This window comes from Vreelandella olivaria (genome assembly GCF_023507745.1).
GTDB classification, from domain to species: Bacteria; Pseudomonadota; Gammaproteobacteria; order Pseudomonadales; family Halomonadaceae; genus Vreelandella; species Vreelandella olivaria_A.
The window spans coordinates 1-57,671 of record NZ_JALPZO010000020.1; the positions used below are offsets into that span (position 1 = coordinate 1).

The window sequence follows — 57,671 nt, forward strand, 5'->3', positions numbered from 1 at the left end:
CGACGACTGGGCCGCCACCCGGAACGAACGCGGCAACACATCACAGCCGATCCGCTTCCAGGGCCAATGGCACGATGAAGAGAGTGGCCTCTACTACAACCGCCACCGCTACTACGACCCACAGCAGTGGCGGTATATCATCCAGGATCATAATGCAGTTAACCGAGAGTGATGAGCTAACACAATCGCTTATAACGCCACCAGCAGAAGCCCACCCAACATGATAAGTGTACCCAACGTTTTAGCCCTGGAGGCAGGCTCTTTTAGCCATAGTACGCCCATCAGCACACCTACCGGAATCGAGAGTTGGCGCAGCGCCACGATATAGCTCACCTCATCGGTGAGCGCCATGGCGATTAGTACCAGTCCATAGGTACTGGTCATCATTAGCCCGGTGCCCACCAGCATGACCAACCCGTGCTGGCGCAGCGCCGGCAGGCGGCGGCGCTCTGCAGGCAGTAGCACCAGCAACGGCATCGCCCAAGTGAGTGTTACCACCGCTTGCAGCACCATAAATACCGCCCCTGCGGTCAGCCCGCTATGCCCCGCTCCCTGCATTAACCCCAAGGCCTGTTTGTCGATCAGCGAATAGCCGACAGTGCCCACCGCTGCGAGTAGTGCATAACCCATGGCGGGCGTTATGTAGGTGGCAAACCTGCGCGCCTCAGGATGGCTAAGTGGCAGGCACAGGGCACCGGCCACGACGAGTGCCATCCCAATGCCATCCCAGATATCCAGCACACGGCTGCCCAGTAGCGCAATAGACACCAACGGCACCAGCACCACCGGCAGCGCCCGTGCAATGGGATAAAGCACGCTGACTTCTCCTCGCGCATAGGCCCAGGCCAGTCCTCCCATATAGAGCATTTGGCACAGCCCAGAGAGCGCCAACCAGCCCCAGAATGCACTGGGTAGCGCCGCTAATGGTGGCCCAAGCCACACCAATGGCAGCATCACCGCCCCACCTGCGCCATAAGCCAGAGCAAAAGCCCCCAGTGAAGGCGCGTTACGTTTGCCCAGAACATTCCAACCAGCGTGCATACATACCGATACCAGCACCAGGGCAAGCGCGGCTGGGCTCAAGGCTTCTCTCCCTGTTGCAAACGGGTATGAATGGCCTCCACCACGCCGGGCAGCTCAGCGATAGTGGGTATACAATAGTGCGGCTTCGACGGCGCAAACTGGGCGGCCACTCGCTCGTGGGCCGCGTGGCGCTCTGTATCACTCAGAGCCTGGTACTGCTCATAGTCAAGCCCCAGCGCATTCCCCGAACAGGTGAGCGCTACCGTCCACATTCCAGCGCTGCATCCTTCAAGGATACCCGGAGCAGTGTCATCCACCTTAATGCAAGCCGCCACATCGCTAATGCCTAGAGCAATCACATTAGCCAGCGCCTGAGCCGGGTGCGGGCGTCCATTCGGCACCTCGTCGGTCGCCACGATATGATCGACCCGCAGGCCATTATCCTTGGCAAGGGCCGCGATACGCTCCATCACTACTACCGGGTAGCCGGAACATGAGCCGACTTTCAGCCCTTGATCGCGTAGCCAGGTGAACGTATGCAGGGCACCGGGTATCACCGCTGAGTGGTCAGTAATTTTGGCGATCTGCAATGGCATAAACCGCTCATAGAGCGCCGTCACATCATCATTGGTGGGCGCGTGACCGACAGCCTGGGTGAACCTTTCGGCAATCGCGGGCTGATCGCACAGCGTACGAATATGATCCCATTTGCCCATGCCCATAGGGCCACGGGCTTCTTCCAGGCTAATCGCGACACCCAGTTCGGCAAAGGCTTCGACAAAAATCTGGGTGGGTGCAAAGGAGCCAAAATCGACCAGGGTGCCTGCCCAGTCACAAATAACCGCCTGGAGGCGTTGGGGGGAGTGGTAGTGCATCAGGCGCTCCATGAGTCTGGACAAGGGGAAACACCCATCTCGATAAGCGCGTCATGAACAGCGGCAAGCAGCGTTTCAATCACAGGGGCGTCCAACTGGCCGATACAGCCGATGCGGAAACTCTCCACTGCGATCAGCTTGCCTGGGTAGATCAAAAAGCCGCGCGCCTTTAGCGCTGCATAGAAGGCATTAAACTCAAACGCCGGGTCGGTGGGGCTTAGAAAGGTGGTGATAATGGGCGACAGCCATGGGTCTTCCAACAGTGTGCTAAAACCTAACGCCCGCATACCGGCTACCAGAGCATCGCGGTTGCGAGTGTAACGGGCGCAACGTCCCTGCACACCGCCCTCATCATGGTGCTGGGCAAGCGCCGCCTGAAAGGCCACCACGGTATGGGTTGGTGGGGTAAAGCGCCACTGGCCGGTACACTCCATGTATTCCCACTGGGCATGCAGGTCAAGACTTAGCGAGTGTGCACGTCCCTTGCCTTCAGCAAGCAGCGCCTTGCGGATAATCACAAAACCAAAGCCCGGTACACCTTCAATGCACTTGTTGGCCGAGGAGATCAGTACATCAATGGGCGTTTTCGCGAGACTGATCGGCACGCCACCAAATGAGCTCATCGCATCGACGATGAGCGTTTTACCATGCGCGTGTACCACGTCAGCGATAGCATCCAGTGGGTTCAAAATGCCGGAGCTGGTTTCACAGTGGACAAGAAACACGGCGGTAATCTCCGGGTTCTGCTGCAGCACGGCGTCAACCTCCTCCGGCTGAGGCGGCAGATAGTCGCCTTTATCCAGGATTACATAACGGCGGCCCATCGTATGGAGCAACTGCGCCGCCCGCTGGCCGTAAGCACCGTTCATCAGCACCAGTACCTTGCCGCCAGGAGCGACAGCACAGGCCAGCGCGCTCTCCACGGCGAAAGTACCGCTACCCTGCATCGGCACACAGGCAAAGGTGTTACTACCTGCCTCTGCCATCGCCAAGAGCTGTGTACGCACATTGGCGGTGACACGGTTGAAGTCGTCATCCCAGGAGCCCCAGTCACATAGCATGGCCGCTTTGGTCTCTGGGGAGGTGGTAAGCGGCCCTGGTGTTAGTAAGTAAGGCGCTGTCATGTTATTCATCATATTGGTCTATACCAGATAATAAACACAGCGTAGCCGCTGCCGCAGTGAGCTGTCTAGCCCGCTTGGCGCCAGCGCTGTGCGTTGTTTAACAAAGCGTGGGTAAGTGCCGCGTGCAGCAGCTTAACCCCTAGCGAGGTCAGGAAAATCAGTACGGCCATGGCCGCAGCACTGGCAAAGTAGCCCGCTTCGTCCAGGTGCAGAACCGCCACGGAGGCAAGCCGGGTATCGCTGTTATAGAGGAACACTACCGCTGATACGGTCGTCATCGCATTGACGAACAGGTAAACCGAGATATCCAACACGGCAGGCAGCGACACTGGCAGTGTTACCCGGCGAAAGGTGGTCCAGAAGGGAACCTTTAGTGAGGCACCGACAGCTTCAAACTCCGGGTCGAGCTGTTTGAGTGCCGTCACGGAAGTCAGGTGGCATACGGTGTAAAAATGCACCAGCGTGTTTAGCACCAAAATGGCCATCGTGCCGTACATCCAGTTAAAGGGATTCCCGGCCTGATTGAAAAAGAAGATATAGGCCAAGCCCAACACCATGCCCGGCACTGCCATGGGCAACATCGCCATCAGGTGTAAACCCTGGCGCAGCGGCTGATAGCCGTCGCTTTTTTCGATCAGCCAAGCGTTAAAGAAAATCACCAACGTGCCTACCAGGGCAACGCTAAAGGCCAGTTTGAGCGAGTTAAGCCATGCCTCCCAGCCACCGCCCGCTAACCCCTGAAAGGTGTAGTGCTGTAGGGTAAACGTCCGGTTGTAAGGCCAGAACTGCAACAGCGAGGCATATATCGCCGTGCCGATAACCAGCAAAATAACGCCCGCCACTGCGTAACACATGAGTGCAAATAGCCAGTCTCGTAGCGGGCTGGGCGTGGGCTGCCATGGCACGGCCCGCGCCGAAAGCTGGGCTACCTGCCGCCGCTGAATCCAGCGGTCAACCATAAACGAAAGCACCGCAGGCAGTAATAGAATCACGCTGACCACCGCCCCCATCTGGAAATTCTGCTGCCCTACCACCTGACGATACACATCGGTTGCCAGCACACTAAATTGGCCGCCAATAATTTTGGGCACGCCAAAATCGGTAATCGCTAAGGTAAACACCACGAACAGGCAAGATATAAGACCATAACGCACGCCTGGCAGGGTAATGGTCAAAAAGATGCGCCATTTAGGGGTGCCTAACACGTCTGCGGCTTCATAGAGCCGCGCATCACTATGGGTCAGTGCCGTCGTCAGCAGCATTAGCGCATGGGGAAAGATCCAAAAGCTCATCCCTATCACGATACCAATCGGCCCATACACCGAGTGGCCCATGAGCAGCTCGCGCAGAAACCCTTGATTTCCGAATAGGTAAACCAGGCTAATCGCAGGCAGCAGCGATGGCGCCAGGATGGGCAGAATTGCCAACATCCGAAATAGCCGCTTGCCCGGCATACAGGTGCGGGTAACGCCATAGGCACATAAAAATGCTAACCCCACCACTACAACAGTGGTGGTGAGCGCCATACGAAATGAGTTAGTTATCGAGTTGACCAGCGCCGGTGTTTGAAAGTACTGCACAAAGTTGGCAAGCCCGATAAAGTCACCACTGCGACCCTGCAGGCTCTTCACCAGCATTGCAAACAGGGGGAATAACAGGCCAATCACTAGCAGCGCCACCCCGGCCAACAACATCAGCAAGCGAACCAGTGCCTCCAACGATAGCTTGGCAGTTGGCCTGGAAAACAGTATCGCCCTCATGGCTGACTGCTCCCGGCTGGGTACAGACGTGCAGCGTCCGCAGGAAAATGAATGCTTAACACTTGCCCTAGCTGTAACACGAGGGCGGTGCTGTCCCGGCTTGGCACATCGGCAAGCAGCGTTTGCCCGGTACCCTGTACACGTAGGGCCACCCGCTGAAACGCACCTAAAAACTCGATACCGGTGACCTCCCCCATCAGTTCACTTTGGGTTCGGCTTAGCGCGACCGCCTCTGGCCGAATAGCCAGCTGGATAGGCAGCCCCTGGGCATAATGATGTGGCTGGCAGTCACAGTGCGTGCTACCCAGCTGTACCCGATGGTTGGTCCCTGCGGTCACTTCTAAAAAGTTCATGGTGCCAATAAACGAGGCTACAAAAGCACTGGCGGGCTGGTGATAAATCTCTGCGGGGGTGCCTACCTGCTCAATCACGCCATGGTTCATCACCACGATGCGGTCGGCCATGGTCAACGCCTCTTCCTGGTCATGGGTCACCATAATGGTGGTCACGCCAAGACGCGCCTGCAGAGCTTTAATTTGGCTACGCAGATGGGTGCGCACCCGGGCATCCAGTGCCGATAGCGGCTCGTCCAGCAGCAGTAAGCCAGGTTCCATGGCGAGCGCTCGCGCCAGCGCGACCCGCTGCTGCTGACCGCCGGAAAGCGCCGCCGGGTACTTATCTTCGCTGCCGCCCAGGTCCACCAGAGCGAGCAACTCAGTTACCCGGGAGCGGATGCCCACCCGATTTATCCGACGATTGCGCAACCCATACGCTACGTTATCGAAGACGGTCAAATTGGGGAACAGTGCGTACGACTGGAAGACAATGCCAAAATCCCGCGCCTGTGGAGGCAGCCTGGAAATGTCCTTGCCACGCTGAATCAGCGTGCCCGTGCTCTGTCGGGTCAGCCCTGCAATGGTGCGCAGCAAGGTGGTTTTACCGCAGCCGGAGGGGCCTAAAAAACAGATAAACTCGCCTTCCTGAATCTCTAACGTAATCTTATCCAGCGCAGTGAAACTACCGAAGCACTTAGTGACGTTGTCAATGCTTAGATGGGTGGAGGTTGAGTGGGATGTCGCCGCCGGGTGAGCCGTCAGCGGCGATGTCATTGTCGTTTGCATAACATCTCCAAGCCCCGGCCTGAGCCGGGGCAACTGATCGGTGCTTACTGTTCTGTTTTACTGTCGTAGCGGCGCTGCCACTCGGCCAGCACGCGCTCGCGGTTAATCGCCGCCCACTGGAAGTCGGCATCAATCATGCGCTCAGTGATATCAGTTGGGTAATTCTCAATCGGCTGTGCTACACCGGGATAAGCCACCACTGCGTACCCTTCGTTATAGAGCTCATTAGCGTCACGGGACACAGCCCAGTCCATCAGCGTTTGGGCAGCTTCCATCTTATCGGTACCAGCCACTATAGCGGCGGCTTCCATGTCCCAGCCTAGACCCTCTTCAGGGAAGACCACCTCAATGGGTGCGCCCTGGGATTTCAAACGCGCACCACGGAAGGCGAAGGAGACGCCAACAACGGCTTCACCAGTAGCTGCCAGGCTGCAGGGGGCAGAGCCTGAGTGGGTATAGCGCGCGATATTGTTATGCAGGCGATCCATATAGTCCCAGCCCTGCTCTTCGCCCCATAGCTGCATCCAACTGGCCACATCCAGGTAACCGGTACCGGATGAGTTGGGGTTGGGCATGATGACATGGCCTTCAAAAGCGGGCTGAGTCAGGTCCTCCCAGGAAGTGGGCATCGGTACGCCCTGGCGCTCGCCTTCAATGGTGTTGTAGCAAATGGCCGCCACCCAGGCATCCATCCCCACCCACGCTGGGTCTTCGCCGTTACGGTAGGCGGCATCGACAAATTTCGGATCCAGGTTCTCAACACCTTCCGGGGCATAGCGTGCCAACATGCCTTCCTCTTCCAGTACCAGCAGGCTGGTGGCTGCCAAGCCCCAGATGACATCAGCCTGAGGATTCCCTTTTTCAGCCAGCAGGCGGGCAGTAATCACACCGGTGGAGTCACGCACCCAGTTAATGGTGATGTCAGGATAGGTAGCTTTAAAGCGTTCGGCATATTTTTGCAGGTCATCCGACTCAACAGCGGTGTACACCGTTAACTCTGTGGCATTGGCAGCCATAGAGAGCGCGGCGGCACCCACTAATAGCATGGGTTGGAACAGGCGGCGAAGCATCGACATGGTAGGTCTCCCGGCTTTGGTATAGACCAGAAGTCTGCCGACGTTAAATGACAGTGCCGTGACGCTTGCTTGACCGATTTTTTAAGTTCTTATGTCGAGCCTGACAGGAGAAGAGGTGGCTGCATGAAAGGAGGGATGAATAGCTTACTGCTGGCCCGATAGTTCAACGCAGATGCACAGTGAGTCATGCAGCCAGTGCTCTTCGTCATACTCAATGGGGCACCGTTGCTCGTCTAGAATCGCACGGCAAATATTGAGCCCGGCGGTGCCGGGGGCGACGAATAGCTCTTCTGCATCCATAGGCGATAAGGCTTCCGATACCATGTGGATAGAACGATTGGCTAAATGATGCCCCCAGCGCTCACGCAGAAGCCCCCATAGCGACTGGCCGGTATAAATCGTCAACAGTTCTGGAGCACATTCAGGCACTACCCACAGCGACTCTGCCAACACCGCACGATCATCCACATAGCGACGGCGGCGGATATGATGAAACGGCTGGTTATCGGCAAGCCCCAGTGCGCGGGCGGCAGGCAAATGGGGGCGCGTCTCCAGCTTGAGCACGGCGGTGCGTGGCTGGCGGCCCTGGGCGCGGACATAATCGTTAAAGCCCGCATCACGCGTAGGGTCGTACATTAACCTTGCCGGAGAAATAAACCAGCCGCGTCGGTTGCTGCGATGGATCAGGCCTTCACCCTCAAGCTGCGCCAGCGCCTGTCGCAGGGTAACGCGCGTGGTGGAAAAACGCTCGGCAAGCGCTCGCTCGGAGGGCAGTTTACCCTCCCACTCAGCGGCGTGTTGGGTGATCAAATAACGGAGCTGTTCAGTGAGCTGTAAATAGTAGGCATCAGGCATGTACCGATTTTCCTGACAAAGCGTTGGCCGATGATGCGCATGAGGGCGCAGCTACCCGCCAGTCTAAGCGTCGCCACCCTTCAACGCTAGCCACCTCGGCCAGTACCGGGTCGGGGTTCACGGCTACCGCGCAATCGACATACTGCAGTAAAGGCAGGTCGTTGCGGGAATCGGAATAAAAGGTCGTGTGGCTGGGGGTAATGCCCTGCTCGGCCAGCCACTGCTTAAAACGTATCACCTTGCCACCCCGGTAGGAGAGCACGCCTTCACTGTGGCCAGTATAACGGGCTTCTTCATTAATTCCGTTTTCGACACTTAATTCAACCGCCAGTACGTGCTCAATCCCCAGTGTAGCGGCAATCGGTGCAACTATATGGTGCGACGAGGCGGAAATCAGTACCAAGGTATCGCCCGCTTCGCGGTGGGCATGCAAACAGCGCCAGGCATGATCAAAAATACGTGGCTGGAGGTGAGTGGCAACAAAGCGCTCAACCTCTTTTTGCACGTCTGCCACACGACGGCCACGCAGCGGTGCCAGCGTCATCGTAAGGTACTCTTCCAGTCTCAGCTTTCCCGCATGGTAGGCCTGCTGCATTTGCTCGGCGCGCGCCATAAAGCGCTCGGCATCACTCACCCACCCTTGTTCAATCATCCATAGGTTCCAGCGGTCGCTGCAGTCTCCATCCAGAAGGGTGTCATCAAGGTCAAATAGGGCCAGGCGCATAGTGCACTCCTTTCATCGCAGGTTGACGGCGCGTAGCGTAGGCCACAGATCATGACAAGACGATGACGCCAGCCCGTTATCATCAGTTCAGCCACACTTTAGCAAACTCGTTGGCAGGGAGCGGGCGACCAAACCAGTAGCCTTGGGCCTGGTGGCATCCCATACGGGCCAACAGGGTAGCCTGAGCTTCGTTTTCCACGCCTTCGGCAAGGGTTTTCATCTCCAGTGCACTCGCCATAGCGATAATGGTTTGCACGATCGCCCTGTCATGGTGGTTATCAAGCATATCGCGCACAAAGGAAATGTCGATTTTCAGCGCATCGGCGGCAAAACGGCGCAGGTAGGAGAGCGAGGAGTACCCAGTACCAAAATCATCGATAAACAGGGCATAACCGGCTTGGCGCATGGTTTGGGTAATCCTGACTGCTTGGCTTGGGTCACGCATAAAGTCGCTTTCGGTAAGCTCTAAAGCAATCGCACTGGGGGAGATCCCTGCGGTCAGCGCTGCCACATGGGCAGTTAGCTGAGGATCAGCAAACTGCTGAGCAGATATATTAATCGAGAGCCTTCCCGGTAGCGGCGTACAGCTAGTCTGCCAGGCACTGAGCTGGCGAGCGGCTTCCTCCAGCACCCAGTCACCTAAAAGCCGAATAAGCCCGCGTTCTTCCGCCAGCGGAATAAACTCACCAGGGCTCACCCAGCCCCACTCCGGGTCGTGCCAACGGCAAAGCGCCTCGGCTCCGGTCAACGTCTGGGTAGTAAGATCCACCTGTGGCTGAAAATAGAGCTGCAACCGCTGTTCCAAAATAGCCAGGTGCAAACGTTCAGTCATCCACTGGCGACGCTCAAGAGCGTGGCGCATGGTTTGGGTATAGGGAGAGATATTGGTATCACGCTTTTTGGCATGATGAAGCGCGATGCTGGCGGCATTAAACAACTCGTTTACGTCAGCCACATCGCCAGGATAACGGGCGAAACCAATACTCACATCCAGACTAAACACCCGGTGGTCAAGCCGAATAGGTCGTTTGATCAACGCACAAAGTTGTTTAACAATATCATCCAGCGTTGCGCGCTGAGCACTCGGCAGCAGCAGCGCAAATTCGTCGCCCGCAAGGCGAGCACAGTTCACCTGGGGCAAATCAAGATGCCGCAGTCGTTCAGCCACCGTGGCTAACAGCTGGTCGGCCGCCTGGTGGCCATGGAGATCGTTAATCTCTTTAAAGCGGCGCAGATCCAACAGCAGCAGCGTTAATGGAGAATGCTGCTGACGTGCTTGCTGGCCCAACTCAGCCAGCGTCTCAATAAATCGCACGCGGTTAGGCAGGCCGGTGGTGCTATCCGTATAGGCAAGGTTATGTATATGCTGGTGATCTCGACGACGTTCCAGTTCAGCGGCGGCCCCTGTTGAAAGAATCCGTAATACAGCCGTTGCAAACGCATTCGTTGTTAACGGCGTTTGATAAAACACCATCATGACGCCAATGGCATCGCCATTGGCGTTATCCAAACGCCTGCCGATCCAGGCCTGGACACGCATTGAAGTACCGGGAAGGATTAAGGCTTCTCCGTTATAAACGACGCTCTCCTGCTCAAGGACAACACGTTCAGCAGGCGTGCCGTGCAATAAAAACGTATGATTAGCCAGCGTGGTGCCCTGCGTCACCAGACTGACCGTACTCATCGACACAGAGGAAAGCATCGCATCAATGGGTGAGGCGACATGGTTGCCAATGGGTAAAGGTTGATCCAGCAGTGCTATAAAGCCGGCATCGGCTTCAAGTAGCGCGACCAGCGTGGTGTTCAACTGTTGAAAGTATCCATCGCCCATTCGAGAGGTAACGGTAGATGCTACCTGTACGACAGCGCTTTGTACGCGTTGAGACTCTTGCTGATCGGTGACGTCAGAGATAAATCCTTCAAGGCATATAACTTCACCGGCCTGGTCAAACACGGCCTGACCTTGCTCCCACACCCAGCGGTAATCGCCACTCCGATGCCGCATGCGATAAACCACTCGATAAGGGCGTCGCTGGTTAATGGCTTTTTGTACCTCCTGGTCGAGGCGCCCCTGATCCTCCTCATGAATCAAAGATATAAAACTTACCTTGCGGTTGCCCTCCAGCTCGTCTGGCCGATAACCAGTGAGTGCTTTTGCCCCCTGGCTCACCAGTTGTACGGTCCAGTCACGATCATTCAGGCAACGGTAAGCCATACCGGGCAAGTGGTTCAGTAGCGTATTTAAACGGCGCTCACTTTCCCGGGCCACTTCCTCGCTTTTGCGCAAGGCGCTTTCTGCCTGGCGGCGGCCTAACTCTGCACCTGCCTGAGCAGCCACAATACGCAAGATTTCACTCTCAAGCCCATCAAACTGCATAGGCTTGCTGTGGAGTACAGCCAATATACCAATGGCAGAGCCATCGGGTGCAAACAGTGGCAGCCCCATATAGCTATCAGCCCCCATCTGGCCTAATAGCTCATCCTCAGGAAACTGCGCCTGAACACCACTGCAATAGAGACAAGGCTCATTGCCAATAATGGTTTCACAGGGCGTGCCTGCCAACGGGTAACAGATATTGGGCTGATGATGGCCTTTTGACCACACAGCCAGGGTCTCAGCCTCATGCGTCGCTAAGACGGCAGCTACCAATACGTGATCAACGCTCAGTAGATGGGCAAGCTGCTCCACCAGCATCGTGAAAAAGTGAGGTGTGCCGCTTTGGCCTAACCCTTCCGCTAGCTGGCGAAAAATATCCGCCGCTTCATTCCTGGTGTGCATTGTCGCGCTCACTTTTCGTTCTGGAGCAGTTGGGCTACTGACGCCATCTTACTAACTTACAGCGACTTACCCCGCAAAAACAGCCATTGACTGTTATTTACACTGTTCCCCAATGAACATACTCCCCCCTTAATTATAAACTTATATATAATGGTGCCTGCCTACTATGTTAAACAGGGCGCGGGGAGAGGAGATGGCAACAAATTCGACCATGAACGAAGCACTATATGCAACGCTTACTGAGTCAATTCCTGGTTTTCTAATCAGCGACTTTCTCAAGTGCCAGCGCCTGCCATCACTTCCCTCTGTGGCATTGCGCATACTTCAGTTAATACAATCTTCAACAGCAACTATCAACGACTTTTCCGGCTCAATTGAGCATGACCCGGCATTAACGGCTCGTCTTATCGCGCTATCGAATAGCGTTCATCACACACGTTCCGCCATCCCGGCGCTGACATGCATTGAGGCTATTCAGCGGCTGGGCCTGGATGCGACCCTGACCGCAGTGCTGAGCTTTAATCTTTTTCAGCATTCTCATCCAGGGGCCCATCATACTTATATTTGGCAACGCTCTATTATGTCTGCGCTGATGGCGCGACAGCTGGCTGAGCAAGCTTGTCCTGATCAGGCAGGCAGTGCTTTTACGACAGCGCTTCTGCAGGACATCGGCATCCTGGCACTTAGCGCCACGTATCCCGAACAAGCTAATGAATTATATGCGAATAAAGCATTGCCACATCATCAGTTAATTAAAGAAGAGCAGCGTTACTTTGGTTGTGATCATGCCGTGATCGGCGCTTGGCTAGCAGCAAAATGGGGCATCCCATCCTCTATGGTGAATACCATTCACTGTAGCCATGCTCGCTACACGAACAGCACTCTCAGGGAGCTATGTGTGCGTATATCAGGGCCAATGGCAGACGCCTGCCTATCCTCCGCACCAGAGGAACCACTTGCCGCACTCCTCCACGATTTAACCACAACCGTTGGCATGCCCTCGTTTTCACTTGAAAACGTGCTTGAAGATGTTCAGCCCAAAATGGCGATCATTGCCAAGGCGCTTAACATGGAAGCACCTGCGACTGTCGACTCCAAAGCGTTACTGGATAATGCTCAGCAACTCTTGCTGGACCATACATTAATGCTCAATAGTCGCCGGGAATCCAAATACAACAAAGAGTTGCGGATACTGCGCAAAATGTACGCCATGCCAGGCAGGGACAGCGACGACTCCCCTTCCAGCGCCAAAACCTAAACTTCCAGCCAGCGCATCTGGCTCAGCACCTGCTCTGGCATCGGCATCAATCGCAACCTCAGTGGTAAACTTGCTTTCAGGGCCTTCAAAGGTGAACGGCGCGCACGTATAGGCCACCGATCATGGTAAGGCGATGACGCCAACGGCTAGTATAAAACTCGGCTGGTGCTAGTCATCAAATCGCGCAGCGATAGTGCCCGGGGCGAGCGGCAATGCTTGGCAGCGCTGCCAAATACGTTCGTAGGCGGGGCGCAAAGTTTCGGTCATTTGTTCGGCATTAGCGATCTCTGGGCGAAGCCGCTGCATGGCCTTACTGATCCGTTTGGATATTTCGCGTTGATCAAGCCGCGTTAGTTTACCGTCCGAAACCACGCATTCGCCGTCCACCAGCACGCTATGAATTCCGTTGCCACTCTCCCCAAATACTAATTGACGCAAAGGGTTATTCAGCGGCGTAAACGCAGGAGCATCCAGCCGATAGAGCACCATGTCAGCACGCTGACCAACCTTTATACAGCCCAGTTGATCCTCTAGCCCAAGCGCTTTTGCACCACCTTGGGTGGCGGCATAAAAGGCCTCTTCAGCGCCCACCCAACGGCGATAATCATTGCCCCGCAGCTTGTGAATCAGCGCCATATTAGCGACGACGCGTAGCATATCGGTGGTTTCCAATGAGCCGCAGCCGTCAGTGCCTAAGCTGACGTTAACCCCGGCATCCAGTAGTTGGCGCAGTGGCATCAAGCCCGAACCCAGCTTCAAATTGCTGTTGGGATTATGCTGCACGCTAGCACCACTAGCGGCAATCCGCGCTATGTCATCATCCGTCAACCACACGGAATGAACAAGCGACGTTCCTGGGGCCAAGAAGCCCAATTCATCCAAATGCTGGAACAGTGTTTTACCGTGTTGGTTCCATGCGGACGCAGCTTGCAGCCGGGTTTCCTGAACATGAATAATCACTGGCAGGCCGGTTCGATCAGCTAGCGTGCGAACATCTTTCAAGAGGCCATCGGTACAGCGCTGCGGGGCTGACGGCGCTAATAACACACCGACTCGATTGTCACGCGGGTGACGCGTTGCTGCCAATGACTCAACAAAGTGCAAATACTCTGCGGCGGGCGTCACATTACCCGGCGCTAAGCTAGCCAACGTTTCATGGCTACACTCTTCGTGAATAAACGGCACGCTTTCATGAAAAGGCACATCGAATAGCGTCGGCCCTACCAGCGCGCGAATACCTATATCTTCATACGCCTTTAAGGCGGCCTGTACATGATCAGGGTTTAAAACCGGTGATGCATTGAAATCATCGACAATACAGGTGGTGCCCGACAGCAAGGATTGGCAAGCACCGACCAGCGTACGCAGGTAGATATCATCAGCGGTCAGCGGCAGTGGCTTGGCTGGCCGTACGTAATTCATCCACAGTTCAAGGGGCAGGCGGTCGTAACGCCCTTTGTGGAAATTTTCATGGGAGTGGTGATGCCCATTAATAAAACCGGGAACGGTAAAGGTGTCGGAAGCATCAAGATACTCACCTTCCGCTGGCTGGCTACCCGATGGGCGGATGCTGTCTATCACGCCATTGTGAATGACGATATCCATCGGCTCAGTGCCCACTGAAACGCCATCCTCATTCAGCGCCAGCGTTCCCACTAGCGTTATGGTCTTATCCATAGTGGTTTTATCCATATCGATTTATCCATGGGGCACGCAAACAAGCAGCTCCTGATTAAGGAGCTGCTTGGGCAGGAAGCATCTTTATTCGCCGAGGTAAGCAGCACCTAATGCCGCCTGCTCAGCGGCCAAAGCTTCAGCAAAGGCCTCGTGATCAAGGAACTGAACACCCGAGCCAATCTGTCCGATCAAACGTAGAAACCCTTCATCCTGAGTTAAACGCTCAAAGCCATCGCTGAGTTCAGCCACTACTTCAGGCGGTGTACCTGCGGGTGCCATCACACCCCGCCAAAACTGGAAGACAACATCGTAGCCCTCTTCCTGGCAGGTGGGGATATCAGCATAGGCTTCAAAACGCTCGGTGTCGGTCACACAAAGGCCCACTAGTGTCCCGGCATCCAAATGCTCACCCACTACGCTAGGATCGCCTGCATAGGCCATGGTATTGCCCCCCAATAACTGGGTCACTGCGGGACCGCCACCGCCAAGCTCTACGCCGCGCATATCAATCTCAGCAGTCGACTTCAGCATTTCAAATACGGTAAAGGTAAAACCATTACGGTTATCGGAGCTGTAAACCAGCTCATTGGGATTGCCTTCGGCGTAATCGACTAGCTCTTTAATGGTTTGGAAGGGTTGATCCGGCGTAGTAACAAAAATGGCCGGACTATAGTTGATACGCGCTACCGCGACAAAATCATCCATTTCGTAAGGCAGGTCCTCCACTTGGGGGCGCAACGAGTTAATCGTTGGATCACCAAACAACAGCATGGTGCCATTTGGTGTGCTGCGAGCGACCTCTGCCGCGGCAACGACTCCACCACCACCTCCACGAATGGTAGAAATCAACGGGCGACCTAAAAAGTCCTCTCCCACCGCAGTGATTATGCCGGCATGCAGTGAGTGCGAGCCACCGGCTGGATACGGCGTGACAAAACGAATGGGTTCATTGGCTAAATGGCTCTCTTGAGCAAGAGTTTGGGCTCCAGTGAGTGCGCTGGTGGCCGCTACTGAAACAGCGATTAGCGTACGGGCAATGGCAGGACGGATCATGAGATAACTCCTTAGTGCTTTTGGGACGGGGAAGTAAGACGTTTAAAGCGCTTCTTAATAATCCCTGCCGTCGTTAGCCCACGCCAAGCCATTACTACGATGACCAGAGCTAATAAGATCAGCAGGATAAGGCTGCCTGGACGCGACCAGAAGATCGTCAGGCTACCGTTTGAGAACACCAGCGACTGGCGCAGGGCGCTCTCAAAACCTGGCCCCAGTAATAGGCCAATGATCAGTGGAGCAACGGGAAAACCAGTACGCCGCATGACATACCCTAGCCCGCCGCCCATGACTAAAATAAGTAAGTCGAATGTGCTGGAGTTGACGGCGTAGGCACCACACAAACAGAGCAGCATGACGCAGGGATACAATACGGTGGGGGGAATACGCGTGACCTGCTTTAACCAGCGAATCGCCAGCAACCCAAAACCAAGCAGCAGCATATTGGTTACCAGCAACACCAAGAACATCCCGAATAGAAAGCCCGGGTTCTGCTGAATCATCAGTGGTCCTGGCATCATGCCCTGAGCCATTAAGGCACCAATGAGTACAGCGGTAATCGTGTCGCCGGGGATACCAAAGATGGTCATGGGAATAAGCGCGGCAGGCACGACGGCGTTGTTACCCGACTCTGCGGCGGCTAGACCTTCCAGTGAACCGTTACCAAATTTTTCTGGCTCGCGAGAGCGGCCACGGGCCACGCCATAAGCAATCCAGCAGGAAATTTCAGCACCTAAACCAGGGAGCGAACCTAAAAAAGCCCCTAAGGTTGTTGAACGTAAAATGGTTGGCCTCAGCGCCCAAAACTCGGTCCAGCTTAGAGGTTCACCGCCATGCTCTGCCGCCGTTGTCTTCCTATCCTCTGCGCTGGGTGGCTGGGTGAGCTGCATCAGGATCTCACTCAGCGCAAACATACCAATCAGTAGCGGAATCAGGGATACGCCCGCTAATAAATCAGTGTTACCAAAAGTGAAGCGCTGATAGCCTGTCATCGGATCAAGACCAACACAGGCGACCAGCAGGCCTAACCCTGCGGCAATCATTCCTTTGAGAAAGCTTTCGCCGCTCACTGTCGCGATCATGGTCAGCGCAATCAGATAGAGCAGCGCAAACTCTGGCGATCCAAAGCGAATCGCAATACTGGCCAGCGGTATGGCCACCACAATGAGTAACAGAGTGGCAATAAAATCAGCTGCCACCGAGCTATATAGGCTTAGCTCCAGCGCTTTACGCGACTTACCCTGCTGGGTTAGCGCATAGCCATCTTTAGCCGTAGCGGCAGCCGCTGCAGTTCCCGGCGTGTTGACTAAGATGGCAGGAATAGAGCCGCCATAAATGGCCCCTTTGTAGATTCCCAGCAAAAATGGAATGCCGATAGTGGCGTCCATAAAGAAGGTAAAAGGGGCAAGAACAGCGACAGCCATGGTGGCGGTAAGCCCCGGCAATGCGCCAATCAAAATACCTCCGGCTAGGCCTGCGGAAAGTGCCAGGAAGGTCCAAGGGCTGGCCAGCATCGCCAGCCCCTGCTGCAACACACTAAAATCAATCACAGCAGCATACCCCGCGGAAAATAAATCCCCATCACCCCTTCAAACAAATGGATGACAACGGTAGGAGGAATAACCGCCAAGGCCAGCAGTACATACCAGCGCTGCTCGCCAAAACACACCGCTAACAGCGGTACTGCCAGCATGCTGACTAACCAAATACCCAATACGTTGATCGATAGCGCCATCGCCACCATCAGGATGAAAGCGATAAGTGCCAACCCAGTACGGCCCCGCTCAAACACTACGTTTGCGTTGGCTCGCCATGTCACCAGCAGCATGATCCCCCCCAAGCCGGTGACCAATAGCGCAACAAGACCAGGGAAAAACGCCGCCGAGCCGATATCTCCCGGCGCGCCATACGGGGGTGGTGTGCCGTGCACAATGCGCAAAAAGCTAACCCCAATCGCAATGACCCCTAACGCCAGCAACGACGTAAGCAGTTTGCCAATAAGCAAAGGGTTACTGGTCAGAGGCTTTCGCATCATGCCTGCTCCACGCGAATCAACAGGAGAGCTAGCGCTGAAGGCATCACCATGCGACACCCCCTTCCGGGCGCGGTTTAGGCCGCGCGGGAGCAGGTAAATCGCAGCGCAGAAAGGCACCACGCCCAGCAGTGCCCAAATAGTCGCCATCGCGCCAAACCACTTCGCCTCTCGACAGTGTCAGGGCGGGCCAAGCGGTGACGGGAATGCCTTCGTAAGGGGTGTAATCCACACCGTGATGCAAGTCGACATTACGGATGGTGCGATCGAGGCCGGTATCCCAAATCACTAAATCTGCGTCAGCGCCGATAGCAATCGAGCCCTTGCGTGGATAGATCCCATACATACGCGCAACATTTGTCGCCGTTAACGCCACAAACTGCTGAATGGTAATCCTGCCGGTCTCGACACCGTGGCTAAACAGCAGCGCCAGGCGCGTTTCAAGCCCTGGGATGCCGTTGGGAATACGATCAAAACTGGTATCCTCCCCGGCGGCAAACTTGCCTTCAGGGCCTTCAAAAGTAAACGGCGCATGATCGGAGGAGAACACCTGAAAAACGCCATTTTCTAGACCATCCCACACCACCTGCTGATTAGCCTTGTCACGGGGTGGCGGACTGCAAATGCATTTGGCACCCTGAGGGTCATCATCCAGGCCCAGGTCATCTGCGGTCAGAAATAAGTACTGTGGACAGGTTTCGGCATAGACCCGTAAACCATGCTGGTGAGCCCAACGCAATTGCTCCATCGCCTCGCGTCCGGAGACATGCACAATCAAGATGGGCACATCGACCAGTTCGGCGTAGGCGATAGCGCGATGAGTGGCCTCACGCTCAACCATCATGGGCCTTGCCGCTGCATGGTAGCGGGGAGCCGTGCAACCGTTGGCGAGCATGCGTTCGGTAAGCCAGGCAATACAGTCTGCGTTTTCAGCGTGCACCATCACCATTGCCCCATGCTCACGGGCCACCGCCAGCACATCAATGATTTCACGATCTGCCAGCTTTAGGTTGTCGTAGGTCATGTAGATTTTAAACGAGGTGTACCCTTCGCGGATCAACTCCGGTAGCTCTACTGCCAGCACGTCAGGTGTGGGGTCAGTAACGATGAGGTGAAAGGCGTAGTCGATACACGCTTTACCTTCCGCACGGCGATGGTAGTCGTCTACGGCAGCGCGCAAGCTCTGGCCTTTTACCTGACAGGCAAAGGGGAACACCGTTGTGGTGCCTCCGCAGGCCGCTGAACGTGTCCCGGAGAGGAAGTCATCCGCCATCCTGGAGCCATCGGAAGTGGGTTGATCCAGATGGCAGTGCCCATCAACCCCCCCTGGCAACACCCAGCGCCCGGCAGCGTCAATTTCCTGATTACCCGCCGCCAAGGCGTTGCCCAATGCCACAATCACGCCGTCACGAATACCGATATCGGCATCGAAAACATCGGCAGCAGTAGCGCATCGCGCATGGCGAACCACTAAATCAAACTCAGCCATTGTTACAGCGCCCCTTCCATCAAACGTCCCCAGCCGGTTATCGGTGTATTTGCATGGCCGGTCATGCGTAGCATTTTCCACACCACCGTTGCGGTGGTATCCAGTACGGGTACGCCAAGCTCAGCTTCCCACTGGGCAACCAACTGGGCGGAATTGAGGTTGGTACATGAGACCACAATCGCCGGGGCACCCTGCTCCGCCACCCGCCTCACCTGAGCGGTGAGTGTCTCTTCACTTACTTCAGCAAAAGCGAAATTTTCACTGATACTGAGATGATCCTCTGCCACCACACTGAAACCTTGTGCATGGTAATTGGCCATAATGCACTGCTGCACGTCATCGGTGTAAGGCGTCACAAGGCCAAACTCACGCAGTTGGCACGCTGCCATGATCTCGTTGAGCGCCAGCATTGAGGTGGTGGCTTGAATACCTGTCTCAGATTCAATGCTCTGGCATAGCGCAACATCGTGATCAAAACCGAGCCACCCAGCTGAGGTGCCGCTCCAGCCAATCACATCCACCCTGGCATCGGCGAGCAGCTTGGCTGCAGCAAGCACATGAGTATTATCAAACTGGCCCAGCGCCCGTTGGCTAAGCGCAATTTCGGTCACACTAAAGCGGGAAAAGTGAGCACTGACTCCTGGCACCTCGGCTAGCATGGCCGAGGTCAAAGGCTCCAAGGCGGTATTCGAAGAGGGCGTTAAAACACCAAAACGGCTGCGTGGCGTAATCATTGTCGTCTTCCTAAACATGATGGTTTGTATGCCTTACGGGGCATGTTACCGCCCGATTAATTGGCCAAGCGCGGGCGATAAACCAGCCCAACTTTTCTCCGGCGGAGGGGCATAACTACCTGCCGAAGCTTTCTGGGGGCTCAGCCGTGCCAATAGCTCCGCCTGGCGTACGGCGCAGCTCACACCATCCACAACAGGGATAGGGATACGCTCCGCCACACTACGGGCCAACCCTGCCAGCGGCGCGCCGGCAATAATCAACACATCCGCTCCATCTTCGCGTATGGCGGCCTCGCACAGCGCCACCAGTTGCTCTCCCTTGTCTTGCTGAACAGTGCCGATGTTGGGAAGTGGCTCATCTAAGCAGCGAATACCTGCCAGCCGCGAGAACATCCCGTAGCGGTCGACGGTTTCGCTGTACCATGCACGTATACGCCGTGAGATCGCCACAATACCGATACGTCCACCCAGCATCGCGGCACTCATCAGCGCACTTTCAGTCATCCCCACCACTGGAATCGGCAGCATTTCACGGGCAGCTTCTAATCCCGGGTCACCAAAGGCCGCGATAATTGCGGCATCATGCCCGGCGTAGTGCTCAGCAAGTTCGTTCAGCGTGGCATACGCCCCCACCGCTGCTTCCGCTCGGGTTTCGATATAAGCCACCCCAAACGCGGCAGTACGTAACGTCAGTTGTGTGGTTGCACTGGCTGAGCGTTTTGCTTCGGAAGCAATCAGGCCGGTGACACTCTGGGAAATATTGGGATTCACAATCAGTAGTTTCATAAAGGGCTTTCCTCCGTTTAAACCTGGGTTCGCGCACGCATCCATAGCGCCTCAGCGGCGTGCTGGGCATCAGCTAATAATGCGGGGGTATCGGCTAAACAGAGTTCACCACCCTCAACCACCACCTGGCCGTTACATACCACTATCTCGACATCCCGCCCTTGGGCAGTATGCACCAGGTTACCTAGCGCATTGATCAGCGGCACCAAGTGGGGGCGACGGAAATCAAATACCACCAGATCAGCGCGTTTGCCGGGAGTAAGAGAGCCCAGTTCCGCCTCAAGACCCAATGCCTTGGCGCCGCTCAGTGTGGCCATTTCCAATACGTGATGTGGCTGCCAGGTATCATTAATCTCGCTCTCCTGGACCCGGCCCATAATCAGTGCCCAGCGCATCACCTCCACCATATCGCCGTGCATGTTGTCGGTGCCTAATGCCAGATTGGCGCCCGCGGCGCGCAAGCGTGTGGTGGGTGCAATACGTCCCCCTGTCGCATTACCACGGGGGATATGGGCAATGTTGGTACCGGTGCGGCCAATGCGTTCAATATCGCTGTCGGTAACATACATACAGTGAGCAGCAGTAAAGCGTGGCCCGAGCAGCCCAACGTCCTCCAGCAATTCGCTAGGGGTCATGCCATCACGCTCAAAGACTCGCCGATTCTCTTTAATGCTTTGGGAGAGGTGACCATTAACGTGAATATCCAGCGCATCACGGGTATTGGCGACTTTGGTTAATAAGGCACGGGAGCAGGTATCAGGTGCATGGGCGGCAAGCTCCACGCCCAAACGGCCATCCATCTTGCCCTGCCAACGCTCGTAAAGCGTGATGGCTTCATTCAGCGTACGTTCGCCAATCGCATCGCGATGCTCCCAGACCCCTTCATGCACGCGGCTAAAATCCACATCGTGAATGCGGCCACAGGCAATCACCCGCATGCCTAATTCGCCCATGGCGGGAAGCGTCAAGTCGGCATGCACATAGCTATCGTTAATTAGCGTGGAGCCAAACAGCAGCGCTTCGGCGGCACCAAGCCGAGCCAGGGCAACCGCCTCCTCTTCACTCACTTCGTGGCCGTGGGGCACGCCGGGGGTATAGGCGGGCGCAAATCCCATATCTTCAGCCACACCCCGCACCATACTCAGAACGGTGTGGGTATGCACATTGATAAATCCGGGGGTTATCACACGACCGGCTAAGTTCAAGGAACGACGCGCAGGCGGTAGCGGGCGTGACGGATCGTTTGGCCCCACCTCAATTAAGCGGCCCTGATGAATCACGATACGGGCGTTGGCTATTTCCCCTAGCTGCCTATCCACCGTCAGCACGCGGGCGCCATAGATAACCAAATCAGCAGGATGTTGCACATCGAAGGCTGGCGTCATGATCTGCTCCAGTGTCATTTAATAGCCAAGAGCGCGTGGTAGCGCGGTGACGAGCGATGGAACAAAAATACACAGACCAAGCACAGCAAACTGAAAGGCCACAAATGGTAGTGACTCTTTCACAAGCTGCATCATGGGGACCTTGGTGATGCCACTTATAACGAAATAGAGTACCCCCACTGGTGGTGTCATCATGCCGACAACCAGGTTGTACATGAACAGAAAGCCGAAATAGAGCGGGTCAATGCCATAGGTGAGCGCAACAGGGGCAAACAGCGGCACCAGCATGATGTAAGCGGCGTTTGATTCAATCAGCATGCCCACCACGACCAGCAGCGCCATGGTCAGCAAAATGAACATCATCGGGTCGCTGGTCAGCCCCTGAATGAAAGAGGACAGCATCATCGGCACCATCTCGATGGTGAAGATGAACGTCAGTACAGAGGCGAAAGCAATCAGCGCGCCCACCATGGCCGAGGTAACCGCGGCTCGATAGAGGCAGCCCGGCAAGTCGGCAAGCTTTAATCGACGGGTGACCACAAAGCCGATCAGCGCTGAATACACCACGGCGATGGCAGCCCCTTCCGTGGCGGTAAAGATACCGCCGACAATACCGCCCACCACAATCACCGGCATCATGATAATGACCATGGCGCGCCGTCCCTGGTGAAGCACATTGACCAGGTTTAAGCGCTCTCCGGTCAGGGGATAACCACGTTTCCAGGAGATCCAGCTGGCAATCACCATAAAGCCGATAGCCAGTAGAATACCGGGCAGAATACCGGCAATAAAAAGCCCCCCTACCGATACTGAAGAGCCCGCCATCAGCGCATATACGATCATGGCATTGCTAGGTGGGATTACCGGCCCCAGATTCGCCGCCGATGCAATAACAGCGCCTGAGTATGCATCAGGATAGTACTTGCGCAGCGAGGGAACCAAGGTGCTGCCCATGGCGCTGGCACTTGCAACCGCGGCACCACTAACGGAGGCAAAAATAGTTCCGGAGGTAATCGTTACATGGGCCAAACCGCCGTGCATTCGTCCCACCAGGCTATTCGCGAAGGCGATCAGACGATCCATAATACCTGCCCGCACCATCAACTCACCGGCCAGCATAAAGAGCGGAATCGCCATTAAAGGGAAGCTATTGACCGCGTGCATCATGCGCTGTGGCATGACTACCAGTTCAAAATCGAGCATCCACAGGCCGGCTAGCGAGCCAAAACCAAGCGCAAATGCCAACGGCATACCGAAAAAAGCCAGCCCCAGGAACAAGCCAATTGCCATCCACGTCATGCCAGCCCCTCCCATGTACGCGGTCCACCCCATGCCAGCAGTGCCAAGTGTAAAAAGGCGTGGGCGCCGCAAATCAGTACAGCGATGTAGTAGACGGCAGAGGTCATAGGTAGTGTCGGCATCAGCTCAGGCCAGCGATCGACTGTCGCGACCCATGCGCCGATCATCACCATCAGCATCAGAAGCGTGGAAACTCCTGCCATCAGACGAAACAGAATCTCCTTCAACCAAACGGGCATCATCATGACAAACAGATCAATGCCAACATGTACCCCGTGTTTCACACCATGGGGAATAGCCAAAAAAATCGCCCACACAAAACACAAGCGCGAGAGTTCATCGGCAGCATCAATAGAGGAGCCAAGCACATAGCGCCAGAACACCTGAAGCGCGACGATGGTCACCATTAGTGCCATGACAGCAACAATGCCCCAGTAGGTAACGACGTCCAAACGCTCAACGACCCATTTCGCACGCTGAAAAACAGCGCCTGAATGCGGAGGCTCAGGCCCCCGCTTGGTCAAATCTTGAGTTGGTGCAGAAGTGTTTGTCATGGACGGTCTCACAGTGCTGCTTCAGCTTCCTGGATAACCAGCTCAATAAACGCAGGGTCCACACGCTCTTTGAGGCTGGTGGTCACTTCCCGCGTCGCATCACGCAACTCAGCTCGTAACTCGGCCGAAATTGGCGTGAACTCCATACCTGCCGCCACCAACTGCTCGCGCCACTCTTCCTCTTCCGCCGCGGCGGCTTCACGTTGCCAGATCATTGCATCTGCCATGGCGGTATCGATGATGGCGCGATGCTCTTCTGAAAGGCGCTCATAACTGCGTTTATTGGCCACCGCATTGATAAAGTCATAGAAGTGGCCACTATCCGACAAGTACTCCTGAACTTCATTGAAGCGGCGGCTGGCGATGATGTTGTAGGGGTTTTCCTGACCATCCAGGACACCTTGCTGCAGCGCTGAATAAAGCTCTGATACATCCATGGAAACCGGATTGGCACCTAGTGCCCGGAACGTCTGCAAGTGCACTTCGTTAGGTTGCAGGCGAATACGCATGCCCGCAAAATCCTCAACCGACGTAATTGGGCGCAGGCTATTGGTGACATGACGGAAGCCCAGTTCACCGTAACCAAGGTTCACAAACCCTAACGTGTCCATTTTGGCATCCAACTGCTCGCCAACGGGTCCATCCATAACGGCAAATGCCTGTTCACGGTTATCAAACAGAAAGGGTAGGCTCACCGCTTCATACTCGGGTATAGAGCGTGTGAAATAGGCAATCGAGGTGAATACCGCAAAAATCGTCCCGGAACGCACCTGGTCAACGTTCTCGGTCGCACCGCCTAACTGCATCGCAGGAAACAGATCGATTTGCAGCTCGCCATCCGACTCCCGCTCCACCTGCTCCTTGAACACTTCCATGGCACGGGAAACAGAGTGGTCGGCAGGAAAATTGCCCGCCACACGCAGCCGCTCAGCCGCCTGCAGTGTTGATGAAAACAGTGTCGTAGCCACCAGCAGGGACGCCAGCGTTAAAACAGTTGCTTTAGAGATCATGGGGGAGACTCCAGCAGTTTTATGAAGTAACCATCGCCTGCGGAAACGGGCGAATACTCAAAGGGAAATAGCAAGCCCCATGCCATGGATGTCAAAACTGTTAAAAAAATCTTCGTAAAATCACCACAACGCAATGATTTATAATAGAATTAAAAAAAGTACATAAAATATATATAAATCTTGTGTATAACATTGCATACAATCAATGAGACAAAATAAGCCGTTTATTTAGCACCAAAATAGCCCTCGCTGCACTAACAGAGTGCACAGCGGCTGGGCTCACAACGTTTTTCAAGTAGCACTACTGACTCTCTTCACCTTGCGGCATACTGGACTCAGTTTTTGACAGGATATGATGACCATGGATGCATCTCTGACTACTAAACCCGCCATTGAGCAGATCGCTGAGCGGATTACCGATGCCATCATGGAGCATCGGCTACCGCCTGGGGTAAAACTAGGGGAAGACCGCCTCGCCCAGACCTTTAATGTCAGCCGTACCAAGGTTCGGCAAGCGCTTACCTCGCTCTCCAAAGAAGGGTTGGTCACTCTGCATCCCAACCGGGGTGCCTATGTGACCCGCCCTACCCGCCAGGAAGCACTGGATCTCATGGAAACCAGACGCTTGATTGAGCCGGAAATCATCCGTCAGGTGATCGCCCGTGCAACGCCTGCTGACCTGGATAAACTCAAAGCGCATTTAGAGGAGGAGGATCGCGCCAGGGAGGAGGGTAACCGCCGTCTGATCATCAGCTTAACCGGCAGGTTTCACATGCTGCTGGCAGAGCTTGGCGGCAATATGTTTATCCAGAAATTAATGTCCGAGCTATGTCCGCTCACCTGTTTGATCATTGCCCTTTACGATGCCCCGCAAATGCCTGCCTGCCCTGAGGATGAGCATGCACGCATTGTGGAGGCCATCGTCAATAAAGATATCGAAGGTGCCATTCACCTGATGCTCCATCACCTGAATCACATCCAGGATGCCCTGCACCTTGGGGACCCTGAAGCCCGGGACATTCATTGGGAAACCCTGTTTGGCTGATCTCTTGGAACATTATTGGCATCAAGGGTTGGCGTCGGGCGAGTGGTAACGGTGCCAGTGTCTGGCAATATCACTGCGCCGTGCCACCCAAACTCGCTTGTGGTTCGCCACATGGTCAAGAAAACGCTCCAGCGCCTGCGCCCTACCCGGCCGACCTGCCAGGCGGCAGTGCAGGCCTACCGACATCATCCGCGGCTGGTGCTCCCCTTCCCGATAGAGCGCATCAAAGGTATCCACCATATAGTCGAGCCACTGCCGTGACGTATTAAATCCAGGCGCCTCGGCATAGCGCATATCGTTGGTATCAAACGCATAGGGTAATACGAGATGGGTGCCCTCTGGGTGCTTCACCCAGTAAGGCAAATCATCATTATAGGCATCCGAATCATATAGGAAGCCGCCCTCGGCAATGATTAACCGCCGGGTCATCTCACTAATGCGACCGGTATACCACCCCAGCGGGCGCTGCCCGGTTAACCGGGTTAGCGTGGCAATCGTGCGCCGGATATCATCCACCTCCTGCTCGGGAGTGATCTCTTTATAGTCGATCCAGCGCCAGCCGTGAGCGGCGATTTCGTGACCATCGTGCACCAGCCGCCTTGCCACCTCTGGCAGTCGTTCCATTGCCTGGGCAACCGCGAATATCGTAAGAGGTAAGCCACGCCGCTTGAAGAGCTCCAACAGCCTCCAGACCCCAACCCGACTGCCATATTCGTAATGGGATTCCATATTAAGATTACGGCGGTTAAGCCAGGGCTGGCATCGCATGTCACTATTCAGGCTTTCCGCACGGCTGTCGCCATCCAGCAGGTGCGATTCTGCGCCTTCTTCTACATTTAGTACGATGGATAGGGCGATGCGGGCATTACCCGGCCAGTTAGCCTGGGGCGGCCGCTCACCATAGCCTTGCAGATCAAGCAGACGCTCCGCCATATCAAGATGAATCGCCGATGGCATAAGGGCCTCTTTCGGTTAATGGCTTCGACACACAAGGGGGCCACTGATGGTGAAACCCGCCTGCTTCCAGTTGCATGGCCGCCTGCAGGAGCAGATGTTCTTTACCCGGCTTAGCGACCAGTTGAATGCCCACGGGAGGCTCCCCAGGTTCACGCGGCACTGGCAAACAAACCGTGGGAAACCCCACCAACGAAACCAGAAATGTGCATGCCAGGTAATCGATGATCGACTCACAGGCGTGCCCATCTATCTCCCATACATCATCTTGTGTATTTGGAAACGGCATCACACTGGTTGCCGGTAGCACAAGCAGGTCAACCTGTGAAAAGAATGCCTGAAAGCGGCGGTACAGCGTTGTACGGGTGTTTTCAGCGTGTAGATACTGTGATGCGCTGATGCTCTCCCCCTGCCGTACGTTCCAGGCAAAAGAAGCAGAGAGATGCTGCTCCTGAGCGTTGACCAGCGCACCAAAGGTCGCCCATGACTCAGCGGCTCGCAGTGTCTTGAACGCGGCCACTCCCTCTGACACATCCGGATGCCGCCACTCTACACGTCCAAGCAGCATGGCGACCCGCTCCACCGCCTCGGAGAAAGCCGTGCCTATTGGGTTGGCGACGTGATATGCCCCTCCAAGCGTCAAGGATGCAGCAACCCGCACCACGCCTGAAGCACCCAAGGCCCCGGTGCTAGCCTCTATTTGCGAATACGCGTCCGTCATGGTGCGCGATGAACTGGGATCATCCGCATGGGGACCCTGCATCACGCTCATCATTAGCGCAGCATCCCGCACGTTGCGCGCCAGTACGCCCTGAGTGGACAGCATGCTCCACCCACGAGGGCGGCATGGCTCGGCGATAGTGCCAGGGGTTGGCCGCAGTCCCACGCAACCGCAAAAGGCGGCAGGCGTTCGTACTGAGCCTCCAAAGTCAGTGCCTTGCGCCAAAGGCACCATGCCGGTAGCCACCGCAACGGCTGAACCACCACTTGACCCTCCAGAGCTGAGGGCCAGATCCCATGGGTTGGCGGTCGGACCACAGAGGTGATTGGTGCAAACAGCGCCGAAAGCAAATTCCGGCGTGTTGGTCTTACCCAGTACAATGGCACCCGCCGCCTTTAGCCGCGCTACGGACAGCTCATCCCGCTCAGGCCGGTTGTACGCAAACAAACGTGAGCCTTTGGTGGTGGGCAGGCCGACAGCGTCGGTCACATCTTTGACAGCTACCGGTAGCCCATGTAAAGCACCCAGAGTGTGGCCCGCACGCTGTTCTCGATCACGCGCTTCGGCAGCGGCTCGGGCGCCTTCTGCATCCACGCAGATAAATGCCTGCAGCGAATCATTCAGCGCGGCAATGCGCTCTAGTGAGGCTTCCACAAGTGCCAGGGATGTTATGCGGCCCTCCGCCAGTTGGCCGCGCAACTCACTCGCTGGCTGGTGCAGCATGTCGTTCAGCGCGTCTTTCACGATCAGCCCCTTATAGCAACCGGTAAGGCAGCCACGTTACAATGCCTGGGAACGCGATAATCAGTGCTGTGGCAAACAGCAAAACAGCGACAAACGGAATAATGCCCCAGTAAACATCGATAACCGAACCTGAACGACGCACACCCTGTACCACAAAAAGGTTCATGCCAATGGGCGGTGTGATCAGCGCCAGTTCCATCATCAAGACCAGAAAGATCCCAAACCACACCGGGTCGATCCCCATGAACATCACGATAGGAAACACGATGGGGATGGTGCCGACCATCATGGATAGCGTTTCAATAAAGCACCCCAGAATGAGGTAAAACACCACCAGCACTAGTAAAAAGCCCAGCACACTCAATTCCATGGACGCCACGAAGCTCGTTAGTGCCTGGGGAACGCCAAGTACCCCAACAACAAACTTCAGAAAAAAGGCCGCTACGATAATCAGCAGAATCATCGCCGTTGTGCGTACGGTAGAGAGAAACGCCTCATGGAGCATCGTGACACTCAACGCACGATTCCAGACCGCCAATCCAAGGGCCATTAACACACCCAGCGCTGCCGCTTCGGTTGGAGTCGCCCAGCCCAGATAGATACTCCCCATTACCACCCCGAATACCAATAGTGGGGGAATGAGATGTTTTAGACTGGTCAATTTAACCTTTAAGGAGGCCTTCTCCTGAATGGTTCCGGCCAGGTTGGGAAACAGCGTGCAGATGATGGCAATAGCCAGCATGAATAGCGTAACGAGCAGCAAGCCAGGCACCAATCCTGCGGCAAACAGTCGCCCAACGGAGGTGCCGGTCAGCGCTCCATAAATAATCAGGTTCACACTGGGGGGAATCAAAATCCCCAAAGTGGCCCCGGCCGCAATCGACCCCAGTACCAGACGTTCATTAAACCCCCGCTCTTTAAACTCAGGCAGCGCGACGGTCGCGATGGTGGCTGCAGTCGCGACCGATGACCCGGAAACCGCTGCAAACAAACCGCTTGCACCAATATTGGTATGCAGTAGCCCGCCGGGCAAACGGCCCAACAGCACCGATAACCCGGTATACATCCGTTGAGTGACGCCGCAGCGCAGTAGCAGCTCACCCAGCAGAATAAAGAGCGGTATAGCGGTTAACAGAAAATCGTTCATGACTGCCCAAAGTTGAGTACCAAAGGTCCCCAACATGGCAGGCGACAAATAAACCAGGGTGCCAAGCGCACTCGCCAGAAAAATAGCGACGGCCACATGCACGCCAAGAATCATCAGCCCCAGCATAATGGCAAAGCCAATCAGGGCACCGGTAATGTCGATCATAGTCGGTCCCCTTTGCCGTCAGACTGACTCTCCAGTTGGCTTTCAGCCTCTGCCAGGCTCTTCTCAACCTCATCTTGTAAAGAGGGAGGACCATAGCAATCATTGAGCGTCTGGTAGTTAGCTCTTACCAGTAACCACAGGCTATGTATCAGCATGGCAGTGGCAACGAATGCAAAAAGCGCCACACCCAACATCCACAATCCCTGGGGAATCCATAAAGGGGTTTGCAGTGGCGTGCTGGCACGACTTCCATAGGCAATGCTCGATTGCCATGTGCCCCATACCTGCAGCAACATAAACACGGTAAAGCCCGCCAATAACAGTATCGCCACCCCATTCAGGCACGCCTGAATGGCTACGGGGAAACGACTGAGCCCAAGCTCTATACGCGTGTGCATCCGATGCATCAGCGCGGCAGAAAAGCCAACAGCAGACGTGATCGCCAAAATATAGCCTCCGAGTTCATCCACTCCCTGAACCGAGTGGCCCAGTAACCGGCGAGCCAAGATCTCGTAACCAATTAACAAACAGAGCCCGAGGCAGGCATAGCCACACATAATGGCGGCGCTGTTGACCAGCCGCTCCAGCCCCGGAAAGAACCTGATTGATCGCATCAGCAACGTCTCCTTATAGACGTCGGACGGGCACTCAATACCCGTCCGGCTGGGATTATCACTCGATGGCTAAACCACGGGCTTCACCGATGGTGCTATTCCAGAGTGCAGAACACTCTGAGTAGTTGGCATTACACGTTTCGGACCAGGTGGGTAGTATGACTTCGGACACCGCTGCATTAAGCAGCTCCACATCCTCTGCACTGGGCTCCACCAGGGTCATATCGAAACGGTTGTAGTCTTCACAGCTGTCACTACCGGTCGAGCAATTCACCGCATCCTGGGTGAGCGTTCTGGCCATATCCCAGTACTGACTTTCCAGGTCCGCATACGCCTCAGCGATGGCTTCCTGCGCCTCTGTCGACATGGCGTTCCAGGTATCCAGGTTCATCATGTGTGCCTGCACCGACCAGCTCACGCCAAGCGTCAATAAGGAGTCAGTGACTTCCGGCCAGTTACCGGTATTACCCGAGGTGGGTGATGTCACCCCACACTCCGCGACACCACGCTGTAAAGCGGGATAGACCTCCGCAAACTGTAGCGTGATGGGGGTCGCACCCAAATATTCCAGCAGGGCAGACATGCTGGGGGTAAAGGAACGGACACGCTTGCCGCGCAAATCAGCCAGGCTTGCGACATCACCAGAGCAGAAAAACACCTGAGGACCAAATGGCCATAGCCCCATGACACGAGCATTAAAGCGATCAGCCACTCGGTCGCTAAACACGTCACGATAGGCGTCAACAGTGGTTTGCAACGTGTCGATATCCGGCGACACGCCTATCAGATCAAGGCCTTCGAGGAAGGGGTCATCACGCGATGCAGAGCCAATCGTCGTTTCGACAACATCGAAACTACCGCTACTGACCATGCGCATGGTGTCTTGCATATTGACACCTACTACATCCAGCGGATTGAAGTTGACCCGGATGTCCAGCCCCGTTCGCTCACCAAGGGTAGCGTAGAAATCACGCTCCAGCGCTGTGTGGTGTTGATGGGTAGAAACGATGCCAATCGCATTCAAACTGAACTGCTCGGCGTAGAGAGAGCTTGACGACAGTGCTGCAATGGAGAAACCAACAGCCAGAGCCAGATGACGTTTTCTCATGACGATCCCCTTCAGGTTTTAACGTATGACTGCATGCGCTGGCGGGAAGAGACTCCCCTGCCCATCGCGGTGGATACAAGGAAGTTATTCAAGAAATGCCAAGGCTCTGACAGGCGATGCCGAGCCTCCTTTGATACGCAGAGGAATACCCTGAAAGGTAAATTCACCTTTACCGATCAGCGCCTCAAGGTTCCAAAGCCACTCGTAGTGCACCATGCCCAGGTCACGACAGACCCGATGGTTCTCAAAGATATTTTCATCCACACGGTCGGTGGAGGGTCCCTCCACGCCATGCACCATTGAGCCCCTCTCATATAGCCAGAAAGTCGCATCCGCAGTGACTTGGGCATTGTTCGTACAGATTGTGTCGTTAGGCCAATGACGGGCATTTAAGCCGGTACACATCAAAACGATATGCCCATCCACCTTTACCCCGGCTTGCTGTTCGGCCGCCTCCAATGCATCCCGGGTGATATCGCCTCTATCGCCTACGTGACGTAAATCCAGGCATACCGCCTTGCCCATAAACATTTCCACAGGCATTTCGTCGATGGTGGCGCCTTCAGGATTGTTGTGTGACAGCGCATCAACATGGGTACCGGTGTGGTCCAGCATCCCCATGTAAAAGGTCGTGAATGTTAATAGGTCGTCCGGCGTCCCCTGCTGGAATTTTTTGGAGGCTTCATGGGTGGTATGCGGGATCACAACAGGACGCGCGAGGCGGCCCAAGGCGGGCAAACCATCCTGAAGTGGCAGGGTAAGATCAATAATGCTGGACATGTAAATACCTTGGCTAATTCAACGACTGAGATTCAGTGGTAGAGATAGCCAGCTATCAGCACTTTCCATGCCAACCATATTAAAGATATCAAAAAAACAAAAAACACTTTAAATTTCAAAATATTATAATAACACAGCCGCAACAGTAAAAACTTACATGCAATATTGCATACAATTTATTTTAAAATAAATTGCACAATTATTGTGCCAGTTAAGCGAAAGCGCTCCTGTTTTGTGCATAAAATCAGGCAGACATAGCCAGGATGAAGAGGAGCGCGCCGACTCTAATGAAGAGGGATAACCGAAGGAGAGGTAAGACTTGAAAAGCCCCCTGTAAGACAGACACTGCCCTACAGGGGGAAAGCTTAGCGGTTCATCGCCTGGGGTAGATACAACGCTATTTCGGGGAAAATATGCATCAGCGCAATGGCCAGCATCATAAGCAGGAAGAACGGCAAGGTAGCTTTGGTAATGGTCAGAATATCCTTACCGGTTAACCCTTGAATAACAAACAGGTTGAAGCCTACCGGAGGGGTAATCTGCGACATCTCCACCACAACGACGAGGTAGATACCGAACCAGATCAGATCAAAACCAGCGGCGCTCACCACCGGCATGATAATCGCAGTCACCAGCAGTATCAGCGAGATACCGTCCAGAAAGCAGCCCATTAACAATAGCAGTAACGTTAAGGTAACCAGTAGCATGGTGGGCGACAGCCCCATTTCACCAATCGCCCTGGCCAATTGCATGGGTACCTGGGTAAATCCCATCGCGGAGGTTAAAAACGAGGCACCCGCAATAATAAAGGCGATCATGCAGGCAGTACGTATTGCGGCAAACAGTGACGCCTTAAACATGCCAAGGGTAAAGCCACCGCTCCAGCGTGCAATCAGAATGGAGAGCACAACCCCCACCGCCGCTGCTTCCGTTGGCGACGCCAGGCCACCATAAATCGACACGATAATGCCGCCCATCAGCAACAAAATCGGCACCAATGCCAGGGTATTACGCAGTTTTTCGACGAATCCCATGCTCGATTCATCGACACCGGTCAACCCTTCCCGATTCCCTTTGAATAACGCCCATAGCACCAGATAGGTCATAAACAGCGCCAGGATCATCAATCCTGGCCCGATACCCGCCATAAACAGGCGCGAGATGGACTGCTCCGTTACCACACCGTAAACAATCAATACGATAGAGGGCGGAATCAGCAACCCCAGCGTCGATGCACTGGCCAGCGTACCAATCGCCATATGGCTGTCATAACCACGGCGCTCAAGTTCTGGCAGGGTCATTTTGCCTACGGTTGCACAGGTGGCTGCTGAGGAGCCACACACAGCAGCAAACATGCCGCTCCCAATAATATTGGTATGTAGTAAACGTCCAGGCAGGCGGTTTAACCATGGAGAGAGACCACGAAACATGTTGTCTGCAAGCCCGGAGCGAAACAAAATCTCGCCCATCCAGATAAACATCGGCAACGCCGTTAAGTCCCAGCCGTAGCTAGCCCCCCAGAAATCCGAAGCCAAAATCGGTCCAGGGGAAAAGGGGCTAAAAAACTCCAGTGCAATCCATGCGGTACCAATGAGTGCGAAGGCGATCCATACCCCGCTGCCCAACAGGAGCAATAACGTAAATATCGTAACCAAACTGAGTAGTAACACGGAGGTTCTCCAGAATAGAAGGCTTAGGCTCAGTGCATTTCACTGTCATCAGTCGCCGTCACCTCTCGAAAACTTGAGGGATCACGGGCGGCGATACGCAGCGCTATGAACAAGGCTTCAGAAAGCGCCAAGCACAGCAATCCTACGCTGGTGGCCAGAACGGTCTGCGGAATCCACAACGGGATGGAAAGAAACCCCGACGATACATCGTTATAGTGCAGGCTTTCCCTTGCCAACTCGATTAAGCCGTATCCCAATAACAGGCTAATGGCCAATGCGATGATCAAGCCAAAAACCTCAAACCATACGCGTATAGCCGACGGCAGCCGTGAAATAAGCAGTGTCACCCGGATATGTGCGTGATGCACAAAGGTGTAGGCCAAACCAAGAAACGTTGCGCCAACCAGGAGATATGAGGCCATCTCAGACACGCCAGTAATACTGATACCCAAGCGGCGCATCCCAACCAAAATAAGCAGTGCATCAATCAATCGAAAAGAGACCTGCAGTGCGATGAGCGTACAAATAGCGATCATGCACGCCGCTGCCCCCCAAGCACCAAGGCGGTAGAGTTTGTCGAATTTAAACGTCATGTTCGCAGTCTCGCAGAGCGCGTGGGTGGAAGAGGCGACAGCACGGCCGCCCCTTAAACGTCACGAAAGGGCTTAGTTGTTGAGCTGTTCGCGGTAGTTTTCGATCGCTGCTAGCGCTTCTTCATCAGCACGGGATTGCCAGTCAGCGAACAATTCATCACCTGCTGCCTGCAAGGCAGCTGCAACAGCTTCGTTAGGTTGGGAAACAGTAATACCATGCTCTTCCAGTGCTGCCATGCTGGTATCATTGTTCTCGCGGCTCATCTCCCAGCCACGCTCTTCAGCACGTGCAGCAGCCTCCATTAATGCCTCTTGAGTCGCTTCGTCCAAACGGTCAAAGCTACGCTGGCTGATGAAGACAATGTTCTTCGGCAGCCACAGGTTGGCATCGGTGTAGTCAGAGACGTAATCCCAGGCGGCCATTGAGTTCCCGGTAGAGCTGGAGGTAATCATGGCATCCACACGGCCAGTGCTGAAGGCAGTGGGGATATCGGACTCTTCGGTTTCCGTCGGATTCCCTCCCAGGTTACTGACAAAGCGCTGGGTATTGATATTGGGTGCACGTACACGTAGCCCTTCGAACTGCTCCGCTTCGGTGAGAGGCTCTGCGGTATAAATACCCTGAGCAGGCCAGGCGATCGCATATAACGGAATCAGTCCTTCGTAGGCAAATAGCTCCGTGATCATCGGCTTTGTCGCTTCCCACAATGCAAAGGCATCATCGTAGCTGCCAGCGACGCCCGGCAGGGTATCAACCTCGAAAATCGGATCATCATTGGAGAGAATAGACAGGAACACTTCGCCAGCATCAATCGTACCGCGACGCACTGACGGTTTAATTTCACCATGAGATACCAATGAACCACCGCTATGCACGGTAATGGTCAACTCACCGTTGGTAGCCTCGGCAACATCCTGGGCAAACTGCCTGTTGTTTTGAGTGTGGAAGCTGGCATCGCCGTAAGGAGTTGCCATCGTCCATTCAGCAGCGTGTGCTGTTGCAGCGGCAGCAAGGCTACAGGCAGTCGCAAGAAGTAATGGAGTCATAATACGTGTACGCATTGAGAAAACCCTCTTATTCATAGTAATGGAGGTGTTGCTTGGGGGGTGGAAAAAGCAGCATTGGGCTGTACCCAACGCCCGGTGAAATGGGTAGCTGTCATTTCAGCGAGTCGTGCATTGGCATAGTGTGAAGCACACTCCTGGGCAAGGCGCCCCACACTGCGGCAAAAACGGGGGTGATTGGCGCTGCGCCAAATCACATCATAGTGCATTGGCGGTAACGGCTCCGGTAATGCCAGGCGGCATAGGTCACCACGCCGCCACTCCTCCAGCACGGTCGCCACCGGTAGCGCGCCAATGCCCAGTCCTTCTATCGTCATACGCACAATGGTCATCAACGTACTGACGCTATGAATACGTGGTTGTTTTACGCCCTGACCTGCCAAATAGCGCAACAGTTCTTCGTACGGGCGCGCCTGCTTGCCAAAGGAGATAAACGGCAGTGTCCGGCACCAGGCATCACCACTTTCCTTTAGCATTTCCATATGCCGGGGCGCCACAAACATGCCCATTTCGTAGGGGCTAAGTGCGCCGTCCTCAATTTGCTCTGGGGATAAGTAACCATTCATCGCCAGCAAAATATCCAGCTCATTACTCATCAGCCGTTCATTCAGCACCGGTGAGTAGTCAACGGTCAGTTCAATAATCAATCTTGGATAGCGCTCGGTCAGTCGCTGCATAAAGACCGGAAACCAGCTATGGGCAATGGTTTCAATGGTCCCGAGTCTCAGTGGTGCAGAAAATGCCTCTTTGCTATCGAAAAGCTTTAAGGCTTCATCGCGCTGGTGCAGCATGCGTTCGGCATGCAGAAAAAACTCCCTACCGCGCATGGTGGGCTGAATAGGACGTGCCGAACGTTCCAGCAGTAACTCACCTACCGTTGTTTCCAAGCGTGATATGCGTTCAGACACAGATGGCTGTGTGATATGCAAGCGCACAGCAGCCTTGCGGAAGGAGCCCAGCTGCACTGCCCACACAAAGGCTTCGAGTTCCTTAAAATCGAGCATAATGTTTGCCTAACCAGCGTTTGCAGTGGCATTAACGAGGATGTCGGATAGGCGCCGGTAACACGGCCTGTCCTGCCGATCCATGACGCAATGTCCCACCTTTTTGGGCAGCGGCATTGCGTAGTAATGCAATTTTAAGGCCAGCATACTGCTGTTGGTGTGAATACGCGTAGAAAAATAACCTCCACACCGCTCACTTCCCCGGGCAGGCTGTACCATGGCATGGCTGGCGACCACATGATGCGCTCCTCTGAAATCGCTCACTCATTGCCGTTTGTTATTTACAACGGTTCTATGACAGATCATGGCTGGCGTGGGCGTTTCTTTTGTAATCTTTTATCGAGTCGTTTTATTAGTTGATAATCGTATCGACCTACAGGGTCAACTATTTTTCCACTTAATAACAGCATGATAGGAAGCGCCGATACTAAATATCGCTAAAAACGATTGGAACTTAACGAGCCAGCTCAATATATTGGTTTTACGCCAATAATTAAGTAATCGCGCTAACCAGTTTCATTATTCATCTCCAACAATGATTAACACTGCTTTTTTAACTACCCGCGTTACCCAAAAAGATGTGAATCACAAATAAATCTCAAACACCCAGGAGACGTTATGGCAATTCCGCTGCTTAACTGCGATATGGGCGAAAGTTTCGGTAACTGGTCAATCGGCCTGGACGCCGACGTTATGCCCTACGTTGACTGTGCCAACATTGCTTGCGGCTATCACGCCTCCGACCCCCACGTTATGCGCCGTACTGTCGCCCTCGCCGCCAGACACGGGGTGCGCATTGGCGCACATCCTGGGTACCCGGACCTAATGGGCTTTGGCCGCCGCTCCATGGCCTGCTCACCTGGCGAAGTGGAAGACATGGTGCTGTATCAGGTAGGTGCGCTTGCCGGCATCTGCCAGGCAGAGGGCACCGCACTTAGCTACATCAAACCTCACGGTGCAATGTATAACGATATGGCAGCCAATCTCGACCTTTTAGAGGGGGCCATGCGCGCTGTGCGTGCTTACGATGCCACGCTTCCCCTCATGGTGATGGCCACAGCAGATCCCGAGCCTCACCGCGCACTAGCGAAAAAACTGGGGGTAACCATCTGGTTTGAAACGTTTGCCGACCGTGCCTACGAAGCCAATGGCCACCTCGCCTCTCGCCGCTTACCCGGCGCTGTTCACCATGATCAGGCCACCATAGTCGCCCAGGCTGTCGCATTGGCCAAAGGCGAGCCACTGACAGCCCTTGATGGCACTACGCTTAACCTGCCTTGCGATACCCTTTGCGTACATGGTGACAACCCCGAATCCGTGGCTGCCGTGCGCGCTATTCGTGATGCATTTTCGTCGTTGGAGTCAGTGTGAAACTGTGCTTGGAAACCGCAGCGATGGATGCACTCACGGTGCGGCTGTTCGATGAGATCAATGAGTCGAACATGGCATGGATCATCGCCGCCGACCATGCCTTACGAGATGCCTTTGGTGAGGCGTTGATCGACCTGATTCCTTCATACACAACGCTACTGGTGCATTACGATTGCCAGGTACTATCCTTTGCCCAGGCCACCTCGTTGACACGTAAGGCCCTGCTTCATCTGGAGCCTACCGCTATACAAAACAGCCAGTTACACGAAATTCCTGTTTGGTACGATGAAAGTGTCGGGCCGGAGCTGCCGTTGGTCGCCAAGCGGGCAGGGCTTAGCGTGGAGCAGCTTATTAAGCAACACGGTAGCCACGACTACTGCGTTTTCGCGCTAGGGTTTGCTCCTGGCTACGGTTTTATGGGGCTGGTGGATGAAGCCATCGCCACCCCCCGGTTAAAAACCCCCCGGCGCCGCGTCGCGGCAGGCAGTGTAGGCATTGCTGACCGGCAAACCGCCATCTACCCCCTGCTATCTCCCGGCGGTTGGAATATTCTGGGCCGCACGGCGGTGCCACTTTTTGAGTATGCCAAACGGGGAGCCCCCCTGTTCCGCCCTGGTGATAAAGTCCGCTTTAAAGCCATCTCCAAGGCCGAGTTTACAGCAGTTGGGGGAGATACGACGCCGATAGAGGAGCGCCCATGAGCCAGCCTACCCTTACCGTCAAGCAGGCAGGGCCATTGGCGTTGATTCAGGATGCGGGGCGTTTCGGTGTTGGTCATCTGGGCATTACCCAGGGCGGTGCTGCCGACTGGATCTCGTACCGCTGGGCCAATTGGCTACTGGGAAACCCGCTGGAGTGTGCCGCCCTTGAAATCGTCATGGGCGGCAACCTGACCCTGGAGGCCAACGCGGAGGTTCGCTTGGCGCTGGCCGGTGCTGATTTGGCGGCAACCATTAACGACCAACCACTGATGCCCAATGTCAGTTTCAAACTGCAGCCCGGCCAGCAGTTGATGTTTCGCCAGCCACGCAAAGGCTTGCGCGCCTATTTGGCGTTCTCAGGTGGTTTAAACGCCCCCAACGTACTGGGCAGCCACTCCTGCACCGCTCGTGAACAAATTGGCGGCCTTCATGAAGATGGCAAACCACTAAAAACCGGCGACCAGTTAACCTGGAAAGGGGCAGCAGCCACACCCCGCACACTGCCAAAAGGCCTGGAACCTGCCATGCCGGAACCGCAGTGCGAGCTCACCATGGTGCTCGGTTCGCAGGTTGCCCACTTTGCCGGGAGCAGCCTCTATGACGCCTTCAATCAAACCTGGAAGGTAGATAACCGCGCTGACCGTATGGGCATCCGCTTAACCGGGCAGCCACTGCGCAGCTCTCTTGGCGGCATCATCTCTGAAGGCATCCCCTTGGGGGCGGTACAGATCCCTCCAGATGGACAACCCATTATTCTGATGAATGACCGTCAAACCATTGGCGGCTACCCGCGTTTAGGGGCATTAACCCCCATGGCCTGCGCAAAACTGGCCCAATGCCTTCCTGGCGCGGAGGTACGTTTACGCTCGATCAGCGCGACTCAGGCACAAGAGCAGTACCAAAACCAATTGGCAGCATGGCGTTAGCAATTGCATACCAGACTGATCGTCACCACCAGGGGAGCGTCAGCCTATTCTCTCCTGTCTAAGCAATCAAGACCAGTCCACCCAGAATCGAGAATACGAGGACGGCAAGCCTCAGCCGCGCCGCCGGAACATGGGAGTGGGCATAACGCGACAGAAAGCTGCCCAGAACCACCGCCGGCATCAACAGGGCAGCCGCGATAAGGTGATCGCGGCCGACCCTGCCACCAAGCGCCAGCACGACCAGCGAGAAAACTTCTCCGATCAGAAAACAAGCCGCGACGGTCGCGCGCAGGCGCGGACCGGGAGCGTGCTGATAGAGAAGTGCAAGCGGCGGGCCGCCGATTCCGGTCGCGGTCTCGCTGATGCCAGTGAATAGGCCGACACCCGCGGCCGATGACCGGCGTGGCATAAATGGCTGCGCGAAAAGGGCAACCAGTGCGGCAAGAATAGTAAAAAGCCCAACGGTGATTTCCATCTGCCGCACACTCAGCGCCAGCAATAAGGCTAGGCCCGCGAAGGTGCCCAGAAACCGGCCAAGCGTGATCCATCCGGTACCGCGCCAATCGATAGCCGTGTGCTCGCGCCACGCCACATGGGCATTGAGCGGCAACATCAGGACAAGCAGCGTGACCGGCAGATAGGTTGGGTCGACCATCGCGAATACCGGCGCGACAATCAGAGCAAAGCCGATCCCGACCGTGCCCTGCACCAACGCGGCCACCACTACCACCACCCACAGCAACCCCAGAAGCGATAGTGTCACGACCGCCCCGCAAGTACGCTGTCCGCTGTAGGGTGAATACGGGTGATCGGCGCAGCGGCAATCGCCGGGGCAGCAAGCTCACGTATTTCACGCATCAGTTCACGGGCATCCCAATCAACCGGCCAGCCGTGCAACAGACGCAGTCTGCCATTGGTGAACACTGCGTCGATCTGCTCACGGTTGCCATAACGCACCAGCTCCCATGTCAGATCATGTGAAGGCGTGAACTCGGGCCGCTCAAGGTCCACCAGTAGGAAATCGGCAGCCAACCCCGGTGCAATCCGTCCGGTCACGGCGCCAAGGCCCGAGGCATCGGCGGCCATCCGTGTGGCCGCCTCCAGCCACAGCCAGCCACCGCCGCAGGAACTGTCGCCCGAGGCAAGGCCATAAGCCGCGCGCTGAAGCGATTCCGCAGCATCCATCAGCCGGAACCCGTCGGCGCGCGTACCATCGGTACCCAGGCCGAAACGGATACCGAGCGCCTGCAACTGCAAGGCAGGTGCAATGGCATTACCCTTCCAGACCGAGGCAATGGGGTTATAGGCCACGGCGGTGTCGCTGTCCTTCAACAGGTTTATCTCATGCGGGGTGATCAGTGTCGAATGGGCAATCAGCGCCTGTGGTCCCAACGCACCAATCTGGGCCAGATGCTCCAGTGGGCGGCGGCTTTTAGCGACCAGCGAGCGTTCCACCGCAACCAAATGTTCATTCACATGAGTTTGGAAGGTCACGCCCGCCTCCGCCGCCATGGCCGAGATACGCTTGAGCATCCAGTCCGAGCCCACTTCAGGGATCGAGATCGCCAGTGACGGGTGAACCAGCCGGTCACCCACGAAGGCAGCCAGATGCGCTTCTGCGATCCGGATGATCTCATCGCGCTCGGGGCGCAAGGCCGCGCCGCCCAGGTCATTGCAGATCTGGCCCACGACAAGGCGCAGCCCGGTTTCACGCGCCGCCTCGACCAGACTACCGATATGCCCGGCTGAGCGCGTGCCCGCATCCACCGCGGCGGTAAAGCCGCCGCGCAGGCATTCAAGCGCGGCGAGTTTTGACGACAGATAGACCATATGCTCGTCGAGGCTGCCTTCCAGCGGCACCCAGATGCGGCGAAAGATCTCGGAAGGTTCCCCGAAAACCAGCGATTTGCCAAGCGATTGGGTCAGATGCGTATGCGTGTCGATGAAGCCTGGCATCACCAGATGCTCTGGCAATTGCACCAATGTTGCATCCGGGTGACGCCATGCCAATGCCTCGGGATCGCCGATCTCGGCGAAGAGCCCGTCGCGCACAAGAACCGCCCTGCCTGGCTGGGGACCGTTATCCAGAAGTAAATAACCGGGGGCAAGTATCAGCGGGCCGTCGGCCTCAAAGGCTTTGCGAAGATCAATCATAAGGGCTCCGGCGATATTCGGAAGTCGGAGTGATGGGCCGGGAGCATACGTTAGTCAAGATCGACCGCCTCAGGTGCAACCGCGCTGAGGGGCGCAGGGTCAAAGAAGGATTTGACCGCCTCAAGCGTCGGCGCCTCTCCCCGGACCACTCCTTGCGATAGAATCCATTCGGTCTCACCATGCAGAAGCTCAGCCAGGTCGGAGCCCAATCGCACATCGAAAACGCTGTCAGCCCACAGATCCGCCAAAACCTCGGGCGTGACGATGCCCTGCATGGCGGCGGCGGTAGCGTCCATCGCTGCTGTTGGGTCAGCCGCGACATCCGCATTCGCCCGAACCAGCGCGCCGAGGAAGCCTTCCATTACGGCGGATTTTTCCTCGCTCATGCCGGAGTTCACAGCCAGCACATAGTGGGTTTGATATCCGGGTGCTCGCCACTCCTGATAGCTATCACCAAGTGTCGCGGCGGCGGGGCCGTAATAGGTGGGAAAGGGAACGATCACATCCACATCTCCACGGGCCAGCGCCGCCACCAGGTCAGATGCCGCGGCATTGACGATTTCGGCCTCGACATTCTCAGATGCCAGCACGTTCGAGAGGTAGAAATCGGTATTGGTGCCAATAGATGTACCGACCCGCTTACCTTCCAGATCCGCGGCCGAGGCCAGCGGCTCATCTTTGCTAATGATGCGCATGCCCTGATAGCGGGTCAGGTCGGCGATGATAGCAAACGGCTGTCCGGTCAGAATGCCGGTAGCAGCAGGAAATTCGGCCATAAAAGCCACATCCACCTGCCCACCCAACAGTGCCTCGAACGCCTCACGCCCCGAAACGAAGGGCACAATCTGCACATTGAGACCGGCATCCTCGAAATAGCCATTGGCCATTGCAACATCGACCTGCGGGGTCGAGGGGTTGGGATTCCAGCCAAACACGATGTCCTGCGCCATAACCGGCAGTGGGATCAGGACCGCAGCGGCGGCGAAAGCTTTCAGAATACGCATGGTGAACCTCATTTAGTGGGAGGGATGAAGAAGCGCGATGATCTCATCGCGGGTTTCCAGCAGATGAATATTGTCGCGGTTGAGCTTGCGCGGGCGCGGCTCGGTTAGCGGATAGTGCTTGATGATCCGTCCCGGCCCCGAGGACATCAGTTGGATATCGTCAGTCAGAATCAGCGCCTCATCCACGTCATGGGTGACGAACAGCACTGTCGCCTTATGTTTTTCCCAGATCCCCAGCAGCAGGTCGTGCATCACCAGCCGGGTTTGTGCATCCAGCGCGCCGAAGGGCTCATCCATCAGCATGACCTGCGGCCCGAAGGCGAAGGTGCGGGCGATGGCGACGCGCTGCTTCATTCCACCTGAAAGCTCTTGCGGGTATTTCTGGGCATGTTTTTCCAACCCTACCTCGGCGATGGCAGCACGGGCGCGGTCGATCTCTTCGGATTTCGACAGTTTCAGCCGCTTTAGCCCGAACCGCACGTTATCGAGTGCGGTGAACCAGGGAAACAGTGCATATTGCTGAAAGATGACACCGACCTTATCCGAGGGGCCGTTGATTGGCGTACCGTCGATGGTAATACGACCGGTGGTAGCCGGCACGAAGCCCGCGACCGCATTCATTAACGTTGACTTCCCGCAGCCCGACGGGCCAATCAGGGCGGTAAAGCTGCCCGGCGCCAGTTCCAGCGAGGTAGGCTCCAACGCGACCATCGAACCGCCTCGCACGTCAAAGGTGATGGACAGGTCATCTATACAGACATGGCCCTGGGTTACTTGCTGTGTCATGGCGATCACCCCTGCTGCCAGTGGACTAGGCGCTGGCCGATGCGCTGGACGATCACATCCGTCACCGCACCTAGAATGCCCAGAATAATGAGAAGCGAGAACATACGGTCGGTGCGGATATATTGCCGCGCCTCTTGCAAGCGATAGCCAATCCCTGACGAGGCCCCCGAAAGCTCTGCCGCAACCAGGCTGAGAAAGGCCAATGCGACGCCCAGTCGAATCCCGGCAAGGATATAGGGTGCGGCAGCGGGAATAATCACCGTCAGGAACTCGCGCACCCGCGACACGCCAAGCGAACGCGAGGCGCGCAGATAGATATCGGGAACGTACTGCATTCCGTGGTGGGTGTTGAACCAGACGGTCAGGAACACGGTATAGCTGATAACGAAATACTTTGATCCTTCGCCGATGCCGAACCAAACAATAGCCAGCGGAACCAGCGCAATGGCGGGGATCGGGCGCAGCAGCGTCAGCGCAGGGGCCAGCAGCACCTGCATCAGCACCAGACGTCCGGTCAGCAGCCCGACTAGAACGCCAAGGCTGGTGCCGATCGCAAAACCGATCACCGCCCGTGACAGCGATGCCCTGAGGTCGAGCGCCAACGTGCCGTTCCGGGCCATCTCGACTGTCGCGGACCAGACGGAAGCGGGCGAAGGCAGGATTGCCTGCGGCACGATGTTCAGCGCCGAGAAAAGCGTCCAGATCAGAAGGACAAAAAGGATCGAGACAACGGCACCCGACTGGCGCGCAACACGCCACAGAAAGTGGGGTGACTGGGCCATCATAATCTCCTCACTGGCCAAGCCATTATTTTTCTTTCTGCAGTTCGTTGCGCCGACATGCGCTCACATGCCATAGCCTCGGCGGTCAGAATGGACGTCAATTGTTTGTCTGTCATCAGTCATTACCCTTGAGAATGATCCCGTTAGATTGCCTCAGTCTGTGACCAACACTTCCCCTGTAAAGCGGCGTCACAAGCAACGGCCTTATCTTATGCACCTCATACCGTACTGGTCTATAACCAATTTTCGATACCACTGTTGCCAAAAATGCTACAGTTAAACGCCTATATGCTTAACCAGCCACACGGGGGCCACCACAGATGTCATTAATTCTGTTGTCTTTACGCTATTTCGAAGAGGTGGCCCGTCACGGGTCACTTCGCAAGGCGGCTGACCACCTTCATGTCGCTGCATCGGCGGTCAACCGACAGATACTGAAGTTGGAAGATGAGTTGGGGGTACCTCTTTTCGAACGCATGCCACGCGGCATGAGGCTCTCTCCCGCAGGTGAAATCATTCTCTACCAGGTGCGCCAGTGGCAGCGCGATGAGCGTCAATTGCAGGGGTATCTTGGGGATATAAGAGGGGCTGGCAGTGCAGAAATCCGCATTGCCACCATTGAGTCGATGACTGACCGGGTACTTCCGGAAGTTCTACAGCGCTTTGGTCAACGTTTTCCGAGGGTACGCTTCGTCATCAGTACAGGGGTCACCGCTACCATTCTGGAGCAGGTTATAACGGGAGAGTCAGATATCGGGATTTGCATGAATGCCACACACACACGCAAAGTAAGATTCGTCGAGAAAGTTAACCTGTCCTTTGGCGCAGTGGTTGCGCCAAACCACCCTCTCGCTCAAAAACCATCTCTTAAACTGCGGGACTGTACGCCGTTCCCGCTGATTCGGCCTGATACCGAGATGTTTGCCGGCTCCACACTGCAAAGGTTGCTGAACACTACCGACCTGCAATTTTCCACCCTGGCGCATTGCAACCGTATCCTTTCCATCAAGTCCCTGGCTCGCTCTGGGCTGGGCGTTGCATTTTTAACGCGCCTGGACATTGCCAGAGAAATTGAACAACAGGAACTCGCCTTTAACGTATTGGCCGACCATCGCCAAGTTAAGTCTCATCTAGCACTGTGCGTCGCTGCTGATCGCCCATTACCCATGGCCACAACGGTGATTCTGGAGCAGATCCGTCAAGCTATTACTGCTGTCGAAGACGGTCCCACAAACTGACCTTCACTGACTTGCTAAGCGCGCAAGACACCCACCAGGGTGCCTCGCAATCACATGCACTAGGAAGGCATATTATAAAACTGCCGCTAACCTTCATCTCGCTCTAAAGGATGACGGCAGCAATGAGCTATCGGATGGCTAGTCATTTATGCGCTATCCATCTGAATCTCTTTCACCACGATATCGCCATCGACCACAATTGGCTCATCGTCGAGGAACAGCGAACAGTTGCGCATGGGAATATCCAAATGGCAGGCCGTATCGTTAGGGCCACCCAACTCATTGTTTGGGCCGGTTGAGAACATCACATTGCCATAGAAGCTGCGCGGCTCCATCCCCATTCCTCCGGGGAACTCTCCTGGCACCATGCGGTGCCATTTGGCATCCGGGTTCATTCCCCATCCCACATGGCTCATCCCCAGGCCACGTTGGTCGTTGAAGCTGTCCATGTAGGATTTCACCAGCTCAGCGTCCAGGCCGCCGCGAATATCCGTAATCCAGCCCTTCTCGATGGTGTAGGTGATGGGTTCGCGGACGTAGATATTCTGTGGCAGCAGAATATCGCCAGGTGCTACCACAATCGTACCGTCCACACCGTCATCATCCCCGCCTGTAAACACGAAGCCGGATGGCCAGTGATCCCAGCGACCGGGTTCGTCGGTACAGGCATACTCCGCCACGGTGGGGTAGGTATTAAGCTGGTAGGTCACATCCGTGCCATGGTGGGAGGTAATGCGCATGATCTTGGCCTTGGCGAGCAGCTCTGCGGCTATTTCGACCTTCTCTTTCAGCTCCTTGGATGGCAGCATGCGGGCCAGTAGCTCGGGAGGCTCCACAGCAGTAAGCACACGTGTGCCCGCTGCCTGGATCGCCATCTGCTCGGGTGAAAAGAGCAGGAAAATACAGTCGATAAGCATGTCGCAGTTTTTAAGCGCCTCAACAGCTTCAGGCATACTCGCCAACCCCGTTGTACCTACATTCCAACCTCCCACCGCCAGGGGAGCGGGTAGCCGCATGTGATACATATTGGCACCCAGCCGCTGCCCAGCTGCCATAAAGGCATCAGCATAGTCGAGCCGATCATTGCCCTGGGTCAGCACAATGAGTTTCTCGCCGTCTCTTACACCGGACATTTTCAACTGGTGAAGACAGATTTCAGCAAAGCTCGCGTGATCCATAAAAACTCCTGCGTTTCGTCAGTCAGATTTGTTGCTCACGGCCAGAGAAATCCTGCCTGGGGTGCTTGAATTCAGGCTGAACATCAAGCACCGGGCAGGTTATCGGTGGAAGAATTATGCAGGCGCTTTCTGTGGTGCCGACGAGATAGCGGGTTTGCTTTTTCTGCGTCCCAGCTCTTCAGCGATGGCATTCAAGAAGGCATCCGTTGACGCCTGATGCGGCTTGGTAACGAGGCTAACACCCACGAACAGAACCGTAGACACAATGATCCCCCAAATACCGGCAGGCATTCCGAACAGAGAGTTACCGGTGGCATACATCAGCAATACGAAAGCGCTGGTACCCAACACACTGGCCAAGGCGCCCGCAGCGGTGCCACGTTTCCAGTAGAAAGCACCGATGATGGAGGGCACCATGGCGACCAGACCGGAAGATGCCGCAACGGAGAGCACTGCAATCAGGTCGAGTTGCAACTCCGCAAAGGCCAGTGCCATCAGTGCAATCACCGGTATGACGATTTTGCCCATCAGCAACTGACGTTTTTCATCAACATTGGGTTTAAGATTGGCGTATACATCCCGCGACAGCATGGAGGCCAGCGTCAGCATGATGGAGTCGATCGTGGAGACAGCGGCAGCCATGATGCCAATCATCACAATCACGCCCAACACAGGGGGCACAAAATCGGAAGCCAGCAGCGATGGTGTTGCCAGGTCGGCACGCTCCAATCCTGGGAAGGCGGCCAGAGCAGAGAACCCCCACAGCACCGAAACCAGTGTGTAGATAAACCCGAAAACCAAAAAGCCGATCAGCATCTGGCGCATGGAGCGCAGCGAGGAAGGCATAAACAGACGCTGGCTGACCTGGGGGTTGGAAAGACTGAAAAAGAACCACGGAATACTCAGGCCCAGAAAGGTCACCAGACTAAAGAGTCCCGGCCCTGGTACGGTTAATGACGCAGAATGGTCAGTTGCCAGCGTACCGAATAATCCACTGAAACCACCCAGCCCCTGGATCACCAGAAACGCGACCAGTGTCGAGGCAACAATCATCATTAAGGCCTGCAGCGAGTCTGTCCACATAACGGAACGAATACCGGCAATGTAGGAGAAGAAAATGGCAATCACTGTCGCCATCACCACGCCCGTTGTGAAGGTGATGGCACCATCCGTCATCCCCTGTAGCAGATAACCCACCCCTGCCAACTGCACCGCAGAATAAGGAATCAGGAAAATACAACTGGCAACAGAGACAGCGGTCGCCACATGCTTATGGTTGTAACGGTGCCCCAGCATTTCACTGGGCGTTACAAATCCAAACGCCTTACCCACTGCCCAAAATTTAGGGCCGAAGATAGCCACCAGCGAAACACCGGCGAAATAGATAATTTCGAACCCCAGAGCACCCACCCCACCGGCGTAGGTTAATCCCGCCAGGCCGACCATCATAAAGGCACTGTAGGTCGTGGCACTGTAGCTCAACGCCGATACAAAGCCGTTCATCTGCCGGTTGCCCAGGAAGTAACCGGACATGCTTTCGGCAGGCCCCTGGCGTGACAGCACCGCGATACCCACGGCAATTACCAGGTAGATGGCAATCGACCACCAGATCATTGACTCAGTCATTGCTATGCTCCTCGAAATCCTTGGTGATGTAGATATTCAGGGCAATCACGACGAGTCCTGCGCAGGTCCAGAACAGAAAACTGCCGTACCACATAGCGACATTGGTTAAGAAGGTGTAGGGCACCAGATAGCAGAGCAGGACCACTGCCCAGACTGCCCATATCCATTTACTGCGTTTCATAGTCCACCTCGTTTTGTATCATCAGGGAGTAGAGTAAGTATTGTTGTGGTGAGGCTGGCGTAGTTCGGCAACGCGTTGTTCAAGTTGTTGCCAAGAAGGTGCATCAGGGGCAAAGCGCGCCCTGAGATAGGCTGCCAGTGTGGCAACCTGGGTGTTGCTGAAACTGTCGGCAAAGCCAGGCATGGCGCCAATACCAACAACGTGTTCGGCATGGACACCCCCCAGGATCGACTGAATAACGTTATCGGGCCGTTCACTGTGCAGATTGGTATTCAATGCCAGCGAAGTAGCCGCGCGATTGAACGAAGGCAACCCGCTATCGACGTGACATGAGGCGCAGGCACCGGCGAACAGCTGTTCCCCCTGCTCCATGCCGGGCGGGCTTGTCATGGTGCGGGATATGCGCTGCTGCGCCTCCGCCAGCTCAGCTTCACTGTTTCCCGCCGGGGCACCCATCTGGGCGGCAACATAGTGTGCAATAGCGCGCACATCATACTCGGGCAGCTCGCCCAACCCAGCCACCACCGGCGCCATGGGGCCAGAAGCGACCCCATGCAGCGGGGACTCCCCATGACGCAGGTAGTCATAAAGCGAATGCTCGCTCCAGGGAATCGGCGCCCTGGATAAGGTGTTGAGCGGTGGTGCCTCCCAGCCGTCCACCATCGCACCGGCAAAGTAGCGCTCACCGCTCTGCTCAGCGCCCATGGCGTTACGCGGCGTATGGCAGGCACTGCAATGCCCCAGCCCTCCGGCTAAGTAAGCGCCACGATTGTAGAGTTCGCTTTGTTCTGGATCAGGCTGGAAGGGGGTCGGGTCATGATAGAGCGCATTCCACCCGGCCATCAGGGCACGCAGGTTATAAGGGAAGGAGAGAGCATTGGCAGGCGTGTCCGCTGAGACAGCGGGCTGCGCCATCAAGTAGGCATAAAGGGCTTGTAAATCGGCATCACTGGTTTTGGCAAAGGCGGTGTAAGGAAAAGCAGGATACAGGTGGCTGCCATCACGGCTGATCCCATGGCGCATCGCACGCTCAAAGGCTGCGTATGACCACTGCCCTATTCCCGTCGCCTCATCCGGCGTGATGTTGGTGCTATACAGGGTGCCAAATGGTGTTTCGAAGGCACGTCCACCGACATTCTCAACGCCTCCTTCGGCAGTATGGCATGCGGCACAGTCTCCAGCGGCAGCAACTAAACGCCCACGCTCAATGGTTTCAGCTGAGTACAGCGTGGGGGCTGGCCTTGATACAGGAGCGATAGCCCCCTTCCACGGCCATGCCATGGCAGCACTGCCTGCTATCGTCGTCAATGCCGCTGCCGCAAACCAACGACGGCGTAAACGACGTGTCGCGGGCGAGGGAGATAGCGTCTCATCGCCCGCGACCTGCTCCTGCAAGGCCTGGCGCACCCGATTGGCCGTAAACGGTGGTTGCCGAAAGCGCACGCCGGTTGCATCGAACAGGGCATTGGCAATCACGGCTACCCCTGGCGCAAAATCCACCTCCTTCAATGGGGACGCGGGTTCAGTGGTCGCTAGCTGATCGTTTCTGGTGGGTTCTATTGCCGGAGACGTCAGCCGTGACAGCGAGGTTCGTTCCTGCTCTTTTTTGTCAACCGTGCCGTTTGGCTCATCGCTCCATTGGTCAAAAGCCGGCGTATGCCCCAGCAGTGGCCGTGCCTCTCCTAACACTCGCTCCTGTAGTGTCTGCTGCAAACGGGCCGTATCCACGTACTCACCGGCATCCTGGCCTACTACCAGGCGGGTTATCCGCACCCCACCGGTAATACGATTGACTTCAATATCCGCAATCCAGGCCGAACGCACCCCCGATTTCTGGCGCTGCTCCCGGTCAGGTAACTGGGCATAGGCAACACCACGCCCTCTAAGCATTTCGCTCGGTCCACGAGGCGCCTGCTGCGGGGGCGTCTGCCACTGCACTTGCCTGGCAACCGACTCGATTAATTCAATACCCCGCTTGTCCTCCAGGTGGCGAAGACGAAAATCCAGTGGGTCCTGGCCGCTCTCCCTGGCCATTTCATCAATAAAGGATTCCCGGGCGAAGGTCTGCTGAACATTCAACAGGGTGGGATTGGTCGGGGCGCCAGCGGGGTAACCGGTGTGGGCCGTCAGAGTCTCCTGGCGAAACACATAGGGTTCATTAAACGCATAGGAAGCGGTGGCGGTAGGTTCATCTGCACTGGTCTGGAGCTTAAGCCGCCCGCTGAGCCATAGGCCAACCGCGGCCACCTCGCTGGGGGCCAGGGTCTGGCGGTAGCTGTACTCTTCGATACGGCCCTCTTCACTTACTACAGCACTCAACTGCATCCGCTGCGCCAATCCCAGCGCGGTCATATCCCTGGCATAGCGCTCATCCAGCCAGACCGCCACGGGGCATGCCAGTATCTGCGAAAGCAGCGCCGCATCAATGGCGGCGTCGTCACCACAGTGGCGGCCCAAGCCAGTCGCACACAGAGGTGCCTCCGTGTTACTGGAGAACAGCGCTATCTGATCCTCATCCAACCCGGTCAGCATCTTCAGGTCATGTTTGAGCGTATTTGGCGTTGTTGTTTGCCCCCATACGTTCAGCTGGTTTTGCTGGTAATCAGCAACGACCCAACCCGGCTGTTCCCCCCAGCGCATTCGGCCTGGCCAGCCGTAATGATGGCTGGCTTCACGGTGAGCGCCCGCTGACGAGACCCCCTTAGCCTGGGGCGCCAGGGCATCGGTTGGCGTCTGAATGCCTTTCAGCGGAGACACCAGGGAGACCTTGGTCGGTTGCTGCCAACGAAGATGGAGACGCGCAGCAGCGTCATAAGCAGCCTCCAGGCTATCCGCCACCACGCCGACAAAGTTGTTCTCAATCACCACGTCGGCCCGGTAGGGCAAGGCTGCCACCTCCGACTTATCCACATGCTCAAGCCGGGCACTTTCAAACTGCTCACCATCCCACACATAGAAAGGCGGCCTGACCACGACTCCATAGTGGACATGGGCAAGCCCTACCGGTAAGGCTTGGCGCCGTGGCGTAGAGGACAACGGTGAATCACTCATCAACTGTCTCCCGCCTTGCCGCCGCATCGGCTAATACGGCTTGCCGGGCAGCTTCAAGAATTTCCAGGTGGGTACCACAGCGGCAGAGATTATGCTCAAGGGCAGCTCGAATCTGCTCTTGGGTAGGCGAGGGGTGGTGATTCAGCAGCGCCCGAACACTGATGATCATGCCATTCAGGCAGTAGCCACACTGTGCGGCCTGAGCATCAATGAAGGTTTGCTGAACGGGGTCGAGCCGATCCCCCCGTGCCATACCCTCCAGGGTGATCACCTCATGGCCTGCCACCGCAGTCACAGGTAGCACACAGGCGCGTGCTGCTTTGCCGTCCACCAGGACACTGCATGCACCACATTCGCCCAGCCCACAGCCATATTTTGGGCCATTAAGTGCCAGGTCATTGCGCAGCACGTCAAGCAGTGACGTATTAGCGGCTACTGACAGTTCGCAAGACTGCCCATTTACGTTCAGCTTCAGTGTCATAGGGGATGATCGTCATTATTGTCGAAGCATTACTTTATCTACTTGCCGCCCATTATCTAACGGCCTTCCATCCAATCCCTGGATTGGCACACTTTATTATCCAGCGCCAGCACTCGCAGGCCCCATCGAAAACCTACCTGGACACGGCAACTGCACTATTGAAGTGCAAGCCAGAAAACCACTAGCCATTAAAGTGCATACGCTATAAATTTAGCTATATAAAACGTATAGCATTCATCACCATTATCAATCAAGCTTTTTAAAAAATCGAAAAATAAATAAAAAAATGATTAAAAACATAAATCTATAACTACACATCTTTGAAAATAGGCAAACATTTATTTTTAGACCAATTTCGCTTGACCAAAAAATAAATGGTGTATACGTTGTTTTATAGCTCAAACTTAGGAAGGCGTCCAAGCAGCCGAAAGAGCTCCTCCCCCCTCAGCGTTATGTCAATAAAACCAGTGAGGAAACGACGACATGAATAACAAACCCACCATTGCGGTCATTGGTGCAGGCCTAGGCGGAGCCGCCGCAGGCGCTCTGTTGCAACGAGCAGGCTACACCACGAAAGTGTATGAACAGGCCCCCACTTTCTCCCGACTCGGTGCTGGCATTCACCTTGGCCCTAACGTGATGAAAGTCATGCGGCGCATCGGTATTGAGGAGCAGCTCAATTCCATGGGGTCACATCCGGATCACTGGTTCAGCCGCGACGGCATGACAGGTGAGTACCAGTCGCGTATTCCTCTGGGTGAGTTTGCCCGCCAGAACTACGGTGCCGCCTATATTACGGTTCACCGTGGAGACCTGCATGAGCTGATGGTTGCCTCTCTGGACCAGGAAAAGCTCTATTTTGACAAGCGTCTCGTGGATGTTGAAGACCGAGGCGACAAGGTGGTGCTGACCTTTGCAGATGGCACCACCGATGAAGTCGATCTGGTCATCGGTGCGGATGGCGTCAACTCCTGTATCCGTGAAAAACTCCTGGGTACCGAGGCGCCTATCTACAGCGGTTGGGTGGCACACCGGGCGATTATCTCAGCGGAAAAACTCAAGGCTTATGACCTGGATTTCGAAGCCTGTGTGAAGTGGTGGTCGGAAGATCGCCACATGATGGTGTACTTCGTGACAGGAGACGAGAAGGAGTACTACTACGTGACCGGTGTGCCAGAGCCGGAATGGAGCCATGGCACCTCCTTCGTGGAAAGCTCGCAGCAGGAGATGCGTCAGGCGTTTGAAGGCTACCACCCAACGGTTCAGGCACTGATCGACTGCACTGAAACCGTTACCAAGTGGCCGCTGCTGGAACGCAACCCACTCCCCTTATGGCACGATAACCGACTGGTATTGTTGGGTGATGCCTGCCATCCGATGAAGCCTCACATGGCCCAGGGGGCCGCCATGGCCATCGAGGATGCCGCCATGCTGGTGCGCTGCCTGGATGAAGTGGGAGCCGAGCACTACCAACAGGCGTTCGAGCTCTACCGTACCAACCGGTTCGAACGTGCCTCCAGAGTACAGAAGGTTTCCCACGACAACACCTGGCTGCGCTACGACGAAGATCCCGCCTGGGTGTTTGGCTATGACGTATATGAGGTGCCTCTCAAGCAGCCGGAGGCGGCCAGTGAAGGGAGCCCGGTATGAGCAGCTCCCACTACCGTTACGGTGCCAATCTGCATGCCAATGGCATACGCCAGCACTATCTTCGCTTCGGCGGAGAGAGTTCGGGCGAGCGTCAGCCGCTGGTGCTTATACCGGGGATCACCAGCCCGGCGGTGACCTGGGGCTTTGTCGCTGAGCGCCTTGGACAACACTTTGATACCTATGTGCTTGATGTTCGCGGGCGCGGCTTATCCTCAACAGGCCCCGAACTCGACTACGATACGAACACCTGCGCAGATGATGTTATTGCCTTTATCAAGACGCTTGGCCTGAGCAATGTCATTCTGGCGGGCCACTCCATGGGCGCGCGCTTTGCACTGCGCGCCATGACCCGCGGTGCAACAGGTATCGGCAAGCTGGTGCTGATCGACCCACCGGTATCCGGCCCTGGCCGCCGGGAGTACCCCAGCAAACTGCCCTGGTACGTCGACTCGATTCGGGACTGCACCCACGGCGCCAGCATCGACACCATGCGCCAGTACTGCCCAACCTGGAGCGATGAGCAGCTGCGGTTGCGTGCCGAATGGCTGCACACCTGCTTTGAGCCAGCCATCGTCCAGGCCTTCGAAGAGTTTCACAGTGTGGATATCCACCAGGACTTCCCCGCCATCAAGGTGCCCACCCTGCTGATGTGCGCGGGCAAAGGCGGCGTCATCCAGGATGAGGACCGCGCAGAAATCCGCTCCCTGCTACCGACGATTCGCATCACCACTGCTGAACATGCAGGCCACATGATTCCCTGGGATGACTTCGACGGCTTTTTTGCCGCATTTGAAGATTTCCTGGGCACCCAACTCTAAACAAGGCCAAAGATCATGACACACACCACCCTGACCAAGACCTACCGTATCGGCCAGATAGTGCCAAGCTCCAACATTACCATGGAAACGGAAATTCCAGCCATGCTCACAGCGCGGCAACTCATCCGGTCTGAGCGCTTCACTTTCCACTCCAGCCGTATGCGCATGAAAACCGTCAGCAAAGGCGAACTGGCCGCCATGGACGCTGAATCGGACCGCTGCGCACTGGAGCTTTCCGATGCTGCCGTGGATGTGATGGGGTATGCCTGTCTGGTTGCCATTATGGCAATGGGTCCCGGTTATCATCGCGAGTCGCAAAAGCGCCTGCGCAGCCGCACCGCAGAGAACGGCTGCGACACTCCCGTGGTATCAAGCGCAGGCGCACTGGTCGATGCCCTGGGTGTCATGAAGGCCAAACGGGTAGTAGTGGTGGCGCCCTATATGAAGCCACTGACCGAGCTGGTGGTGGATTACATTCGCCAGGAGGGCATAGAAGTACTGGACTACCGGGCGCTGGAAATTCCCAACAACCTGGATGTCGCCCGCCACGACCCCGCCAATTTGCCGGACATCGTCGCCAGCCTTGATCTCAGCAACGTGGATGCCATCGTGCTTTCCGCCTGTGTTCAGATGCCCTCACTGCCTGCCGTTGCCAAGGTAGAGGCGCTAACGGGTAAACCGGTGGTTACAGCTGCCATTGCCACGACCTACGCCATGCTGAAAGCGCTCGATTTAGAGCCTATTGTGCCCGGCGCGGGCGCTTTACTGTCTGGCGCTTACTAGGGAGTAGCCATGATGACGCACTCCAACCAGGCATCCCACGCCAACGATGTGGGCGATAACTCCTTAAACCATAACTACCAAGGGGTATGGGATGGGCGTATTGGCTTTGGTAATAAGGCCGTACTGCTCATCGTCGACTTTATGCAGGGCTATACCACACCAGAGTCGCCGCTGTTTGCCCCTGGAGTGGTGGAAGCCGTCGCCAATATGCCACCGTTGCTTGGTGCTGCACGGCGTACGCATACCCCCGTCATCCATACCAATATTCTCTATCACGCCCCGGATCAGATGGATGGCGGCATTTGGGTCAAGAAAGCGCCGGTGATGCGCGCCATGGTGGCAGGTAACCCGTTCGCTGAATTTTGTCCGGAAGTTACCCCCCGGCAGGATGAACTGGTGATTACCAAACAGTATGCCAGTGCCTTCTTTGGCACCTCGCTGGCCACCACACTGGTTGCCATGGGTATCGACACCCTGATCATCACAGGGTGCTCAACCAGCGGCTGCATTCGTGCCACCGCGGTGGATGGCCTTCAGCATGGCTTCCGGGTGATGGTCGTGCGTGACTGCGTGGGTGATCGTCACCCCACGCCTCACGAAGCCAACCTGTTCGATATTGATAGCAAATATGGCGATGTCATCAATAGCGACGAGGCCATCCACCATCTATTGGCCCATCCGTATCACCCATAACCCGCTGCGGCAGCAGAGCGACATTGTTATATGGCCTGGCTGCCGATCCAAAGAGGAGACAAAAACAGCATCAACGCACGCCAGCAAGCACCCATAACCATAAGACGCACCGCGTTGAACCCTGACAAATCGTATAGGTAACTATCATGAAAGCACCACATCTGATCATATCATCCACACTGCTGCTGAGCCTGCTGTGGACAGCACCTCTGTTGGCGGATGATTTTCCTGAAAAGCCCATCAACATTGTTGTTCCCTGGCCGACGGGGGGGGCGTACGACCTTGCTGCACGACTGATGGCTGAGCATGCCAGTCACACCTTTTCGGTACCGTTAGTCGTCCAGAACGTTACCGGCGCGGCAGGATCAACCGGGGTAAGGCATGTGGCAGATGCCACTGCCGATGGCTATACCATCGGTGTCATGGGTACCCATGCGATCGCCCAGAGTTATATGAACCCCAACGCGACTGCCTTGGATGATCTCACACCCTTGGTATTCATTGGCCCGGAACCTGCCGCGCTGGCAGTCACTCAAGATGCGGATATTGACGATGTAGCGGCTTACCTCGACACGCTCAACGAGGCACCGGGCAGTGTCATCAACGGCAACGATTCTCCCGGCGGGTTCTCTTATATTGCCGCCACCATGCTTGAAAACCAGTTTGATGTGGAACTGACCAAGATTCCCTATCAAGGGTATGCACCTACCGTTTCGGCACTGCTGTCCGGCGAAGTGATGTCAGCGCTGTTACCTATCCCGCTATTGGCCGACCAACATGCTGCCGGGCAACTGCGCCTTTTAGGCGTGGCCGCACAAGAGCGCCATCCTTTCACGCCTGAAGTGCCTACCTTCCAGGAGCAGGGCTATGACTTCATCGCGGAAGATTTCTTCATGCTCTATCTGCCCGGTGACGTGCCCGAAGAACGCAGAAACAAGCTGGCAGAGATGTTCTATGCACTGCTCCAGGATGCATCGTTCCAGGAAGCCGCCAGCGATATCGGCCTGATGATTCAACCCAGGCCCCAAGACGAGACAGCACGCTACCTGGAGCAGCGTGCTGACGAAGTCTACGACATTCTAGCCGCGTCGGGTTTAGTGGATGATTCACTGACACGCTAGCGTTGAGCGGAGCACAGCCAATGACCACTTTAGCTTTCCGGCCAGTCGCCGCTTGGCGCGATATGGCCTGTGGCACCTTGTTCTGTGGGTTTGCCCTGGTGGGACTGGTTAGCGTCGCTAATAGTCCGGCACTTATGAACAGTCTGGGCCAAGGGCTGGACCCCGGCCCCGCCCTACTGCCACTAGTCACACTGGGACTGCTGCTCACCGGTGGCACGTTGATTCTGGCGAAGGGTGCGTGGCGGTGGGTGCAACACACTCGTAACCACGGCCCTACCATAGCAAGCACCCTTCCCGCCGTAGCCGAAAGATCCCCACCGGCCATCAGCCAACACCTTCATGCGGCGGCACTGCTGGGAACACTTGCGCTCCTGCCAAACATTGTTCAATGGCTGGGCTTCTTCCCTGCTGCGCTTTCCGTCGCGACGCCCTGGCTGGTCTGGCTGGGCTACCGACGCACCCGACGGTTCGCCCAGGCCGTGCTGCTGGGTTGTCTGATATCCAGCCTGCTATGTCTCAGCCTCTATCTGATCTTTATCACACTGCTTGACGTCCCTTTGTGATGCCCCAGTGCAGGAGCCGAACATGCTGATTGAAAGTTTTATGTCTGCCCTGATAGAGACACTGCTTTCCCCCTGGGGATTGTTACTCGCCGCGCTGGGTGCACTACTAGGCATTATCCTCGGGGCACTGCCAGGCGTCAGTTCTACGATGGCGCTGGCCATTTTGTTACCACTGAGCTTCAGCATGGATGCCCATCTGGCAATCCTATTCCTGCTGTGCGTCTTTGTCGCCAGCGTTTACGGAGGCTCGATATCCGCCATTCTGATCAATATTCCAGGCACCCCAGGCGCCATTGTGACCCAACTGGACGGCCATCCAATGGCCAAGGCAGGCAAAGCC

General features: G+C 55.8%; 54 protein-coding genes (1 of these 54 running past the window's edge). 14 read left to right on the forward strand and 40 right to left on the reverse strand.

The genetic code is table 11. The features are described 5' to 3' along the window. The coding region (locus HP566_RS21805) for an RHS repeat-associated core domain-containing protein (protein ID WP_425348162.1) at nt 1-172 on the forward strand (172 nt) is incomplete at its 5' end. Between the two features lie 17 nt (nt 173-189). On the opposite strand, the gene HP566_RS01495 is transcribed toward HP566_RS21805, so the two are convergent. The 9 genes from HP566_RS01495 to HP566_RS01535 form a co-directional block, all read right to left on the reverse strand. Beyond that, nucleotides 190-1,083 carry a drug/metabolite transporter gene (locus tag HP566_RS01495; RefSeq protein ID WP_249975487.1) on the reverse strand — a complete coding sequence of 298 codons (894 nt, stop codon included), beginning with the start codon at nt 1,081-1,083 and terminating at the stop codon, nt 190-192. After that, nucleotides 1,080-1,898 (reverse strand): phosphonoacetaldehyde hydrolase, encoded by an 819-nt coding sequence (gene phnX / locus HP566_RS01500; protein WP_249975488.1) that lies wholly within the window; start codon nt 1,896-1,898, stop codon nt 1,080-1,082. Before phnX ends, HP566_RS01495 begins: the two co-directional genes overlap by 4 nt. Further along, entirely contained in the window at nt 1,898-3,022 is a 1,125-nt protein-coding gene (locus HP566_RS01505; protein WP_249975489.1) for a 2-aminoethylphosphonate--pyruvate transaminase, read from the reverse strand. The genes phnX and HP566_RS01505 overlap by 1 nt, the downstream gene beginning before the upstream one ends. A 65-nt stretch (nt 3,023-3,087) precedes the next feature. Beyond that, nucleotides 3,088-4,782: a putative 2-aminoethylphosphonate ABC transporter permease subunit gene (locus HP566_RS01510; protein ID WP_249975490.1), complete on the reverse strand. Its 1,695-nt coding sequence runs from the start codon at nt 4,780-4,782 to the stop codon at nt 3,088-3,090. Further along, nucleotides 4,779-5,903: a putative 2-aminoethylphosphonate ABC transporter ATP-binding protein gene (locus HP566_RS01515; protein ID WP_249975491.1), complete on the reverse strand. Its 1,125-nt coding sequence runs from the start codon at nt 5,901-5,903 to the stop codon at nt 4,779-4,781. Before HP566_RS01515 ends, HP566_RS01510 begins: the two co-directional genes overlap by 4 nt. A 44-nt stretch (nt 5,904-5,947) precedes the next feature. Further along, complete coding sequence (locus tag HP566_RS01520; RefSeq protein ID WP_249975492.1) at nt 5,948-6,979, reverse strand: putative 2-aminoethylphosphonate ABC transporter substrate-binding protein; 1,032 nt, start codon at nt 6,977-6,979, stop codon at nt 5,948-5,950. Nucleotides 6,980-7,123: 144 nt separating this feature from the next. After that, nucleotides 7,124-7,834, reverse strand: a complete 711-nt coding sequence (locus HP566_RS01525) for a UTRA domain-containing protein (protein WP_249975493.1) — start codon at nt 7,832-7,834, stop codon at nt 7,124-7,126. Next, entirely contained in the window at nt 7,827-8,558 is a 732-nt protein-coding gene (locus HP566_RS01530) for an HAD family hydrolase (RefSeq protein WP_249975494.1), read from the reverse strand. Before HP566_RS01530 ends, HP566_RS01525 begins: the two co-directional genes overlap by 8 nt. A gap of 82 nt (nt 8,559-8,640) precedes the next feature. Continuing rightward, complete coding sequence (locus tag HP566_RS01535) at nt 8,641-11,337, reverse strand: bifunctional diguanylate cyclase/phosphodiesterase (protein WP_249975495.1); 2,697 nt, start codon at nt 11,335-11,337, stop codon at nt 8,641-8,643. Nucleotides 11,338-11,530: 193 nt separating this feature from the next. Between HP566_RS01535 and HP566_RS01540 the strand changes: the two genes are divergently transcribed. After that, complete coding sequence (locus tag HP566_RS01540) at nt 11,531-12,595, forward strand: HDOD domain-containing protein (protein ID WP_249975496.1); 1,065 nt, start codon at nt 11,531-11,533, stop codon at nt 12,593-12,595. Nucleotides 12,596-12,763: 168 nt separating this feature from the next. Here HP566_RS01540 and HP566_RS01545 read toward each other — a convergent pair whose 3' ends face one another. The 11 genes from HP566_RS01545 to HP566_RS01595 all read right to left on the reverse strand — a co-directional run bounded on the left by HP566_RS01545 (nt 12,764) and on the right by HP566_RS01595 (nt 24,614). After that, nucleotides 12,764-14,287, reverse strand: coding sequence for an amidohydrolase family protein (locus HP566_RS01545; protein WP_249975497.1), 1,524 nt, complete (start codon nt 14,285-14,287; stop codon nt 12,764-12,766). Nucleotides 14,288-14,356: 69 nt separating this feature from the next. Further along, complete coding sequence (locus HP566_RS01550) at nt 14,357-15,325, reverse strand: Bug family tripartite tricarboxylate transporter substrate binding protein (protein ID WP_249975498.1); 969 nt, start codon at nt 15,323-15,325, stop codon at nt 14,357-14,359. 11 nt (nt 15,326-15,336) lie between these two features. Then, the gene (locus tag HP566_RS01555) at nt 15,337-16,875 is read right to left on the reverse strand and encodes a tripartite tricarboxylate transporter permease (protein WP_249975499.1); all 1,539 of its coding nucleotides are present in this window, start codon (nt 16,873-16,875) and stop codon (nt 15,337-15,339) included. Next, nucleotides 16,872-17,360: a tripartite tricarboxylate transporter TctB family protein gene (locus HP566_RS01560; RefSeq protein WP_249975500.1), complete on the reverse strand. Its 489-nt coding sequence runs from the start codon at nt 17,358-17,360 to the stop codon at nt 16,872-16,874. The genes HP566_RS01555 and HP566_RS01560 overlap by 4 nt, the downstream gene beginning before the upstream one ends. A gap of 43 nt (nt 17,361-17,403) precedes the next feature. Next, the gene (gene hydA, locus HP566_RS01565) at nt 17,404-18,846 is read right to left on the reverse strand and encodes a dihydropyrimidinase (RefSeq protein WP_249975501.1); all 1,443 of its coding nucleotides are present in this window, start codon (nt 18,844-18,846) and stop codon (nt 17,404-17,406) included. Nucleotides 18,847-18,848: 2 nt separating this feature from the next. Beyond that, entirely contained in the window at nt 18,849-19,580 is a 732-nt protein-coding gene (locus HP566_RS01570) for a maleate cis-trans isomerase family protein (RefSeq protein WP_249975502.1), read from the reverse strand. Between the two features lie 45 nt (nt 19,581-19,625). Then, a complete protein-coding gene (locus HP566_RS01575) occupies nt 19,626-20,366 on the reverse strand; it encodes an aspartate/glutamate racemase family protein (RefSeq protein WP_249975503.1) in 741 nt (246 codons plus the stop codon). A gap of 17 nt (nt 20,367-20,383) precedes the next feature. Next, complete coding sequence (locus HP566_RS01580) at nt 20,384-21,751, reverse strand: amidohydrolase family protein (protein ID WP_249975504.1); 1,368 nt, start codon at nt 21,749-21,751, stop codon at nt 20,384-20,386. A gap of 18 nt (nt 21,752-21,769) precedes the next feature. Beyond that, a complete protein-coding gene (locus HP566_RS01585) occupies nt 21,770-23,050 on the reverse strand; it encodes a TRAP transporter large permease (RefSeq protein ID WP_249975505.1) in 1,281 nt (426 codons plus the stop codon). Continuing rightward, entirely contained in the window at nt 23,047-23,604 is a 558-nt protein-coding gene (locus tag HP566_RS01590; RefSeq protein ID WP_249975506.1) for a TRAP transporter small permease, read from the reverse strand. Before HP566_RS01590 ends, HP566_RS01585 begins: the two co-directional genes overlap by 4 nt. 8 nt (nt 23,605-23,612) lie before the next feature. Beyond that, nucleotides 23,613-24,614 (reverse strand): TRAP transporter substrate-binding protein, encoded by a 1,002-nt coding sequence (locus HP566_RS01595; RefSeq protein ID WP_249975507.1) that lies wholly within the window; start codon nt 24,612-24,614, stop codon nt 23,613-23,615. Nucleotides 24,615-24,975: 361 nt separating this feature from the next. On the opposite strand from HP566_RS01595, the gene HP566_RS01600 reads away from it, so the two are divergent. Further along, nucleotides 24,976-25,659: a GntR family transcriptional regulator gene (locus HP566_RS01600; RefSeq protein ID WP_249975508.1), complete on the forward strand. Its 684-nt coding sequence runs from the start codon at nt 24,976-24,978 to the stop codon at nt 25,657-25,659. 21 nt (nt 25,660-25,680) lie between these two features. Here the strand turns inward: HP566_RS01600 and puuE are convergent, their stop codons facing one another. The 10 genes from puuE to HP566_RS01650 form a co-directional block, all read right to left on the reverse strand. Beyond that, complete coding sequence (puuE, locus tag HP566_RS01605) at nt 25,681-26,616, reverse strand: allantoinase PuuE (protein ID WP_249975509.1); 936 nt, start codon at nt 26,614-26,616, stop codon at nt 25,681-25,683. Further along, nucleotides 26,594-28,078, reverse strand: a complete 1,485-nt coding sequence (locus HP566_RS01610) for an amidase (RefSeq protein ID WP_249975510.1) — start codon at nt 28,076-28,078, stop codon at nt 26,594-26,596. The genes puuE and HP566_RS01610 overlap by 23 nt, the downstream gene beginning before the upstream one ends. 10 nt (nt 28,079-28,088) lie before the next feature. Further along, entirely contained in the window at nt 28,089-29,390 is a 1,302-nt protein-coding gene (locus HP566_RS01615; protein ID WP_249975511.1) for a TRAP transporter large permease, read from the reverse strand. After that, the gene (locus HP566_RS01620) at nt 29,387-30,004 is read right to left on the reverse strand and encodes a TRAP transporter small permease subunit (RefSeq protein ID WP_249975512.1); all 618 of its coding nucleotides are present in this window, start codon (nt 30,002-30,004) and stop codon (nt 29,387-29,389) included. Before HP566_RS01620 ends, HP566_RS01615 begins: the two co-directional genes overlap by 4 nt. Nucleotides 30,005-30,062: 58 nt before the next feature. Next, a complete protein-coding gene (locus tag HP566_RS01625) occupies nt 30,063-31,112 on the reverse strand; it encodes a TRAP transporter substrate-binding protein (RefSeq protein WP_249975513.1) in 1,050 nt (349 codons plus the stop codon). Between the two features lie 84 nt (nt 31,113-31,196). Then, complete coding sequence (locus HP566_RS01630) at nt 31,197-31,892, reverse strand: cyclase family protein (RefSeq protein ID WP_249975514.1); 696 nt, start codon at nt 31,890-31,892, stop codon at nt 31,197-31,199. A 365-nt stretch (nt 31,893-32,257) separates the two neighbouring features. Next, on the reverse strand, nt 32,258-33,562 hold the full coding sequence (locus HP566_RS01635) for a TRAP transporter large permease (RefSeq protein ID WP_249975515.1): 1,305 nt from the start codon (nt 33,560-33,562) through the stop codon (nt 32,258-32,260). Between the two features lie 29 nt (nt 33,563-33,591). Further along, nucleotides 33,592-34,155, reverse strand: a complete 564-nt coding sequence (locus HP566_RS01640) for a TRAP transporter small permease (protein WP_249975516.1) — start codon at nt 34,153-34,155, stop codon at nt 33,592-33,594. Between the two features lie 72 nt (nt 34,156-34,227). After that, nucleotides 34,228-35,217, reverse strand: a complete 990-nt coding sequence (locus tag HP566_RS01645; RefSeq protein ID WP_249975517.1) for a TRAP transporter substrate-binding protein — start codon at nt 35,215-35,217, stop codon at nt 34,228-34,230. 17 nt (nt 35,218-35,234) lie between these two features. Beyond that, complete coding sequence (locus tag HP566_RS01650) at nt 35,235-36,224, reverse strand: LysR family transcriptional regulator (protein WP_249975518.1); 990 nt, start codon at nt 36,222-36,224, stop codon at nt 35,235-35,237. Between the two features lie 618 nt (nt 36,225-36,842). Between HP566_RS01650 and HP566_RS01655 the strand changes: the two genes are divergently transcribed. From HP566_RS01655 to HP566_RS01665, 3 genes are read left to right on the forward strand one after another with little or no spacing between them, the layout of a single operon-like run. Continuing rightward, the gene (locus HP566_RS01655) at nt 36,843-37,595 is read left to right on the forward strand and encodes a 5-oxoprolinase subunit PxpA (protein ID WP_249975519.1); all 753 of its coding nucleotides are present in this window, start codon (nt 36,843-36,845) and stop codon (nt 37,593-37,595) included. Continuing rightward, the gene (gene pxpB / locus HP566_RS01660; RefSeq protein ID WP_249975520.1) at nt 37,592-38,296 is read left to right on the forward strand and encodes a 5-oxoprolinase subunit PxpB; all 705 of its coding nucleotides are present in this window, start codon (nt 37,592-37,594) and stop codon (nt 38,294-38,296) included. Before HP566_RS01655 ends, pxpB begins: the two co-directional genes overlap by 4 nt. Continuing rightward, nucleotides 38,293-39,222, forward strand: a complete 930-nt coding sequence (locus tag HP566_RS01665; RefSeq protein WP_249975521.1) for a biotin-dependent carboxyltransferase family protein — start codon at nt 38,293-38,295, stop codon at nt 39,220-39,222. Before pxpB ends, HP566_RS01665 begins: the two co-directional genes overlap by 4 nt. A gap of 58 nt (nt 39,223-39,280) precedes the next feature. Here the strand turns inward: HP566_RS01665 and HP566_RS01670 are convergent, their stop codons facing one another. From HP566_RS01670 to HP566_RS01690, 5 genes are read right to left on the reverse strand one after another with little or no spacing between them, the layout of a single operon-like run. Next, nucleotides 39,281-39,985, reverse strand: a complete 705-nt coding sequence (locus HP566_RS01670) for a sulfite exporter TauE/SafE family protein (protein WP_249975522.1) — start codon at nt 39,983-39,985, stop codon at nt 39,281-39,283. Continuing rightward, entirely contained in the window at nt 39,982-41,376 is a 1,395-nt protein-coding gene (locus tag HP566_RS01675) for an amidohydrolase family protein (RefSeq protein ID WP_249975523.1), read from the reverse strand. Before HP566_RS01675 ends, HP566_RS01670 begins: the two co-directional genes overlap by 4 nt. A gap of 50 nt (nt 41,377-41,426) precedes the next feature. Beyond that, complete coding sequence (locus tag HP566_RS01680) at nt 41,427-42,380, reverse strand: ABC transporter substrate-binding protein (protein WP_249975524.1); 954 nt, start codon at nt 42,378-42,380, stop codon at nt 41,427-41,429. Between the two features lie 12 nt (nt 42,381-42,392). Next, nucleotides 42,393-43,166 (reverse strand): ABC transporter ATP-binding protein, encoded by a 774-nt coding sequence (locus HP566_RS01685; protein ID WP_249975525.1) that lies wholly within the window; start codon nt 43,164-43,166, stop codon nt 42,393-42,395. Nucleotides 43,167-43,171: 5 nt separating this feature from the next. Next, nucleotides 43,172-43,948: an ABC transporter permease gene (locus HP566_RS01690; RefSeq protein WP_249975526.1), complete on the reverse strand. Its 777-nt coding sequence runs from the start codon at nt 43,946-43,948 to the stop codon at nt 43,172-43,174. Between the two features lie 320 nt (nt 43,949-44,268). On the opposite strand from HP566_RS01690, the gene HP566_RS01695 reads away from it, so the two are divergent. Continuing rightward, nucleotides 44,269-45,186 carry a LysR family transcriptional regulator gene (locus HP566_RS01695; RefSeq protein WP_249975527.1) on the forward strand — a complete coding sequence of 306 codons (918 nt, stop codon included), beginning with the start codon at nt 44,269-44,271 and terminating at the stop codon, nt 45,184-45,186. A gap of 146 nt (nt 45,187-45,332) precedes the next feature. On the opposite strand, the gene HP566_RS01700 is transcribed toward HP566_RS01695, so the two are convergent. The 5 genes from HP566_RS01700 to HP566_RS01720 all read right to left on the reverse strand — a co-directional run bounded on the left by HP566_RS01700 (nt 45,333) and on the right by HP566_RS01720 (nt 51,703). Further along, a complete protein-coding gene (locus HP566_RS01700; RefSeq protein ID WP_249975528.1) occupies nt 45,333-46,364 on the reverse strand; it encodes a leucyl aminopeptidase in 1,032 nt (343 codons plus the stop codon). Nucleotides 46,365-46,478: 114 nt separating this feature from the next. Continuing rightward, nucleotides 46,479-47,990: a sodium:solute symporter family protein gene (locus HP566_RS01705; RefSeq protein WP_249975529.1), complete on the reverse strand. Its 1,512-nt coding sequence runs from the start codon at nt 47,988-47,990 to the stop codon at nt 46,479-46,481. Continuing rightward, on the reverse strand, nt 47,983-48,171 hold the full coding sequence (locus tag HP566_RS01710) for a hypothetical protein (RefSeq protein WP_249975530.1): 189 nt from the start codon (nt 48,169-48,171) through the stop codon (nt 47,983-47,985). Before HP566_RS01710 ends, HP566_RS01705 begins: the two co-directional genes overlap by 8 nt. Before the next feature lie 21 nt (nt 48,172-48,192). Beyond that, complete coding sequence (locus tag HP566_RS01715) at nt 48,193-51,222, reverse strand: c-type cytochrome (protein ID WP_249975531.1); 3,030 nt, start codon at nt 51,220-51,222, stop codon at nt 48,193-48,195. Beyond that, a complete protein-coding gene (locus HP566_RS01720) occupies nt 51,215-51,703 on the reverse strand; it encodes a (2Fe-2S)-binding protein (RefSeq protein ID WP_249975532.1) in 489 nt (162 codons plus the stop codon). Before HP566_RS01720 ends, HP566_RS01715 begins: the two co-directional genes overlap by 8 nt. 483 nt (nt 51,704-52,186) lie before the next feature. Between HP566_RS01720 and HP566_RS01725 the strand changes: the two genes are divergently transcribed. From HP566_RS01725 to HP566_RS01755, 7 genes are all read left to right on the forward strand, one after another. Then, nucleotides 52,187-53,353 (forward strand): FAD-dependent monooxygenase, encoded by a 1,167-nt coding sequence (locus HP566_RS01725; protein ID WP_249975533.1) that lies wholly within the window; start codon nt 52,187-52,189, stop codon nt 53,351-53,353. Further along, nucleotides 53,350-54,171, forward strand: a complete 822-nt coding sequence (locus HP566_RS01730; protein ID WP_249975534.1) for an alpha/beta fold hydrolase — start codon at nt 53,350-53,352, stop codon at nt 54,169-54,171. The genes HP566_RS01725 and HP566_RS01730 overlap by 4 nt, the downstream gene beginning before the upstream one ends. Nucleotides 54,172-54,186: 15 nt before the next feature. Further along, nucleotides 54,187-54,954 (forward strand): maleate cis-trans isomerase family protein, encoded by a 768-nt coding sequence (locus HP566_RS01735; RefSeq protein WP_284041262.1) that lies wholly within the window; start codon nt 54,187-54,189, stop codon nt 54,952-54,954. 9 nt (nt 54,955-54,963) lie between these two features. Further along, complete coding sequence (locus HP566_RS01740) at nt 54,964-55,647, forward strand: N-carbamoylsarcosine amidohydrolase (protein WP_249975535.1); 684 nt, start codon at nt 54,964-54,966, stop codon at nt 55,645-55,647. A gap of 146 nt (nt 55,648-55,793) precedes the next feature. Then, entirely contained in the window at nt 55,794-56,768 is a 975-nt protein-coding gene (locus tag HP566_RS01745; RefSeq protein WP_249975536.1) for a Bug family tripartite tricarboxylate transporter substrate binding protein, read from the forward strand. Between the two features lie 20 nt (nt 56,769-56,788). Beyond that, nucleotides 56,789-57,331: a tripartite tricarboxylate transporter TctB family protein gene (locus tag HP566_RS01750; RefSeq protein ID WP_249975537.1), complete on the forward strand. Its 543-nt coding sequence runs from the start codon at nt 56,789-56,791 to the stop codon at nt 57,329-57,331. 22 nt (nt 57,332-57,353) lie between these two features. Further along, nucleotides 57,354-57,671, forward strand: the beginning of a protein-coding gene (locus HP566_RS01755) for a tripartite tricarboxylate transporter permease (protein WP_249975538.1). 1,203 nt of this gene lie beyond the right edge of the window; 318 of the gene's 1,521 nt are visible here — the first part of the coding sequence; the start codon lies at nt 57,354-57,356; its stop codon lies off the right edge, out of view.

Bases quoted from the DNA above. Each gene is read 5' to 3' on its own strand.
- HP566_RS01505 (WP_249975489.1), bottom strand. From the start codon at position 3,022: ATGACAGCGCCTTACTTACTAACACCAGGGCCGCTTACCACCTCCCCA.
- HP566_RS01645 (WP_249975517.1), bottom strand. From the start codon at position 35,217: ATGCGTACACGTATTATGACTCCATTACTTCTTGCGACTGCCTGTAGC.
- HP566_RS01750 (WP_249975537.1), top strand. From the start codon at position 56,789: ATGACCACTTTAGCTTTCCGGCCAGTCGCCGCTTGGCGCGATATGGCC.
- HP566_RS01690 (WP_249975526.1), bottom strand. From the start codon at position 43,948: ATGGCCCAGTCACCCCACTTTCTGTGGCGTGTTGCGCGCCAGTCGGGT.
- HP566_RS01705 (WP_249975529.1), bottom strand. From the start codon at position 47,990: ATGACTGAGTCAATGATCTGGTGGTCGATTGCCATCTACCTGGTAATT.
- HP566_RS01655 (WP_249975519.1), top strand. From the start codon at position 36,843: ATGGCAATTCCGCTGCTTAACTGCGATATGGGCGAAAGTTTCGGTAAC.
- HP566_RS01695 (WP_249975527.1), top strand. From the start codon at position 44,269: ATGTCATTAATTCTGTTGTCTTTACGCTATTTCGAAGAGGTGGCCCGT.
- HP566_RS01595 (WP_249975507.1), bottom strand. From the start codon at position 24,614: ATGATCTCTAAAGCAACTGTTTTAACGCTGGCGTCCCTGCTGGTGGCT.
- HP566_RS01745 (WP_249975536.1), top strand. From the start codon at position 55,794: ATGAAAGCACCACATCTGATCATATCATCCACACTGCTGCTGAGCCTG.
- phnX (WP_249975488.1), bottom strand. From the start codon at position 1,898: ATGCACTACCACTCCCCCCAACGCCTCCAGGCGGTTATTTGTGACTGG.
- HP566_RS01575 (WP_249975503.1), bottom strand. From the start codon at position 20,366: ATGAAACTACTGATTGTGAATCCCAATATTTCCCAGAGTGTCACCGGC.
- HP566_RS01685 (WP_249975525.1), bottom strand. From the start codon at position 43,166: ATGACACAGCAAGTAACCCAGGGCCATGTCTGTATAGATGACCTGTCC.
- HP566_RS01675 (WP_249975523.1), bottom strand. From the start codon at position 41,376: ATGATTGATCTTCGCAAAGCCTTTGAGGCCGACGGCCCGCTGATACTT.
- HP566_RS01650 (WP_249975518.1), bottom strand. From the start codon at position 36,224: ATGCTCGATTTTAAGGAACTCGAAGCCTTTGTGTGGGCAGTGCAGCTG.
- HP566_RS01585 (WP_249975505.1), bottom strand. From the start codon at position 23,050: ATGACGTGGATGGCAATTGGCTTGTTCCTGGGGCTGGCTTTTTTCGGT.
- HP566_RS01600 (WP_249975508.1), top strand. From the start codon at position 24,976: ATGGATGCATCTCTGACTACTAAACCCGCCATTGAGCAGATCGCTGAG.
- HP566_RS01710 (WP_249975530.1), bottom strand. From the start codon at position 48,171: ATGAAACGCAGTAAATGGATATGGGCAGTCTGGGCAGTGGTCCTGCTC.
- HP566_RS01580 (WP_249975504.1), bottom strand. From the start codon at position 21,751: ATGACGCCAGCCTTCGATGTGCAACATCCTGCTGATTTGGTTATCTAT.
- HP566_RS01545 (WP_249975497.1), bottom strand. From the start codon at position 14,287: ATGGATAAAACCACTATGGATAAGACCATAACGCTAGTGGGAACGCTG.
- HP566_RS01520 (WP_249975492.1), bottom strand. From the start codon at position 6,979: ATGTCGATGCTTCGCCGCCTGTTCCAACCCATGCTATTAGTGGGTGCC.
- HP566_RS01625 (WP_249975513.1), bottom strand. From the start codon at position 31,112: ATGAGAAAACGTCATCTGGCTCTGGCTGTTGGTTTCTCCATTGCAGCA.
- HP566_RS01715 (WP_249975531.1), bottom strand. From the start codon at position 51,222: ATGAGTGATTCACCGTTGTCCTCTACGCCACGGCGCCAAGCCTTACCG.
- HP566_RS01530 (WP_249975494.1), bottom strand. From the start codon at position 8,558: ATGCGCCTGGCCCTATTTGACCTTGATGACACCCTTCTGGATGGAGAC.
- HP566_RS01540 (WP_249975496.1), top strand. From the start codon at position 11,531: ATGGCAACAAATTCGACCATGAACGAAGCACTATATGCAACGCTTACT.
- HP566_RS01700 (WP_249975528.1), bottom strand. From the start codon at position 46,364: ATGGATCACGCGAGCTTTGCTGAAATCTGTCTTCACCAGTTGAAAATG.
- HP566_RS01680 (WP_249975524.1), bottom strand. From the start codon at position 42,380: ATGCGTATTCTGAAAGCTTTCGCCGCCGCTGCGGTCCTGATCCCACTG.
- HP566_RS01510 (WP_249975490.1), bottom strand. From the start codon at position 4,782: ATGAGGGCGATACTGTTTTCCAGGCCAACTGCCAAGCTATCGTTGGAG.
- HP566_RS01560 (WP_249975500.1), bottom strand. From the start codon at position 17,360: ATGATGCGAAAGCCTCTGACCAGTAACCCTTTGCTTATTGGCAAACTG.
- HP566_RS01640 (WP_249975516.1), bottom strand. From the start codon at position 34,155: ATGACGTTTAAATTCGACAAACTCTACCGCCTTGGTGCTTGGGGGGCA.
- puuE (WP_249975509.1), bottom strand. From the start codon at position 26,616: ATGCCATCGGCGATTCATCTTGATATGGCGGAGCGTCTGCTTGATCTG.
- HP566_RS01630 (WP_249975514.1), bottom strand. From the start codon at position 31,892: ATGTCCAGCATTATTGATCTTACCCTGCCACTTCAGGATGGTTTGCCC.
- HP566_RS01615 (WP_249975511.1), bottom strand. From the start codon at position 29,390: ATGATCGACATTACCGGTGCCCTGATTGGCTTTGCCATTATGCTGGGG.
- HP566_RS01535 (WP_249975495.1), bottom strand. From the start codon at position 11,337: ATGCACACCAGGAATGAAGCGGCGGATATTTTTCGCCAGCTAGCGGAA.
- hydA (WP_249975501.1), bottom strand. From the start codon at position 18,846: ATGGCTGAGTTTGATTTAGTGGTTCGCCATGCGCGATGCGCTACTGCT.
- HP566_RS01720 (WP_249975532.1), bottom strand. From the start codon at position 51,703: ATGACACTGAAGCTGAACGTAAATGGGCAGTCTTGCGAACTGTCAGTA.
- HP566_RS01570 (WP_249975502.1), bottom strand. From the start codon at position 19,580: ATGATTACGCCACGCAGCCGTTTTGGTGTTTTAACGCCCTCTTCGAAT.
- HP566_RS01550 (WP_249975498.1), bottom strand. From the start codon at position 15,325: ATGATCCGTCCTGCCATTGCCCGTACGCTAATCGCTGTTTCAGTAGCG.
- HP566_RS01740 (WP_249975535.1), top strand. From the start codon at position 54,964: ATGATGACGCACTCCAACCAGGCATCCCACGCCAACGATGTGGGCGAT.
- HP566_RS01730 (WP_249975534.1), top strand. From the start codon at position 53,350: ATGAGCAGCTCCCACTACCGTTACGGTGCCAATCTGCATGCCAATGGC.
- HP566_RS01525 (WP_249975493.1), bottom strand. From the start codon at position 7,834: ATGCCTGATGCCTACTATTTACAGCTCACTGAACAGCTCCGTTATTTG.
- HP566_RS01590 (WP_249975506.1), bottom strand. From the start codon at position 23,604: ATGACAAACACTTCTGCACCAACTCAAGATTTGACCAAGCGGGGGCCT.
- HP566_RS01665 (WP_249975521.1), top strand. From the start codon at position 38,293: ATGAGCCAGCCTACCCTTACCGTCAAGCAGGCAGGGCCATTGGCGTTG.
- HP566_RS01620 (WP_249975512.1), bottom strand. From the start codon at position 30,004: ATGCGATCAATCAGGTTCTTTCCGGGGCTGGAGCGGCTGGTCAACAGC.
- HP566_RS01515 (WP_249975491.1), bottom strand. From the start codon at position 5,903: ATGCAAACGACAATGACATCGCCGCTGACGGCTCACCCGGCGGCGACA.
- HP566_RS01735 (WP_284041262.1), top strand. From the start codon at position 54,187: ATGACACACACCACCCTGACCAAGACCTACCGTATCGGCCAGATAGTG.
- HP566_RS01725 (WP_249975533.1), top strand. From the start codon at position 52,187: ATGAATAACAAACCCACCATTGCGGTCATTGGTGCAGGCCTAGGCGGA.